Annotated in this window: 51 protein-coding genes and 1 other RNA gene (1 of these 52 running past the window's edge); 20 read left to right on the top strand and 32 right to left on the bottom strand. The window is 53.9% G+C overall.

The features are described 5' to 3' along the window. The 14 genes from KYK14_RS03905 to KYK14_RS03840 form a co-directional block, all read right to left on the bottom strand. A protein-coding gene (locus KYK14_RS03905; RefSeq protein ID WP_219156993.1) for a GumC family protein crosses the window boundary here: on the bottom strand, positions 1-375 show its beginning. The gene continues 1752 nt to the left of window position 1, outside the view; only the first 375 of its 2127 coding nucleotides appear in the window; the start codon lies at positions 373-375; its stop codon lies beyond the left edge, outside the window. Continuing rightward, positions 372-983 (bottom strand): TolC family protein, encoded by a 612-nt coding sequence (locus KYK14_RS03900; RefSeq protein ID WP_185282569.1) that lies wholly within the window; start codon positions 981-983, stop codon positions 372-374. The genes KYK14_RS03905 and KYK14_RS03900 overlap by 4 nt, the downstream gene beginning before the upstream one ends. Before the next feature lie 131 nt (positions 984-1114). Further along, on the bottom strand, positions 1115-2002 hold the full coding sequence (locus KYK14_RS03895; protein ID WP_185282568.1) for a sugar transferase: 888 nt from the start codon (positions 2000-2002) through the stop codon (positions 1115-1117). Between the two features lie 104 nt (positions 2003-2106). Next, entirely contained in the window at positions 2107-2484 is a 378-nt protein-coding gene (locus KYK14_RS03890) for a response regulator transcription factor (protein ID WP_185282567.1), read from the bottom strand. Positions 2485-2646: 162 nt separating this feature from the next. Continuing rightward, positions 2647-4677 carry an ATP-binding protein gene (locus KYK14_RS03885; protein WP_185282566.1) on the bottom strand — a complete coding sequence of 677 codons (2031 nt, stop codon included), beginning with the start codon at positions 4675-4677 and terminating at the stop codon, positions 2647-2649. Between the two features lie 331 nt (positions 4678-5008). Then, entirely contained in the window at positions 5009-7432 is a 2424-nt protein-coding gene (locus KYK14_RS03880) for a PA14 domain-containing protein (RefSeq protein WP_219156990.1), read from the bottom strand. A gap of 663 nt (positions 7433-8095) precedes the next feature. Then, entirely contained in the window at positions 8096-9151 is a 1056-nt protein-coding gene (locus KYK14_RS03875; RefSeq protein ID WP_219156988.1) for a glycosyltransferase, read from the bottom strand. Positions 9152-9163: 12 nt separating this feature from the next. Beyond that, complete coding sequence (locus tag KYK14_RS03870) at positions 9164-10693, bottom strand: lipopolysaccharide biosynthesis protein (protein ID WP_219156987.1); 1530 nt, start codon at positions 10691-10693, stop codon at positions 9164-9166. 250 nt (positions 10694-10943) lie between these two features. Next, positions 10944-12608: a ribonuclease Y gene (gene rny, locus KYK14_RS03865; protein ID WP_185282562.1), complete on the bottom strand. Its 1665-nt coding sequence runs from the start codon at positions 12606-12608 to the stop codon at positions 10944-10946. A gap of 124 nt (positions 12609-12732) precedes the next feature. Then, entirely contained in the window at positions 12733-12975 is a 243-nt protein-coding gene (locus KYK14_RS03860; RefSeq protein ID WP_246455625.1) for a cell division protein ZapA, read from the bottom strand. An 85-nt stretch (positions 12976-13060) separates the two neighbouring features. After that, positions 13061-13357, bottom strand: a complete 297-nt coding sequence (locus KYK14_RS03855; RefSeq protein ID WP_185282560.1) for a hypothetical protein — start codon at positions 13355-13357, stop codon at positions 13061-13063. A 261-nt stretch (positions 13358-13618) separates the two neighbouring features. After that, positions 13619-16123 (bottom strand): phenylalanine--tRNA ligase subunit beta, encoded by a 2505-nt coding sequence (gene pheT / locus KYK14_RS03850; RefSeq protein ID WP_219156985.1) that lies wholly within the window; start codon positions 16121-16123, stop codon positions 13619-13621. Between the two features lie 355 nt (positions 16124-16478). Continuing rightward, positions 16479-17096 (bottom strand): DUF1684 domain-containing protein, encoded by a 618-nt coding sequence (locus KYK14_RS03845; RefSeq protein ID WP_219156984.1) that lies wholly within the window; start codon positions 17094-17096, stop codon positions 16479-16481. Positions 17097-17175: 79 nt separating this feature from the next. Then, on the bottom strand, positions 17176-19629 hold the full coding sequence (locus KYK14_RS03840; RefSeq protein WP_219156983.1) for an outer membrane beta-barrel protein: 2454 nt from the start codon (positions 19627-19629) through the stop codon (positions 17176-17178). Between the two features lie 246 nt (positions 19630-19875). Between KYK14_RS03840 and KYK14_RS03835 the strand changes: the two genes are divergently transcribed. Both KYK14_RS03835 and KYK14_RS03830 read left to right on the top strand, forming a co-directional pair. Then, entirely contained in the window at positions 19876-21009 is a 1134-nt protein-coding gene (locus KYK14_RS03835) for a sensor histidine kinase (protein WP_219156982.1), read from the top strand. Continuing rightward, positions 21006-21701 carry a LytR/AlgR family response regulator transcription factor gene (locus KYK14_RS03830; protein WP_219156981.1) on the top strand — a complete coding sequence of 232 codons (696 nt, stop codon included), beginning with the start codon at positions 21006-21008 and terminating at the stop codon, positions 21699-21701. Before KYK14_RS03835 ends, KYK14_RS03830 begins: the two co-directional genes overlap by 4 nt. A 170-nt stretch (positions 21702-21871) precedes the next feature. Here KYK14_RS03830 and radC read toward each other — a convergent pair whose 3' ends face one another. Beyond that, positions 21872-22615, bottom strand: coding sequence for a RadC family protein (gene radC, locus KYK14_RS03825; protein ID WP_219156979.1), 744 nt, complete (start codon positions 22613-22615; stop codon positions 21872-21874). 136 nt (positions 22616-22751) lie between these two features. Between radC and KYK14_RS03820 the strand changes: the two genes are divergently transcribed. The 5 genes from KYK14_RS03820 to KYK14_RS03800 all read left to right on the top strand — a co-directional run bounded on the left by KYK14_RS03820 (position 22752) and on the right by KYK14_RS03800 (position 26980). After that, positions 22752-23978, top strand: coding sequence for a metallophosphoesterase (locus KYK14_RS03820; RefSeq protein WP_208307897.1), 1227 nt, complete (start codon positions 22752-22754; stop codon positions 23976-23978). Between the two features lie 103 nt (positions 23979-24081). Continuing rightward, positions 24082-24729 carry a hypothetical protein gene (locus KYK14_RS03815; protein ID WP_219156977.1) on the top strand — a complete coding sequence of 216 codons (648 nt, stop codon included), beginning with the start codon at positions 24082-24084 and terminating at the stop codon, positions 24727-24729. Positions 24730-24845: 116 nt separating this feature from the next. Continuing rightward, positions 24846-25523 carry a carboxypeptidase-like regulatory domain-containing protein gene (locus KYK14_RS03810; RefSeq protein ID WP_185282551.1) on the top strand — a complete coding sequence of 226 codons (678 nt, stop codon included), beginning with the start codon at positions 24846-24848 and terminating at the stop codon, positions 25521-25523. Between the two features lie 149 nt (positions 25524-25672). Then, a complete protein-coding gene (gene uvsE, locus KYK14_RS03805) occupies positions 25673-26575 on the top strand; it encodes a UV DNA damage repair endonuclease UvsE (protein ID WP_185282550.1) in 903 nt (300 codons plus the stop codon). A gap of 27 nt (positions 26576-26602) precedes the next feature. Then, positions 26603-26980, top strand: a complete 378-nt coding sequence (locus KYK14_RS03800; RefSeq protein ID WP_185282549.1) for a hypothetical protein — start codon at positions 26603-26605, stop codon at positions 26978-26980. A gap of 656 nt (positions 26981-27636) precedes the next feature. Here KYK14_RS03800 and KYK14_RS03795 read toward each other — a convergent pair. Further along, complete coding sequence (locus KYK14_RS03795; RefSeq protein ID WP_219156975.1) at positions 27637-28227, bottom strand: hypothetical protein; 591 nt, start codon at positions 28225-28227, stop codon at positions 27637-27639. Positions 28228-28461: 234 nt separating this feature from the next. After that, positions 28462-28833: a transfer-messenger RNA gene (gene ssrA, locus KYK14_RS03790) on the bottom strand. 233 nt (positions 28834-29066) lie between these two features. On the opposite strand from ssrA, the gene dnaX reads away from it, so the two are divergent. The 4 genes from dnaX (at position 29067) to KYK14_RS03770 (ending at position 37324) form a co-directional block, all read left to right on the top strand. Next, positions 29067-31265, top strand: a complete 2199-nt coding sequence (dnaX, locus tag KYK14_RS03785) for a DNA polymerase III subunit gamma/tau (protein ID WP_219156973.1) — start codon at positions 29067-29069, stop codon at positions 31263-31265. A gap of 339 nt (positions 31266-31604) precedes the next feature. Continuing rightward, positions 31605-34568: a M16 family metallopeptidase gene (locus tag KYK14_RS03780; RefSeq protein ID WP_219156971.1), complete on the top strand. Its 2964-nt coding sequence runs from the start codon at positions 31605-31607 to the stop codon at positions 34566-34568. A gap of 152 nt (positions 34569-34720) precedes the next feature. Then, positions 34721-35986 (top strand): NADP-dependent isocitrate dehydrogenase, encoded by a 1266-nt coding sequence (gene icd / locus KYK14_RS03775; protein ID WP_219156969.1) that lies wholly within the window; start codon positions 34721-34723, stop codon positions 35984-35986. Between the two features lie 57 nt (positions 35987-36043). Further along, a complete protein-coding gene (locus KYK14_RS03770; RefSeq protein WP_219156967.1) occupies positions 36044-37324 on the top strand; it encodes a hypothetical protein in 1281 nt (426 codons plus the stop codon). A gap of 58 nt (positions 37325-37382) precedes the next feature. Here KYK14_RS03770 and KYK14_RS03765 read toward each other — a convergent pair whose 3' ends face one another. After that, positions 37383-38891, bottom strand: a complete 1509-nt coding sequence (locus KYK14_RS03765) for an ATP-binding cassette domain-containing protein (protein ID WP_219156965.1) — start codon at positions 38889-38891, stop codon at positions 37383-37385. A gap of 119 nt (positions 38892-39010) precedes the next feature. Between KYK14_RS03765 and KYK14_RS03760 the strand changes: the two genes are divergently transcribed. Next, positions 39011-39568: a GNAT family N-acetyltransferase gene (locus KYK14_RS03760; RefSeq protein ID WP_219156963.1), complete on the top strand. Its 558-nt coding sequence runs from the start codon at positions 39011-39013 to the stop codon at positions 39566-39568. Positions 39569-39708: 140 nt separating this feature from the next. Here KYK14_RS03760 and KYK14_RS03755 read toward each other — a convergent pair whose 3' ends face one another. The 7 genes from KYK14_RS03755 to KYK14_RS03725 all read right to left on the bottom strand — a co-directional run bounded on the left by KYK14_RS03755 (position 39709) and on the right by KYK14_RS03725 (position 44528). Then, a complete protein-coding gene (locus KYK14_RS03755) occupies positions 39709-40368 on the bottom strand; it encodes a porin family protein (protein ID WP_185282541.1) in 660 nt (219 codons plus the stop codon). Between the two features lie 126 nt (positions 40369-40494). Next, complete coding sequence (locus KYK14_RS03750) at positions 40495-41001, bottom strand: pyridoxamine 5'-phosphate oxidase family protein (protein ID WP_219156961.1); 507 nt, start codon at positions 40999-41001, stop codon at positions 40495-40497. 72 nt (positions 41002-41073) lie between these two features. Next, positions 41074-41784 (bottom strand): DoxX family membrane protein, encoded by a 711-nt coding sequence (locus KYK14_RS03745; protein WP_219156959.1) that lies wholly within the window; start codon positions 41782-41784, stop codon positions 41074-41076. 6 nt (positions 41785-41790) lie between these two features. Further along, positions 41791-42528, bottom strand: coding sequence for a hypothetical protein (locus KYK14_RS03740; protein WP_219156957.1), 738 nt, complete (start codon positions 42526-42528; stop codon positions 41791-41793). A gap of 3 nt (positions 42529-42531) precedes the next feature. After that, positions 42532-42915: a GntR family transcriptional regulator gene (locus KYK14_RS03735; protein WP_185282537.1), complete on the bottom strand. Its 384-nt coding sequence runs from the start codon at positions 42913-42915 to the stop codon at positions 42532-42534. A 16-nt stretch (positions 42916-42931) separates the two neighbouring features. Beyond that, entirely contained in the window at positions 42932-43708 is a 777-nt protein-coding gene (locus tag KYK14_RS03730) for a hypothetical protein (protein ID WP_219156955.1), read from the bottom strand. After that, a complete protein-coding gene (locus KYK14_RS03725; protein ID WP_246601663.1) occupies positions 43692-44528 on the bottom strand; it encodes an ABC transporter ATP-binding protein in 837 nt (278 codons plus the stop codon). Before KYK14_RS03725 ends, KYK14_RS03730 begins: the two co-directional genes overlap by 17 nt. A gap of 404 nt (positions 44529-44932) precedes the next feature. Here KYK14_RS03725 and KYK14_RS22535 point away from each other — a divergent pair, with 404 nt between their 5' ends. Continuing rightward, positions 44933-45028 (top strand): CHRD domain-containing protein, encoded by a 96-nt coding sequence (locus KYK14_RS22535; RefSeq protein ID WP_185284179.1) that lies wholly within the window; start codon positions 44933-44935, stop codon positions 45026-45028. Between the two features lie 71 nt (positions 45029-45099). Here KYK14_RS22535 and msrB read toward each other — a convergent pair whose 3' ends face one another. Then, positions 45100-45666 carry a peptide-methionine (R)-S-oxide reductase MsrB gene (msrB, locus tag KYK14_RS03715; protein WP_219156951.1) on the bottom strand — a complete coding sequence of 189 codons (567 nt, stop codon included), beginning with the start codon at positions 45664-45666 and terminating at the stop codon, positions 45100-45102. A gap of 180 nt (positions 45667-45846) precedes the next feature. Between msrB and KYK14_RS03710 the strand changes: the two genes are divergently transcribed. Next, on the top strand, positions 45847-46146 hold the full coding sequence (locus KYK14_RS03710) for a DUF202 domain-containing protein (RefSeq protein WP_208307879.1): 300 nt from the start codon (positions 45847-45849) through the stop codon (positions 46144-46146). Here KYK14_RS03710 and KYK14_RS03705 read toward each other — a convergent pair. Further along, the gene (locus KYK14_RS03705; RefSeq protein WP_219157043.1) at positions 46143-46661 is read right to left on the bottom strand and encodes a DinB family protein; all 519 of its coding nucleotides are present in this window, start codon (positions 46659-46661) and stop codon (positions 46143-46145) included. The two genes, KYK14_RS03710 and KYK14_RS03705, sit on opposite strands and share 4 nt — an antisense overlap. Positions 46662-47026: 365 nt before the next feature. Here KYK14_RS03705 and KYK14_RS03700 point away from each other — a divergent pair, with 365 nt between their 5' ends. After that, complete coding sequence (locus KYK14_RS03700; protein ID WP_219156949.1) at positions 47027-48571, top strand: aldehyde dehydrogenase family protein; 1545 nt, start codon at positions 47027-47029, stop codon at positions 48569-48571. Positions 48572-48772: 201 nt separating this feature from the next. Here the strand turns inward: KYK14_RS03700 and KYK14_RS03695 are convergent, their stop codons facing one another. After that, positions 48773-50008 (bottom strand): aspartyl protease family protein, encoded by a 1236-nt coding sequence (locus KYK14_RS03695; RefSeq protein ID WP_219156947.1) that lies wholly within the window; start codon positions 50006-50008, stop codon positions 48773-48775. A gap of 219 nt (positions 50009-50227) precedes the next feature. On the opposite strand from KYK14_RS03695, the gene KYK14_RS03690 reads away from it, so the two are divergent. From KYK14_RS03690 to KYK14_RS03675, 4 genes are all read left to right on the top strand, one after another. Further along, on the top strand, positions 50228-51466 hold the full coding sequence (locus tag KYK14_RS03690) for a pyridoxal phosphate-dependent aminotransferase (RefSeq protein WP_208307876.1): 1239 nt from the start codon (positions 50228-50230) through the stop codon (positions 51464-51466). Positions 51467-51503: 37 nt separating this feature from the next. Beyond that, entirely contained in the window at positions 51504-52151 is a 648-nt protein-coding gene (locus KYK14_RS03685) for a cytochrome b/b6 domain-containing protein (protein WP_219156945.1), read from the top strand. A 55-nt stretch (positions 52152-52206) separates the two neighbouring features. Then, the gene (locus KYK14_RS03680) at positions 52207-52830 is read left to right on the top strand and encodes a hypothetical protein (RefSeq protein WP_219156943.1); all 624 of its coding nucleotides are present in this window, start codon (positions 52207-52209) and stop codon (positions 52828-52830) included. 224 nt (positions 52831-53054) lie between these two features. Continuing rightward, complete coding sequence (locus KYK14_RS03675; RefSeq protein WP_219156941.1) at positions 53055-53312, top strand: hypothetical protein; 258 nt, start codon at positions 53055-53057, stop codon at positions 53310-53312. 83 nt (positions 53313-53395) lie between these two features. Here KYK14_RS03675 and KYK14_RS03670 read toward each other — a convergent pair whose 3' ends face one another. The 3 genes from KYK14_RS03670 to KYK14_RS03660 form a co-directional block, all read right to left on the bottom strand. Then, positions 53396-54439 carry an NAD(P)-dependent alcohol dehydrogenase gene (locus tag KYK14_RS03670; protein ID WP_208307872.1) on the bottom strand — a complete coding sequence of 348 codons (1044 nt, stop codon included), beginning with the start codon at positions 54437-54439 and terminating at the stop codon, positions 53396-53398. Between the two features lie 87 nt (positions 54440-54526). After that, a complete protein-coding gene (locus KYK14_RS03665; protein ID WP_219156939.1) occupies positions 54527-55243 on the bottom strand; it encodes a DUF1990 domain-containing protein in 717 nt (238 codons plus the stop codon). Continuing rightward, on the bottom strand, positions 55236-55796 hold the full coding sequence (locus tag KYK14_RS03660) for a DUF1990 family protein (RefSeq protein WP_219156937.1): 561 nt from the start codon (positions 55794-55796) through the stop codon (positions 55236-55238). Before KYK14_RS03660 ends, KYK14_RS03665 begins: the two co-directional genes overlap by 8 nt. A 110-nt stretch (positions 55797-55906) precedes the next feature. Between KYK14_RS03660 and nfi the strand changes: the two genes are divergently transcribed. Beyond that, positions 55907-56587, top strand: a complete 681-nt coding sequence (nfi, locus tag KYK14_RS03655) for a deoxyribonuclease V (RefSeq protein ID WP_219156936.1) — start codon at positions 55907-55909, stop codon at positions 56585-56587. Between the two features lie 141 nt (positions 56588-56728). Here the strand turns inward: nfi and KYK14_RS03650 are convergent, their stop codons facing one another. Further along, entirely contained in the window at positions 56729-57634 is a 906-nt protein-coding gene (locus KYK14_RS03650; RefSeq protein WP_219156935.1) for a glutamate--tRNA ligase family protein, read from the bottom strand. Between the last annotated feature and the right edge of the window lie 37 nt (positions 57635-57671).

Here is a 57671-nt window from a genome sequence, read left to right as displayed (position 1 = left end):
TAGCTCTTTTCGCATGTCTTCCGACACATTTTCCCGTAAACTATTATATTCTGGCGCAGCCTGTAGAGCAGGCTGTTGGCTAGTCTGCCACAAATGGTCAGCTAGCAGCCGATAAGCGACTTCCTCCCCTGTAGAACGGGCTTTGATCAGGTTGATCAGGTTATCGAAGGCGTTGCTAGTTGTGTTGAAATTAGCTTCCGCATTGCCTGTTAGAGAGTAGCCGGAGGCAATACCAGTGTAGAGGGTCGTATCGGAGCTATAAGTTTTGGGTAAGTGGCGCGCAAAGAAATATGTGGAGATTCCAAAAACAAGGGGAACCAGTATTAGCAGCAGCCATTTGCGCTTTAGTAATTGGAGGGCATCAGAAAAACTCATCGGGCTGTTGTCATCAGAGTTGAAATTTTAGTTCCTACTACTTCCTCTAGTAGCATAAAGGATGTATTATACTGGTTGAGGGCAGTTTCCTGCGCAATGGCAGCTCCCGTCAAACCAGCGCTAGCCACCGAAAGCTCGGCTAATGGCAGTTGTCCTTGCCGGAACTGGCGTTCTGATAGTTGATAATTAGTTTTCACAGTCACATAAGCTTCCTGTTGCAATGTGAGCAGCTTTTTGGCCAGTAGTACATTTTGGTAGAGCTGAATTATTTGTTGGCGAATCGCATCGATTTGCCCTTGTCGCGTTAACTCTGCCTGCTGGTAAGCCATTTGCTCCCGCTTAATCAGGTTGCCGCGGCTGATAATTCGTGTTAGCGGGAATCCTACAGTAGCGCCAGCGAAATAGCGTGTGGAAGTAATGGTGCGCACCTGAGTAGGATTAGCGGGGTCATAGACTCCACCATTGAGAACGTTTCCGTAGCCGTAATTGCCTCCCAGTGTCACGCTTCCCAAAATTTCTTCCTTGGCAATCTGAATATCTTGCTCCTTAATAGTTTTGTCTAGCTCTACTACCTTCACCTGCTTTGAATGCTGGCCGGCTGCTTCCATCAGCCGGGGTAGGGCAATAGCTGGCGACTCAAAAAAAATAGTTTGCCAATCCTCGGTCGGAGGCGCGGTAGTCTGGCCAAGTGCCGACGACAAAGGAAGCACTAGTACCAGAAAGCCGAATATTTTTTTCATTATACGCTTTCTTGTTGAAATAGAGCTGGTATCGTTTTCAAGACAATCTGGATATCCTTTTTAAGAGAGTAGTGCTTCGCGTATTCTACATCCAGCAACTTGCGTTCTTCTGCCGACATTGTCTTGCTGCCACGCTTGCTCACCTGCCACAAGCCTGTGATGCCGGCGGGTGCGATGAATCGAGCCGCAAATTGGTCGGTGGTCAGCCTTTCGGCTTCATACAGCGGCAATGGCCGGTTACCAACCACAGACATATCTCCACACAAAACATTAAAAAACTGGGGCAGCTCGTCGATGCTAGTGTTGCGAATGATTTTACCGATGCGCGTAATGCGTGGATCGTTCGCTATTTTGATGAATGTAGCATCCACCTTATTTTTTTGGACTGACCGGTGTTGGCGTTCACAAATTTGGCGCCCTTGATGATCAATTAATTGTTGTTGGCAAGCTGTACCAGCCAACTGACATGCGGCACATACATCAGAAAACACAGTTTCTTGTTGCTCCGGCGCTGCTTGGTACTGATTTAGGTTCTGCATGGAAGTTAATAGCTGATCAGCATCTTGCCGCATCGAGCGAAACTTCCAAAATTTGAAGATCCGGTATCCTGTGCCTACTCGATAGGAGTAGTAAAAGACTGGGCCTCTTGATTCCAGCTTGATTAGTAACGCTATTAAAAGAAACAGCGGTGCTAGGCATACAAGAACAATGAAGGCGAATATTGCGTCGAAAATCCGTTTGGATACAGGAAACCGTATAGAATATAGTGGTTGACCTGACTTATCGGCAGCAATAGTTGGAGGGTAGCCTGGCAGTTGAGAAAAATCAGGGCGTGGCTCACGCTCCGTAGCTTCTCGAAACCGTAAGTCTGTGATGCTGGCATTCATAGAGCGCTATTTTAAAATTTAGTTTCATGCAGTGGCGCATTAGGAAGTCAGGCGGGATTAGAAAAGGCAGACAGTAGGGCGGAAAGTTGAGATGTTAGTGGTGGCTATAATTTGATCCTTGCCAATAGCTTTTGGATTCTCAAATCAAGTTCCTCAGGATTGAAGGGCTTAACTACGTAATCGTCAGCTCCTTGTTTTAGACACTTGATTTTATGACTAGTTTCATCCTTACCTGATAGTATAATAAGAGGTGTATGCTTATGTGCGGGAATAGAGCGAACTTGTTTTATAAAGTCTAACCCGTCCATGATTGGCATTGCATAGTCAGCGACAATAGCATCTGGACGATGATCCTGCTTTAGCCATGTAATGGCTTCCAATCCATTTGGATACACCACCACGTTAAAAGAGGGGCCGAAGTAATACTTCAAAATGAGACAGATAGAGGGCTCATCATCAACGATAAGCAGATTTTTTTTCATGGTTGATGCAAAAGGGCCTGGATAGCATTGCACTTTAGAGGCTGCAATATATAATTAATATTATTAAGATTTAAATGTGATATAAATATAATACTAATTATCAAGAATTCACCCAATAGTAATATCATTTTGATGATACAAATAGTAACATACCCATATTCGTTAAGACAATCTTCCTAATTCCTCTTGAAAGAGAACAGAAAGCAACTCAGTAGTTTCTGCTACTGCTTTGACAAGCGGCATGAGTTCCGCTTTAGACGTTTCCTTATCAGCGAGGGTTTCCAATTTTCTTAAGTATTCAGTTTCCGGCTCAATCTGTAGGTTGCCAAAAATAGTTTTCAACATATGTGCTTCATGGCCTATCATCGGCCTGTTATTTTGCTCTACTGCCTCTTGCAAAGCATACACTTGTCCTGGCACCTTGCTGATGAACAGTTCCAACAGCTTGCGAACAAATACTGGGTCGATTGCGAGCTTCCCTAGCATATTTAGATTATAGTGCCGTCTGGAAGTCATTGTATGTAAATCAGTTGGCGCTACCTCTGCAACCATAAGTGGCCCACGCTGATTTACCCGCACTAGCAACTCATACAGGGCCGCTTCAGAGAAAGGCTTGAGTAGATAATCATTAAATCCTTGGGCTTGGTAGGAGTTGGCGTTGATCTGAAGGACGTCAGCAGTGAGGGCGATGATGAGAGTATGCTGGTTGGGATTACTGTTCGCTCTCAGAAGGGCAGTGGCCGCTAGACCATCCTGTTGAGGCATTTGAATATCCATCAAAATTATATCATACTCACGCAACTGGGCCTTAGCTACCGCTTCCTCACCGTTCTGTGCCATATCCACTTGCACCTGCCACTCACCCAGCATTGACACCGCAATTAGCTGATTAATGGGATTGTCCTCGACCAATAAGATAGTAAGGCCCTGTAACATATCTATTGATTGAGCCGCGACTGGCTCACTTGCTTTTAGCTTCTCCCCTACTACATAAGGAATCGTGAAGTAAAAGCAGCTTCCTTGCCCAAGCTCACTACGCACACCTATTTTACCGCCTTGTAACTCAATCAGGTTTCTGCAAATACTAAGCCCTAGCCCTGCGCCACCATATAGGCGCGGAATGCTGCTGTCAGCCTGTTGAAAACTATCAAAAATATAGTCTAGGCTACTGGATTTGATGCCGATGCCTGTATCTGTGACACTAAACGTGACAGGTAGTACCTCACCAATTTGCTCGCCAGCCTCCAGGGTAATTGTAATAGTGCCTTGGTGAGTGAATTTAATAGCGTTGTTGATCAAGTTTACCAGAACCTGATGCAAGCGGTGGGGGTCGCCTTGCAATGGGGGTAGGAGTGAGATGGGCTCATCAACTCGCAGTTGCAGGCCTTTCTCGGCAATATTTGCGGCAAACGAACGTGCTGTATTCTGTACTGTTTTAAGTACATCGAATGAAATAGTTTCTAGATGGACCTTTCCCAGTTCCATTCTGGCAAAGTCCAATACATCATCAATAACGACGAGTAAATTTTTGGTGCTGAACTCAATTAATTCCACGTAGTCAGCTTGTTCAGCTGATAGAGAAGATTTATTGAGCAATTCGACTAACCCCATTACTCCATGGAGGGGCGTACGAATTTCATGGCTCAGCTTAGCAATAAACTCTTGCTTAGTCTGCACCAGAGCTTCGATTGCCTGTTGCGCGCGTTTTAGCTCCGTAATATCCGCGGAGCACGTGAGTAGGCAGCGGGCACCATTATTACGTACCAATAAGCTCTTGGTAGTGTGGTGCCAAATAGTTGTTCCATTCTGGAGAAGGTAGTTCTCTTCTGAGGTCAATACGCTCCCACTCACCGGCCAATTGGCAGAGAAATTAACGATAGAAGCGAATGGAACCTGTTGAGCATCGGCGGAACTTGGGCCCAAACTCAGGAACTGTTTATAACGCTGGTTAGCCAGTAGACACTGTCCTCTTTCGTCCTCTACATAGATAATGTATGGACTGCTGTCAATAATTTGACGAACCAATTCCTCTTCATATGGAATGTCCTGTTCTACAGTCTCAAAAGGTAAACTCGTCGGCACTAAGGCATGAGCCACTACCTTACTTTCTAGCTGTGCCTGCAACCGCAGAACCTCTGCTTCGGCAATTCCCCGCCGCCGTCGCTCAAGCGCTAATTCTTCTTCTAAGCTCATGAGAGAGGGTAAATCAAAAATTCATCACGTATAGAAAACAGCAATTTCTCTCAGGAGGCCGACTATACTAGCTTTATTAAACATGCTTCGCGACTACGAGAAGCATGGATCAAATATAATCCACCGCCTTTTAGATCTAGTAAGTGACTTAGCTTATATAAACGAAATGGCGGGGTAAGCACATAGCGACTGAAGATCGATAGGTTTCGTAATAGCCCATCGATCTTCGGTCGCTACGTGCTTACCCCGCCATTTCGTTTTCTAGATAGCGTGGTGGCCGCATAATTATTTAGGAAGCCATATCTCGAAAGTTTTAGCCATTTATTGTGCCTTATTCACCGGCGTAGCTTACCTTCTGACTTACTACCTCCGTTCCAGTCACCAAACGCACTATATATAGCCCGTTACTCAAGCCCACAGATTCCATCGAAACGCTATTCTGAACGCCAGCTTCCACCTGCCCATCAAATAGCGAACGGATTTGTTGACCAGTCAGGTTGTAAAGTGCTAATGTAACTTGACTTCGTTGCTGGACACTGAATTGCACAGTAGCTTGCTTACTGAAAGGATTAGGATAAATGTTCAGATTAGTAGCAGGTGCGCTATTATCAATAGTATCATTTAGCGTGGCTGATGCTACGGTTGCCGTTGCCGTTAGCTGACTGCTGGTAACTGGTACAAAGGGAATCAGCACTGAGCCCGAAATAGGCTGCTGACGGGAGCCATCGGGCCGCTGCCAAGCTACAGCAACAAAGCCTGTTCCCCACGACTGCTTATGCAATACTTCTACGTAGTAGCGCCGCCCGGTTTGCAGCTGTATCGGTGCCGACTTCTGCTCCGAAGAGCGGTACCAGTCGTATGCTGAGGCGCGCCAGCCCGTGCTGCTGGCAATCCGCACTTTGTGTGCGGGGTCATCGTCGGAGCTGAGGAAAAGGTCAGCAGCATCATCACCAGTCACCCAGAATGTGTAGGCCCCATTTTGCGGCGGACAAATATAGCCGCGCAGGCGGGCGCCGTGATTATTGCCATACTGATTGGAGGCCGCAAACGATGTAAGCTGGCTGCTGCTATTAGGAAGCTTAGTAACAGGGATATCTGCCGTAGTAGCTCCCTTTACATTGTTCCACTGCTCGCGAAGAAGCGTACCGGTGTTATCACAGCCACTTGAGGCTACTGGAGGAGCTGGTGCTACAACCTGCGACGCGGCGTCTTCTACGAAGAATGCGGGAGTACCACTTAACGTAATTTCCTGCGCTTGCTGGATAGAGCTAGCGTTTGTGGAGGAGAAGTTCCATTCATAACGTTTCACTGTCTTTAGTCCCAAGGCCGCCGGAAAAGAGTAGGTAACCTTAGCATACTCTGATTTATCAGTCAGCGCCTTGGCCCACAGCACGTACACGTAGCTATTATCTTTACGAAAAGCTGCTCCATTGGCATTGGCGGGTAGCGTTAAGGCAGCTGTACGTGCGGCATCGTAGGAGAAACCATACAGTAATTTGGACGTAGTAGCAAACCCCTGCCCTAATTGCGTAGTCCTCTGCTGACCTGGGGCATCTCGCTTCAGGTTTTCGTAAAAGCCCATCAAGTCTAGCGCGTCACCACGCGATACGGATATGCTGGCCGCTGGAGTGTTTATAGACTCGCCCAAATGATAGAAGTATAACTGTCTAATTCTATTTTTCTGGGCTTGCACCAACATCTTTATTCCAAAGTTGCGCTGCATCTCGTCCGTGCTTATCCGGTCGTCAGAGGTGCGGCGACTTACATTGGTTTCCGTCATAATTATATGCTTGGCTGGATACTTAGTGCCATTATAACCATATCGATTCAGCACATCAACCATCGCCTGCTCTTCCTGAATTACTCGTTCAGCAGCGTAGTCTGAAGTCCGGAAGTAACGAAACCCGCCAATACTGTTATCCCACTTGTGCAACGAATAAGCCGGGTAGGTGTGGAAGCTCACAGCATCTAAATACGCCCCGCCGGTATTGGGATACTGCGCCGTTATGGACCCACCATTAGGGTTGTCGGAGTAACGTAATAACGCGTCCAGAAATTGCGGGTAGCCAATGCCACCAGTAGTCACGTAGGCATCGGGACGGTACTTCTTTACCACCTCATAGCTAATGCGCAGCATTCGGATATAGTAATAGAAAGGAGCCCGCAAGTTGGGCAATTCCGCCGGCGACGGCGCACGGCTCAACCATACATCCTTGTTACCTATGAAGGTGTAGTCAGGCTCGTTTACTATTTCCCAGAAACGCACCTTATCACCGTATGTTTGCAACAGCTGGTACATATAATAAGCATAATAGTTATTGGGATTCACGCTGCCATTGCTAGTCCAAATAGGCTCATACAGATTTGCAAACACCTTTGATGGGCCACTACTACCCAAGTAAGTAGTCTTATCAAGGTGGGCTGCCGATGGCTCTCCTATGAAGCAGGTAATCTCCTTCATCCCAAGTTCGTCTGTGTAAACCTTGAAGGTATTGGCTCGAATGCCAAAGCCGTATTTCTCTACGAAATAGTCGGGTAAAGTTGGGCGTACGGAACGCACCCCTAACGTTTGGGCCGCAGTTGCCAAACCTTCGTCGTCCCAACCATTGCCATAGTAGCCAAGGTTGATACCATACTGGAAAGCCTCTCCATAAGGCCGGACGTAAGAATTCGCATTCCGCGTGGGTGCTTGACTGTAGCTATATGGAGCAGCGATGCCAACAATCAACAACAAGAGTGAAATGAAACGTCTCAAAAAAATGGTATTTTTTTGTGAATGAAAAAACTATTAAAAAATTACAATTTGAACTATATTCAAAAGAATATAGATTTACTTAGATAATACTAGACTAAAAGATGCAATAAAGAGCAAATACCCACAAATTTCGCAACTATACATCTTGAGTCCTATGAGCAAATATAGAAGTATGTTTGCACATTTCTCATACTAGCTAAATTCAATTTTGACGACTTATAGAAATTTATCTCTGCTCGCGTAAGGATTGCCCCCCTTTACAGCCTGTATTTAGACATCAACTTTTCCGCTCATTTCCTATTTAAAAAAGCAAGTAGAGATGCAAAAGTTGACGATCGAATGGAGCTATTAAGCGGCAAAAAATGGCGTTACACAGCTTCTAGTTGATGTGTATACAGAAGTAAGGGCAAAATAAAAGTCCGTTGCGCGGCATATGCCGGTGCAACGGACTACATATAATTTTCACTCATTTTCTGTTGCTGAATACAGCAAACTCAAACGGTCATTTTAAGTAAAAAATGACAAAATTTTATAACTCACTGTTATTCTGGCATTTTTAATGTTAGCACGTTTCCAACACTAAATTGTATTGCATGCACACTATTTCAGTCTCAATAATTTCTTCTTGTAATATCCGATGCAGTGTCGCCTAATATGCAACGCTTATAAAAAAAGCGACTTATAGAAGGCAACAGTGTTACGTGCAATAATTTTTGGTTCAAATGCAATAAGATTCGGCTTGCCTTCTAATCTAGTAGTAACGTCCCTCATACAATTCATTAAATGATCCGCAGAAAGCGCACCCTTATACAATTTAATCCACTCGGTCCCAACTACATTACTTAACTCCTCCAAGGCCCCTGAATCAGAAGCTAATGTTGGGCGATTAAAGCTAAGGTTAAGGAAAATAGACCCAGAATTAAATACTTTATCATACGGTGTAACTACTAAATCAGCGCAGTTAAAATAAGTTTGCAACTCTTCATCTTTTATGAATGAATCATACAATACTATATTCTTGTTAATTTCTATATCATTAAGTACCCCTATCATATCTTTATGCACCTTCCCTGCTATAAGTAGTAAGGTATTTGTGTTATCCATTTTATTATAAGCCTCAATGAGTCCTGTTACATTTTTGTAAGGTCTTATCTGCCCTAAGAACAGGAAAACAAACTTATCTTCAGGTATTTCTAGCTTCTTTCTCGCTTGTAATTTAGTAATACTGTTAGTGTAATACTCTTTGTAATGTGGATGTGCTAAATGGACATACCGTTGATTCGCCTGATTACTGCTCATCTCCTTTATAATATACAACCCAGGCTTATTAAGGCTAATAAATCCATCCGTTTGCCTATACATAAAATTCGCAAGACTTTTCTGAAGATCGGGAAAATTACCTTCATGTGCTTCTAAGTTATGAACAGTCCACACTACTTTTACTCCTCGCATTTTTATATATTTAATAAATAAAAACAGAATATTCATTCTAATATTTGCTTTACGCTCATTATTTCCGAATAATACATAAGTAGGCCAATGTATATGAAATACTTTATAATTAACATTTAAAATATGCTTAATCACGCTTTTCAATGAAAAAACAAAATCATATACTACACAATTTTCTTCTTCAATACTTTTGTAAAGTATATAGTTATAAGGATTGTCTTTTTTTGTAGAGAAGCCAGGCCAAGCTAAAATTCCAAATTTGCTCATGTGGGAATTAAATTATTTCTTTTTAATAGATTGTGCCATTTCAACAATTGCCGCAACCTTTCTTCTAGTAGAAGAAAATGTAATCATCAAAGTTAGGTAAACGAACGCACCAACTATAAAACCGCATATACAATACCATACTAGTGGCAATGCTATATTATACCGTTGCAGTAAAATACCATAGACAGCCATTGCTATACCGCTAGTCACTGAGAAAGCTGCTGGTAAGGTTATTTCTTTTAAAAAGGCCATTGCGCTAATCGGGCTTTGATTAAGAATATAGTATAACACGGGCACAAACAATGTATATCCTACTATACCCTGTGCAATAGCAACCCCTCGAACACCATCTAGAAAAACTCCTATTGCAAAGCCTGCTACCATAAAAAAAGCGTTAATTACCCCTATTACGAAGTATTTTTTTACACTACCAGTAGTTATTAAAACCAAGCTTGGCGTACTTGCTACCGGTTGGATAAAAGCAGAAATAGCTAATACTTGAAAAATAGGACCAGCATCTGCCCACTGTTCTCCTAGGATAAGTAAAATTAATTCATTGGAAAAAACACCAAGATATACAATCATCGGCATCGAAAAGAATGCTAAAATAAATAGATACCTAAAGTAGAAACTCCTATATTTTTCCTTGTCACTCTGTAGTGAGCTTAAGGCAGGAATAGCTACCGAATTTAGCGGATTTCGCAGCTGTGTGATAGGTAACATAAGAAGCTGATACGCTTTAGAATATAGCCCAAGCGCTACTGAACCTACAAAACGGCCAATAAACACATTATCCATATTTCTGGAGAAGTGATTTACTACATCAAAACCTGTAATACCGGCGCCAAACTTTAAAAATGAACCCGTTTCAGATTTTTTAAATGTTAGGTCAGGCCTCCAATCACACAAAATCCATAAGGCTATTGTCTGCAATGCTGCTAATACTAACCCTTGCATCACAAGCGCCCAATAACCAAATCCCAACCAAGCCAGCAAAACCCCAATCAATAAGTTTAGACCAACAGTAACTAACTGCAATAGGGCCAAACTATTAAAATACATCTGCCTTTTTAGCAAAGCATTGTGTTGTAGCGACAACCCCGCTATGAATATAGTCAAAGCGGCAACCAACGTAATATTTAATAGACGTTGTTCATGGTAAAAACTCGCTATAGCTGGTGCTAATACAGCAACTACTAATGCTATTAAAAAACTAATAAAAACATTTACCCAAAAGACTGAGCTTACTTCACTTTGTGTTAATTCTTCTCGCTGAATAATAGCAGATGATAATCCTAGGTCTTTAAAAATAATAATAAATCCCGTTACGCTACTTACCATAGCTACCAAACCATAATCTTCAGGTAACAGTAGCCGAGCTAGAATAACAGTCTGTGCAGTCGACATCAAAAACAGAATAATTTGTCCTGCCATTGTGCTTACTCCGCCTCTGATAGATCGATCTTTCAGACCATCTTTGAGGTGCAGAGTATCAAACCATTTATCGTTTCTGGTGCCTTGCAATACTGTATTTTGATTCATTTTATTTTGTTATTCACCATGCCCGAAGCCACTTAGCTATGCATTGCGTGAGCAAGTTTAATGTATTATTCTTAGATTATTTGTTTTTAGATCGTTTTGAGACGCGTTTGTATTAGACTACCCAATCCTATCTCAGGTTAATAAGCTGCTTTGTTTAACCTGTATCACTTAGGTAATGGCTAACTGTGGCAAAGCAAAAAGGCCGTCGCAACTCTCGTTGCAGCGGCCTTTTTTTGCTTGTTGCCCTACCCTACTTGGCGTAGGCAACGGCGCGCATCTCCCGAATGACCGTAATCTTGATCTGGCCGGGATACTGCATTTCCTTCTCGATTTTCTGCGAAATCTCGTAGCTCAACTCCTGGGCGCGGTCGTCAGTCACGTTCTCGGCATTCACCATCACGCGCAACTCGCGACCCGCCTGAATGGCGTAGCACTGCAACACCCCGTCAAACGACACAGCTGTTTCTTCCAGCTGCTTCAGACGCTTGATGTAGCTTTCCATCATCTCGCGGCGGGCGCCGGGGCGCGAGCCCGAGATGGCGTCGCAGGCCTGCACCAGCGGCGCAATCATGGCCGTCATCTCCATCTCGTCGTGGTGGGCGCCAATGGCGTTTACCACATCGGGGTGCTCTTTGTACTTCTTGGCCATCTCCATGCCCAGAATGGCGTGGGGCAGCTCGGGTTCCTCGGTGCTTACCTTGCCGATGTCGTGCAGCAGGCCGGCCCGTTTAGCGTGCTTCACGTTCAGGCCCAATTCGGCGGCCATGGTGGCGCACAGGTTGGCTACCTCGCGCGAGTGCTGGAGCAGGTTTTGGCCGTACGATGAGCGGAAACGCATGCGCCCGACCATCTTCACCAGCTCGGGGTGCAGGCCATGAATGCCCAGGTCGATGATGGTTTTCTCCCCGATTTCCACAATTTCCTCGTCGATGTTCTTGCGGGTTTTGGCCACAATCTCCTCGATGCGAGCCGGGTGAATGCGGCCGTCCTTCACCAGCAAGTGCAGGCTCAGGCGGGCCACCTCGCGGCGCACCGGGTCGAAGCCCGAAATGATGATGGCCTCGGGCGTATCATCCACGATAATCTCCACGCCGGTAGCGGCTTCCAGAGCGCGAATGTTCCGACCCTCGCGGCCGATAATCTTGCCCTTCACGTCGTCCGACTCGATGTTGAACACCGATACGCAGTTCTCAATGGCGTGCTCGGCAGCCGTGCGCTGAATGGTTTCCAGCACCACTTTCTTGGCGTCCTTGGTGGCCGTGAGCTTGCTCTGCGCCACTACGTCTTTGATGTAGGAGGATGCCTGCAGCTGCGCCTCGTTTTTCAACGATTCTACCAGTTGCTCGCGAGCTTCGGCGGCCGTCAGCCCCGAAATGGTTTCAAGCTGCTGCTGCACTTGGCGGGCCTTCTCTTCGGCCTCTACCTCACGCAATTGCAGCTTCGCTAGCTGGGCTTCGTGGGTGGTCTGGCGCTTTTCTTCCTGGGCATCCAGCCGGTCGCGCTGTTGTTGGGCGTCGTTCTGGAGCTTGTCGCGCAGGGTGTCCAGCTCTTTTTCCTTGCGCTGAATCTGGTCGAGCTGTTTTTGCGTGGTTTGCGTGAGCTGCTTGATGTTCTGCTCCTGCTCCACTACGGCTTGGCGGCGCTGGGTCAACTCAGTGTCCAGCTCAGCTTTTTGGCGGCGGCTTTCCTGCTCAAACTCATGCTTGAGGGTCCGAAACTTGTCTTTCGACTGCTGAATCCGCTCGTCGCGGATGCGGTTGGCTTTCTCTTCTGCTTCTTGCAGAAGCTGTTGGGCGCGAGCGCGAGCCTCGGCCTCATGGTCCTGCCGGGCCTTGCCGGCCAGCAGGCGGCCGACAAACACGCCGGCCACAAGGGCAACGACGGCGGCCAGCGCAATATAAACATAGGGTGACATGTGCTATGGTTTTTGGGGAAGGGTATATAAAAACCATAACAAAAAAACTAGTCCAACGCGTGCCCACCCGCGCAGCCGATTGCCGCAGGGGTAGGGTAAGCGTGAAACCGAAGCCGGGCTACGATTAGCCCAGCACCAGCGACGAAAGCAGCTCGTCCAAGCGCGCGAGGCGCTCGGTAAGGGCTGCATCGGTGCCGTCCTTCTCCTTGCCGACCTTCAGGCGGTCGACCATTGTAGTTAGGGCAATCATGGCCAAAAGGTCCTGTTTGTCCTGGATGCCGTACTGGTCGCGGAACTCCTTAAGCTTTTCATTCAGCAGCTTACCGGCCATGCGCAGGCGCTCCTCATCGGGAGCGGCAACGCGCATGGGATATTCCCGTTCAGCAATACGAATTTTTATGGCTAAGTCGCTCATGCGAGCAGTGCGTTTTTAGGTGGATGGGGATAGGTCGTTACTCCTTCAAATAGGCAAGGCACTTATCTATTTCGCGGATGTATTCGTTGAGGCGCAGTTTCAGCTCGTTGACGTGGGCAGGTTTCTCTGCTACGGTATTGACAAGTTTAGCGATATTCTCCCGGTTCTGGAAATCCTTGAGCTGCCGGTCCCGGTCGCGCACATCGGCGCGCAGCTGCTCAATGGTGGTTTGGGCATCGCTCAATTCCTCCCGCACCTGCTGATAGGCAGCCACTAAGCTGTTCACTTGCCGCTCCAGGCGGTCGAGTTGGGCTAGTTGCTGGGAGGAAGCCATTTTTCAGTTTTAGATTAGTTGTCTACAATTTCTGAAAGAATAAAACTAGAACGTCATGCTCCATCTGGCGTCCGCTTATCGAAGCATCTCTACCGCTTTGTTGCTACCCGTTGAGGTTACTAACGGTAGAGATGCTTCGATAAGCGGACGCCAGATGGAACATGACAATACTATCCATTCGTCAGCACGCGAGATTTCTCATCTCTGCTTGATGCGCAGAATGTTCAAAATGACATTCAGACTTCCCCCAAAAACCACTCCTTACTTCCGAATCAGGGCGCCGGCCTGCTTCTCGAATTGCTGGATGAGACGCTGCATCACCTGGTCGATGGCTTGGTCGGTGAGGGTTTGGGTAGGGTCTTGCAGGGCGAAGCTCACGGAGTAGGATTTCTTGCCTGCTCCCAGGTTCTCGCCCTCGTATACGTCGAACACATTCAGGCTGTGCAGAAGTTTCTTCTCGGTGCGGCGCGCAATCTGCTGCAACTGATCGAACGTCACGGTCTTGTCTACCACCAGCGACAAGTCGCGGCGCACCTCCGGGAACTTGGGCAGCTCGCGGGCCACCAGCGTGTTCTTGTACTTGCGCACCAGCCAGTCCCAGTCCAACTCGGCGTACCACACCGGTTGGTTCACGTCGAGCTGCTTGAGCACGCCCGGCGACACGGCCCCCAGGTGCACCACCGGCTGGTTCTGCACCAGCAAGGTAAGCCCACCCGCGAGGTAGGGATGCTGCACCGGCTGGCTGGCATAGTTGCTGAAGCCCAGCGAGGCCAACACCTGTTGCACTGCCCCGGCCAGGTCGTGGAAGGTGGTTTTCTCTGCCTTGTGCTGCCAGGTTTCGGAAGAGGCGTTGCCGGTGAGCAGCAGCACCAGCTTGTTCTGCTCCTGGTGCTTGCCCGTCTCGGGCTTCTGCGAGTAGGCTTTACCGAACTCGTAAAGCTTCAGGTCTTTCTGACGACGGTTGAGGTTGTAGCGCACCACTTCCAGGGCCGAGTGCAGCACCGTGGGACGCATGATGTCGAGGTCGGCGCTGTTGTAGTTGTGCACGCGCACCAGCGTGGCGTCCTGGGCACCCTTCTGCTCGAAGTAAGCTGAGTTAGTGAGCGAGTTGGTGATAATCTCCGAATAGCCCTGCCCGCTGAGCAAGCGCGCCGTATTCTGGCGCAGCACCTCGGGGTCGGGGTTCGGGAACTTGGCGAGGTAGGAAGCGGAGTTGAAGGGCCGCAGCGCCACGTTGTTGTAGCCGTAGATGCGCAGAATTTCCTCAATCACATCGGCCTCACGGGTCACGTCTACCTTGTGCGGCGGAATTTTCAGGTGCCATTCCGTTGCGGATTGGTCGTTGGTTGCCGGTTGAGTGGAAAGGAGCGTCAGATGCTCGGCCAGGTCCTGCCCTATTGCATTACCTGGTGATGGTTGCTCCTGAATCTCAATATCCAAATCCGTCAGAATCTGCCGGATGCGGTCCTCGCCTATCTCCTGCCCTACCAGTTTAGTTACGCGGGGTAGGCGCAGGCGCACCTCCGTAGGCTGAATGGGGGTAGGATATTCGTCGACCACCGGCGCGGCAATGCGCGCCCCGGCCACTTCCTGCAACAGCAGCGCCGCCCGCTTGAGGGCTACCGGCACCATATCGGGGTCGGTACCGCGCTCGAAGCGGAAGGAAGCGTCAGTTTTGAGCTGGTGTGTCTGGCTAGTTTTGCGCACCACGGCCGGCGCGAAATAGGCGCTTTCCAGGAACACGCGGGTAGTGGCGTTGCTCACACCCGAGGTCTTGCCCCCGAACACACCGGCCAGCGCCAGGGGCGCGCCGTTGGCATCGGCAATAACCAAGTCGGCGGCCTGTAGGGTGCGCTCCGTGCCGTCCAGCGTTACGAACTTCTCGCCAGCTTCAGCCCGCTTCACTCGAATCTGGTTGTCCGTAATCTGGTCGGCATCGAAGGCGTGCAGGGGGTTGCCCAATTCGTGCAGCACGAAGTTGGTGACATCCACCACGTTGTTGATAGGCGACAGACCAATGCTGCGCAAGCGGCGCTGCAACCACTCCGGCGACGGTCCTACCTGTACGTTATCGACTAGCAAGCCGGCATAGCGTGGGCAAGTGGCTTCGTCCTCGATGGCGACGCTGATAGTGCTTTCGGCCGAGGTAGGCGCTTGGAAGCCGCTCACGTCGGGTAGGTGGCAGGACTGGCGCAGCAGGGCGCGCAGCTCGCGGGCCACGCCGTAGTGCGAGGCCGCGTCGGCGCGGTTGGGCGTCAAGCCAATTTCAAATACCGAATCGGAACCCAATCCGAAGTACTCAGCGGCCGGCGTGCCATTGGGCAAGTCGGTATCGAGCACCATAATACCAGCGTGCGACTCACCCAGCCCAATTTCATCCTCAGCGCAAATCATGCCTTCAGAAGCCGCCCCGCGAATCTTGGACTTCTTGATTTTGAACGGCTCACCGCTGCTAGGATGCAGCATAGCACCTTCCAGTGCCACCACCACTTTTTGGCCGGCTGCCACGTTGGGCGCACCGCATACAATCTGGCGCGGGGTGGCATCGCCTACGTCCACGGTGGTCAGGCTGAGCTTATCGGCATCGGGGTGTTTTTCGCGGGTGAGCACGGTGCCCAGCACCACGCCGCGCAGCCCACCGGGCAAGCTTTCCAGCTCCTCAATGCCTTCCACTTCCAACCCGGAGCCGGTCAGCAGCTTCCCGATTTCCTCGGCCGATTGGGTGGTAGGGATGAGCGTACGGAGCCAGTCGTATGATATTTTCATGGGGTCATTTGCTAGTTGTTCGTTGTCAGGTAATAGTTGTTAGTTATCCGTTTTGAGTGACGCGAATACACATCATTTGGCAACCAACAACCAGCATCCGACAACTGATGCTGCCCGCAAAGGTAGGGATTTGGCAGGCTGCCCGAAACGCAGCCTGCCCTAGCTTTTTGCTTGTTTATCGGAACCTATCTACAGCACCGAAGTTCTTTCGTCCAAAACCCACCTGTCATCCTGAGTGGAGCGAAGGATCTTCTCACAGCAGAACGACGGACGTAACAACGACTCGCTTTAACGTGACAAGGTCCTTCGCTCCACTCAGGATGACAGGTGGGTTTCAGATGTATGTTCCCTACCCCTACTCGTGAAAGGCCTTTTCGCCGGCTGGGATTTCTACATTCAGCCTATTCTCAGTTGGCGGCAGGGGGCACACGAAGCTGTTGTTGTAGGCGCAGTAGGGATTATAGGCGTGGTTGAAATCGAGGGTGATTTCGGTGTCGTCGGGGGCGGGTACGGCGGCGTCTAGGTAGCGGCCGCCGCCGTAACTACCGAGGCCGTTGGTGCGGTCGGCGAAGGGAATGAACAGCGTGGTATCGGGGCCGAATGCCCGGCGGTAGAGCGTCAGCTTGTATTCCTGCTTATTCAGAATAAAAGTGGCTTGACCCCAGCGCAGGTAGGTTTCGGGTTGCGCGCCGGTGGTAGCCATGCGCGTGGTATCCCGCAGCGTGAAGCCCTGGTACTGCGCATCGAGGCGGTAGGCGCGGTCGGGGGCGTAGTAGGGTAGGGCTTTGAACGTGTCGCGCTGGGCCTGGCTGAGCGGCGAGCCGTTCACGCGCCGGAACGAGTCGTCTTTTTCCTGGCGTGCCTTCTTTACACCAATAATATATTGGCTGTCGCTCAGCACCAGGTCTTGCAGGAAGTAGCCCACAATCAGCAGCAGGCCTAGACCAATAAAGAATTTCGGGTTGATTTTCACAGAGGCAAAGGTAGGGGCTGGCGCGAACCCCTGCTTCACCAATTATACTTTTAAACAGGATAGTAGCCAGGATGAAACACTAGTTAGCGCTGCTTTCCATGCGCATTTTCTCGCTTTCAATGCCCGTGCGGCGCGTTCTGATAGCCTTCACTTTCTGGTTACCGAAGCGGTAGCTGAAATTCAGCCGGACAAAGCGGGTTTCAGCTTTATCGAGGCTATAGGCCTGCATATCCTTCGCCCGCGTATCATAGCGGCGCTTTTGCATGTTGAAGGGGTCGAAGACACTCAGGGTGAGGGTTCCGTTTTCTTTCAGCACCGATTTCGTTACCGCAAGGCTACCGCCATATTGCGCCTTGAAGGAGTAGGCCCCGTACGTGAGCGGCGACTGGTAGAAGAGGGATATTTCTGAGCTCATGCCGTGCGGCAAATTCACGGTGTTGTTGCTGCTGGCCATTACCCCTACACTCGACCGGTTGAGCCAGGGCATGGTAGGCGAGTTTAACCGGATGTAGGTTGCGCCCACAAAGTTCGACGTAGTCAGCACGCCGCCCAGCAACTGCTTGGTCAGGCTCACATTGCCGTCCACTGCCGTGGCACGGCTCAGGTTAGCGTCGGACTGAATGACGATGTTGGTAGCCGGGTCGCGGCGGTATATTTCCGCTAGGATATTCGTGTGGCGGCCGTAGGACAAGGACGTCGTCACCGCATTGTTGTAGCTGTGCGAAACAGAGTAGTTATCGGAAAAAGAGGGGCGAATGGTGGGGTTGCCCTGGTAGTAGAGGTAGGGGCTAACGTAGGTCAGAAAGGGATTGATAATGCCGAAGCGGAACCGGTCAATCTTGCGCTGGTAGCTGACATTCCATTGCTGCTTTTCCGACATGGTGTAGTCCAGCGCCACGTTGGGAAACAGGTTGAAGTAGTCGCGCTTATTTACCTGCTGGAGCGTCAATGATTCGCCTTCGCTGTGCGTGTGCTCGGCCCGTACGCCTAGTTGCACGGTTAGTTTCTTGCTCACCGGCTGGCGTACCGAGACGTAGCCCGCATTGATGTACTCGCGGTAGACGAAGTGGTTGGTGCGTTGCGCGTCGTTGAGCCAGTTGCCGCCCTCAGCCAGATTTTCCCAATGAATGTCGCTGTCGGTGATGGTGCGCAGCGACTTCAGGCCTGCTTCCAGCGCCGTAGCTTTGCCGAAGGAGCGCGTGTAGTCGGCGGTGAAGGAAGCCACCGTATTGCTGGCCGGTGAGTAGGTGCGTAGCGCAGAAGCCGTTGTTTCCTCAGTCGATAGAGCATAACTGGCATTGCGGTATTGCTCGTCGAAGCGCTTGCGAAAGGTGAGGTAATCCGCGTTGAGCTTCAGCTCCCCGCCGGCCGAATCCAGCACCGTGCGGTAGTACAGGCTAATGGTTGGGTTGAGGCCGCGCCCGGTGCCGTCGGTTTGCAGCACGTTGGTCGTGCTGAGCGGGCCGTTCAGGTTCGCCACCGCAGAGTTGGTATTGCCGTTCGTTTCGCGGGCAGAGTGTATCCCGCGTACTTGCAGGCCCACCGAGCTGCGCTTGGTAAGGTCGTACTCCACGTTGATGCGCGCCGTCTGGCTGTTGCGCTCGGTCTGGGTGTAGCTCGCTTCGTCGATGCGCGTTTCCGGGTTCAGCATGCGGTTGCTGGTTAAGCGGCGGTACTGCTTGGCGCGTTGGTAGTCGAGGCCCCCGAATACGTTTAGCTTGTCGCGGCGGTAATTCAGGGTGAAGCCGCCGTTGTAGCGGCCGAAGCGGCCGCCCCCTACCCCGGCACTCACGCTACCGTTGGTGCCAAAGGCGCTGTTTTTCTTGGTGAGGATGTTGATGACGGCCCCGCCATTGGCGTCGTACTTGGCCGAGGGGTTGGCTATTACTTCTACCTTGTCGAGGGTGTTGCTGGGTAGGGAGGCGAGCAGTTCGGCTAGGTCGTTGCCCCCCAGGTTGGTCACCTTGCCGTCGATGAGTACCAGGGCCGTTTTGCCCCGCACCACGTAGCGGCCACCTTGGTCCATCACGCCCGGGGCGCGGCTTAATACTTCGGCAGCGGTGCCGCCCGCCGCCAGCGGACTAGCGGCCACGTTGAGCACCAGCTTATCGGCGTGCTGCTCGATGAAGGCTTTCGAGCCCATTACCTTCACCTCGCCCAGCGCGTGATGCTCGGGGGCCAGCGCCAGCGCCACCGCGGGCGTACTTCCGCCCCCTACCGCCACAGCCACCGGCTGGCCGGCACGGTAGCCCAGGTAGCGCACTTCCAGCGTATACGCTCCCTTCGAGAGGCCCGCAAAGCTGAACCCGCCTTGCTCGGTCGTGACTGTGCTTAGCATTTGATTGGTATCGTCTACTGCGCGCAGCACCACCGTCGCGAAGGGCAGCATCTGCCCCGACACGCTGTCGGCCACCGTGCCGGCCAAAGTACCTGGGGCCACCGGGGTGTGGGCGGTGGGCGTTTGTGCGGTAGTCGTAGTAGCTACCGACGTGAGAGTGCCGGCGAAAAGCAGGAAGGCGAAGACATTTTTCATAACGGAAGGATGATGTAGCCAGGGAGTGAATCCGTGCCGCTAGTCGGCTGGGAATGGGACAAAACAACCACCCCGCCGGCCTACCCTTCCGCTTTTTTCGACCGCACTACGGTTGATTTCGACCAAGTCCAACGCGGCCTTTTTTAGTCGAAATAAAGGCCGCATTAGTCGAAAAACCGGCCTCCTGACTTTCGTATCCGGTGCAAAACCCGCCACCTTCGCCCCTATGCAAACACCTTCGCCCCTATGCAAACACCTTCCCCACCCCTTCCCGCTGCCGACAGGTCCAGCCGTTTCCCGCTTGTGTTCGAGGGTATAGTGTGGGTGCTCTATGCGGGGCTTTATAAGTACAGCATATTCATGCAGGAGGCCATAAGCCTAATGTCCCTCACCGAGCGGGACAATCTGCGCTACTCCCACCTTTTCCCGTACCCTCAACTGATGCTGTTTGCCGGGGTGGCTACACTTTACATTGTGCCCTACTACCGGGGCTTATTGCCGTGGCTGCTGCGCCGCCGCCGCTACGTGCTGCTCGGCATCGGGGCGGTGCTCTATGCTTGGTGGGGCATCAAGCTGAACTTGACACTGGCGCACGACCTGTTTCAGTACATCCCCAGCCCGCCCCGGCTGGCCGCCTATTACCATCAGAGCTACCTTGAAGCGGTGGTCACGCTGGCGGGCCGAGCCCAGCGGCATATCACCCTGCTGTTTACCGATATGCTGGCTTTCAGCTGCGTGGGTTTCGTGCGGGTGGCTTTCGAGCAGGAAGCGCGCCGCCGTCACATCGAGAAAGAGCACGCCGCTTTGCAACTGGAGCAGCTCAAGGCTCAGTTGCAGCCGCACTTTCTGTTCAACACTCTCAATAGCATCTATGGCCTGAGTTTGGCCGGCTCGCCCGAGACGCCGCGCTTTATCCTGCTACTTTCTGAGCTGATGCGCTACGTGCTCTACGACAGCGGCAAGGAGTACATTGAGCTGCCGCATGAGGTGGCCTTTCTGGAAAACTACTTCGAGTTGGAGCAGCGCAAGTACGAAAGCGCCAGCATCCGCTTCACGGCTACTGGCACGGAGCCGTTTGGGCGGCAGGTACCGCCGCTGCTGTGGTTGCCGCTGGTAGAGAACAGCTTCAAGCACGGCCGGCACCACTTCAGCGACGAGGCCAGCGTGGAGGCCACGCTCACGGCCACGCCCGGCACCCTGCATTTTGTGATTGAAAACGATATGCTGCCTACCCCGCCCCCTACCTCGCCGCGCCGCAGCGGGGGCATTGGGTTGGAGAACATCCGGCGACGCCTGCAACTGTACTACCCCGGCGCCCATCAGTTGCACCTATCCGAGCACGCCGGCCGCTACCGCGCCGAGCTTATCTTGCACGCATGAGTACTGCCCCTACCCGCTGCCTGATTGTAGACGACGAGCCCCTGGCCCACCAGGTGCTCACCCGCTTCATTGCCCAAACGCCCGGCCTCGTCCTCAGCGGCCAGTGCCGCAACGCCATGGAGGCCCACGACTACCTGCGCCAACATCCCGTCGATCTGCTGTTCCTGGATATTGAAATGCCGCTGGTAACGGGCCTGCATTTCCTCAAAGCCCTCGAAAATCCGCCCAAAACCATTCTGACTACCGCCTATCGCGAGTACGCCTATGAGGGCTACGAATTAGAAGTGCTCGACTACCTGCTCAAGCCCTTCAGCTACGAGCGGTTCGCGAAAGCCGTGGCCCGCTATCAGCTCCCGGCCCCTGCCCTACCCGATGCGACAACGCAGGAGTATTTGCTGCTAAAAGACCAGGGCGGCCTGCTGAAAGTGCCGCTACCTACCATCCGCTATGTGGAAGGCTGCAAAGACTACGTGAAGGTGGTGACGGAAGCCAAAACCTACCTCCACCACGCTACCATGCAGAAAATGACGGAGTTGCTGGGGCCCCGCTTCGTGCGGGCGCATCGGTCGTTTATTGTCGGGGCGGCTCACATCAAGCTGCTTCAACCCGAGCAATTGGTGTTAACCGATGGCAATGCTATTCCTATCGGCAATTCTTACAAGCTGGAATTGAGAGCTTATTTTGAAAAGTAAGGTAGAGCACTGCTACTATCTGTCATGCTAAACCTCGCTTGTCATCCTGAGCGCAGCGAATGACCTTCTCACGCTGAAACGATTATCGTAACAACGACTCGTTCTAACGTGAGAAGGTCCTTCGCTGCGCTCAGGATGACAGATGCAAATCATAAGATGACGCCATTAGATTACAGCATCCCTTCATCCGCGAAGCTGTAATACCCCAAGTCCGTGTAAATCAGATGGTCCAGAATGGGTAAGTCCAAGAACTGGCCGGCTTCCTTCAGCTTGCGCGTAAGGGCAATATCGGCGGCGCTGGGGTTGCGGTTGCCGCTGGGGTGGTTGTGTACCAGGATGATGCTGCTAGCCAGTTGCTCTAGGGCGTGCTTGAAAATAAGTTTGGGGTCGGCCACGGTGCCGGCCACGCCGCCGGTGCTCACGGGCTGCTTGCGCATCACCACGTTGGCGCGATTCAGTAAAACCACCCAAAACTCTTCATGCGGCAAGTCTTGTAAGTTGGGCCGGATGGTGTTGTAGATGTCGGTGGAGCAGGTGATAACCGTGCGCTGGCTGGCGGTGGCTTCCTTGCGGCGTCTACCCAGCTCCAAGGCCGCCACAATGGTAATGGCCTTGGCCTCGCCGATGCCTTTGTGGCGCATGAGTTCCTTCACCGAGAGCTTCGCTAGTGCATTCAAATCATTCTCCACGGCTTGTAAAATCAGTTTGGCTACGTCTACCGCCGAAAGCTTGGCCGTGCCCGAGCCCAGCAAAATGGCCATCAGCTCGGCGTCGGAGAGGGTAGCACGGCCTTTGGCCAGCAGCTTTTCGCGGGGGCGGTCTTCCTCGGCCCAACTCTTGATGCTGAAGGAGGTAGGCGCCGAGTACGTATGAGTAGGAAGCTGCTCGTCGGCTAAACTATTTACCGGATTCATTGTACACCTGTGTGAAATTACATGCCTCCGGTAAGCAAACATAGTACCGGCCAGCATACAGTAAAATCTCCGTTCTTTCGTCTACCCTCACGCGGCCGTTTGGTGGCTGTTTTCTTCTTCCCTCCTTCGTTTTTGCATGTCTCGTTTTTTGTCGTTACCAGTTCTGTTTTTCTTTCTCTTAGTTGAATGGTACGGCCTGCAAGCCGTGCGCACCGCCATCCAACCCGACACATCTGGCGGCCGGCGGCTGACTGCGGTGGTATATGTGGTGGTGACGCTGCTGGTCTGGGGGCTGGGCATTTGGGCCATCAGCACGCGCCGCACCGCGCAGCCGCATTACAAAGTCTACTTCTTGGGCCTATTGTTGGGACTAATTGCGGCCAAGCTTGTGATTGCCCTACCCCTACTGCTGGAAGACGTGGTGCGGGGCGGGCGCTTCGTGGCGCGGCAGTTTAGCGGCAGCTCAGCGGGCGGTGAGCCTATTTCGCGCAGTGCGTTTCTGAGCCGGGCGGCGCTATTGCTGGGTGCCGTGCCCTTGGTGGCGCTGGTCTGGGGCATCGTCCGCGGTGGCACCGACTACCAGGTGAAGCGTCGGGTGCTGCGCTTCCCCAATTTGCCGGCTTCGTTCGACGGCTTCAAAATCCTACAAATCTCGGACCTGCACACGGGTTCATTCACCTCCAAAGAGCCGTTGCAGCGTGCCGTAAAGATTATCAACGACCAACAGGCCGACCTCATTTTCATGACCGGCGACTTGGTAAACAACGTGGCGACGGAGGTAGAAGAGCACATTGAGACGCTGGCGGGCATTCGCTCGAAGCGGCCTATTTATTCCATCCTCGGCAACCACGATTACGGGGACTATGTGCAGTGGGAATCGTTAGAGGCTAAACGCGCTAACCTGGAACGCCTGATGCAGAACCACGCCAAAATTGGGTGGGAACTGCTGATGGACGAAAACCGTGTGGTAGAGCACAATGGCGAGAAAATCGCCATTCTCGGCGTGCAAAACTGGGGAACCAAGTTCGTGCAGCACGGCAATCTGGCCAAAGCGCACGCTGGCTCCGGCGATGCGCCGTTCAAAATCCTGCTCACCCACGACCCTACCCACTGGGATGCGCAAGTGCATGAGTACCAAGACATCGACCTGACGCTCTCAGGCCACACGCACGGCGCGCAATTTGGCGTGAACCTGCCGCACCTGAAGTGGAGCCCCGTGCAGTATGTATACAAGCAGTGGGCCGGCCTGTACAAACGAGGTAAGCAGCACCTGTACGTAAATGTGGGCCTAGGCTTTCTGGGCTACCCTGGACGGGTAGGATTTTTACCCGAAATCACAGTGCTGGAATTGCGCCGCGCGTAGGTCCGGTAAAAGTCAGTGGAGCGAGCAAAAACAACCTCCTGCCCTTAGATGCGTATATGCCGCACATTCCTTTTTTGCTCTCTCCTCTTCATACTGACTTATCATGAAAAAGACTTTTTTGCTGCTCAGCTGCGCTGCTGCGCTGACCATGGCTTCCTGCTCGGACAACAAAACCGAAACCACCACCACCACGGATACCATGAATACTGCCGCGTCTACCACCGACGCGAATGATGCTACCTACCGCTCGCAGGCCGATGCCACCGCCCAGCGCATGGCTACCGACCTGAACGTGACGGACACAGCCGCCATATCGAAAGCCCGCGACGCGTACTACAACCGCGCCCGCAAGCTGGCCGATGTGCGCAACCAGTACACCAACGACACCACCGGTCTGGGTGCTGCCAAGCGTGCCGCCTACCTGGAGTCGAACGAGGAATTCCACGATTTCCTGACCCCTGAGCAGTACACGGCCTACACCAGCAACCCCGGCCGCTACTACGAGGAAGTAGATATCGTGACCGTGACGCCGGCGCCGGCGCCGCTTACGCCTGGCCAGAAGATTGAGCGCGCTGCCGCTGGTGTAGCGCCCGGTACCAAAGTAGAAGGTCCCGATGGTAGCAAGATTGAGGTTGATAAAGACGGCGACATCAAAATCAAAGATGCCCAGGGCAACAAAGCCAAGAAAGCCGGCGACGATGGCACCGTGAAGCTGAAGCCTGAAGACGGCGACAAAGTAAAGATCAAGTAGCCTCGTTTCTCTCGTATACAAAAGCCCGCCCGTGCAACGGAGCGGGCTTTTTTTGGCTCAATCTGTAAACCACAGGCAATAGTGCCGAAAGTCTGCGTTAGCTTTGTTTTGTGAGTATGCTACCTTTTCCACGTCTTGCGCAACTACAGGTGGTGCGGTTGCTAGGGCTTCTGCTCCTGTTGTGGCTGTGGTCGGCCGGCGCCGCACAGGCCCAAGTACGCGTGACAGGTACCGTATCAGACGCCGAAACGCGCAAGCCCGTGCCGCGGGTTACGGTGCTACTCCAAGGCAAAGGCCAGGGCGTTATTGCTTCTGACCAGGGCGATTTCAGCCTGACCGCCACCGCCCGTGATACCTTAGTGTTTCAGGCCCTGGGCTACAAAACCCAACGCTTGGTGGTAGGCAACAGCGGCTTGTCGCAAATTATTCTGCAAATCAAGCTGCAACCGGCCAGTATTGAGCTGCAAAGCGTGGAGGTGCGCCAGGGCCGCCCCTCCGATGCCGTGATTAACCGGGCCCTACGCAACATGAAGCGCCCTACCCCACCCGATAATGCCGTAAAGCGTCCGGCCCCGCCCAAGCCCCTGTTCCCCGTCGATAGTACGGCGCCAAAGTCAGCTACGGAATCGGCCTCGATACAAAATCCAGTGAGCCTGCTCTACGAGCAGTTCTCGCGCGAAGGCAAACAGCGCCAGAAGATGGAGGAAATTCAGGCGCAGGAAAGGCTTCAAAAAGCTCTTAAAGCCCGACGAGAGTATAACAAATACTTTTTGGATAATCGGGGTTATGAATAGCCTTTTTACAGTGCTTTGACGCTTTTTTTAGTAGCCTAACTCCGTAGCTTGCTGTAATAGCAAATTCATAGTCAATACAATATGAATTTACACATACTACGTATAACCTTTTCTACAACTTCGTCCGGTGGTAATCGTACGATTGTAGTATGAGAATAGGGTATCCTTGCGTCAATGAATCGCTTGATTGTTCCTCTGCATCTACGTTTCGATTGGCATCTTACTCAGATGAACGCGTGGAGCAGACCGTGGCCAACAATTTGGCTTGCTTGCAGCGCATTCTGACGTATAACGTAGAAAACGACCTGCTCTTTTTCCGGATTGGGTCGAATATCGTTCCGTTTGGTTCGCACGCTATCAATACCTACCCGTGGCAAACCCGATTTGCAGCGGAGTTCCGAGCCATTGGCGACTACATCCGGCAGCACCAAATGCGCGTGTCGTTACACCCCGATCAGTTTGTGGTGCTGAACTCGCCCGACGCAGGCATTGTAGAGCGCAGTATTGCCGAGCTGGTTTACCAGGGCTCTATGTTGGATCTGATGGGCATGGACACCACTGCCAAGCTGCAAATCCATGTAGGAGGCCTCTACAACAACCGCGAGTTGGCTCTCAATCGGTTTGAGGACACGTACCGGACCCTACCCGAACAGGTGCGTAACCGGGTGGTTATCGAAAACGACGACCGCCTCTTCAGCCTGCGCGACTGCCTGCGCCTGCACGAGGCCGTGGGCGTCCCCATTCTGTTCGATACCTTCCACCACGAATGCCTGAACCACGGTGAGCCAATGGCGGAGGCCCTGCGCCTAGCCGCCTCTACCTGGCACCCCATCCGCGACGGTGTAATTATGCTGGACTACAGTTCACAGCAGCCCGGTGAACGCAAAGGCAAACACACCTCCACGTTGGTCGATGCCCTGTTCCACGACTTGCTACCGCACTTGCACGGCCTTGATGCGGATATCATGCTGGAAATAAAAGATAAAGAATCTAGTGCCCTACGTGCGGCAACTATTCTACGACAAGCGGGTCTACTACAAACCGCTTCCTAACTCTCTGCTCCCTCACCTTATTTCGCTATGGCAAACCTTCCCTCCGCTCATTCGGGCGATATCCTTCTCACCCATACTATACAGGCTCTGCTGCAAGGTCCTACCGGTATCCCCATTAGCACGTCGCTCACCCACGTTGACCAGTGGTATCAGCTTCTGATTGATAGTGGTATACCTGCTTTTCAGGACATTGCCCGCGAGTTGGGCAACCTGCAATCGTTGATCAGCGCGGAGCAGGATATTTTTGATGGTAAATCCATCGGCCGGTCGCTCAGCATGCTAGGCGCCCAAACCATTCAGGCCGCCGATAACGTGGATGATACGCTGAAGGCCGATTTGAGCAAGCTCGGCGACCTGCTAATTAAGTTTGGCGGCGATTTGGAAAACCATGCCTTACTAGCATAAGAAGCAGACGCTTACCAGCAAGCCCGTTTCCATCTCGTGGGAACGGGCTTTTTTTCTGCCAATAGCTTATTGTATGCCCCTTTTTGTTGGTATTATTCTCGTAGAAATGGATTACGAATATATTATGAAATTTTTGAACTACTTCAATACCAACCACATGCGACGATGAAACATAATTATATTAGGTTTTGCAAAATTATAACAGGAGTAGTATATTTCCAGAACCTTTAAACGTCTTGGCCTTGTGTTTAGGACGTTCTGCTCTCTCGCCTTATCTATCCCGCCCATGTACACACCAGCAAAAGAACTCGAGCTCACTTGGTATGAGAAGCTATTCATGTATGGCGCGTTAAGCTGGGCTAGCGTAGCGGGCTATTGTATCGTACATGTACTATCCTAGTTCAGCAGTCACTGCTTGCTTAAGGTAGGATACCGTTTTGCACGAGCGCAAGGCAGAAACCCACGTGCTACATGGGGTTTCTGCCTTGCGCTCGTAGTTTTCCGGCAAACGCTGCTAGAACTTAATGCGCCGTTCCCAAACTAGAGGTAGAAGAAATAAATAACACGCAAAAAAGCCCGTTTCCGTACCGGAGGCGGGCTTTTCTATGGGGTCACGGATAGAGGTTTAGACCTGATCAAAGCCACAGGCGACTAAGCTAGGGTGTCTGCTCTGTGGCTAAGAAATCACGAACTGCTTGTTCAGTAATAAGATAACTGGCTCCGTTGCGACGGGCTTTGTCATTATTAGGTCCAGAGTATTGAGAACAAATTCGTCCACTAAACACAAGTTCCCGCGCTTCTTCCTCCGTGCTGCTTAGCCGATCGGCTAACTTTCGCTCCATAGGACGATTGACGCCTATACGGTACACCCTACCCAGTTTGCGTTCCTCTACCAGGGCTTCCATCAATACGTCGAAGTGTGCTCTATTCTCTGCTAAGCGCTGGGTCAAATTCTTGGCTTCAGCCACTGAGTCATCAGACGGGAAAGGCAGAGAAATTACTTTATTCGTTTCTACCATATCCCCTTCACCTAATACAAGCCAATCCATCCGCACCTGCGGTAAGGCAGCCCCTATTTTTTGTAGGACTACTACAGATGGAACACTCTGCCGGCTACCTAAGATTAATCTTAAACTCTGATAGCTTATATCCGCAGCCTTCGCAAAGGCTAATTTATTGCCTTTATGATAACATTGCACTAACTCAGCAATTCGCTGATTCACAGATTTTCGTTCCTTCTCATTCATAACTCTGTATCTACTTCTTCGTCATTTTGCACAAAATAACAGATACAAATTTGGATTATTCCAGTGAATACACCAACATATGCGGCAAGATGAATGATAGATTAATATTTTGCCGCTTCCTTAAAGCTGTAAATCCCTTCTAGCCTTTGTGTACTGTATAAAACATGAAAGCAGCGTCTCTTGCTGTACCCCCTAAAAACAAAAAGCCCGTTTCCATATCGGAAACGGGCTTTTTTGTGGAGTCGCAGGGATTCGAACCCTGGTCCAGACAAGGAAGGCGTCGGGCTTTCTACGTGTGTATCTATGCTTGGATTGTCGGGGTAGCCCGGGCGCACATCAGGCCTTTAGTCTACCCGTAGATGCAGTTAGGTTTCGCCGCGTGGTCACACCTCCCACGTGGCTATCTTTTACTTACGACGCCCCGAACTCACCCGTGTAAAAGAAAACGGATGCGGGACGATGGCATTACTTAGTACCTAGACTAGGCAGCCATGGCGTAGGAATACTCGCCAGTTATTGTTCGGACGACTTTTTAACGGGAGATTCATCCAACTCCCGACACGCTTACTCGCGACTTGCACAAGCTGTCAATTCCATGTCGACCCCAGATTAGAAAGAACGGTACCCGCCGTAAGAGGCGGGGCGTAAATGTACGCGGATTAGTTAGAAAACGTTGCAGCAGGGCTAATTTGTTCCCATTTGTCATTCCGAGCGCAGCGAGGAATCTGCGTGAGATGCTACTATCTTCTACCTCAGATTCCTCGCTGCGCCCGGAATGACAAACACCGCTGCTGACTTCCGAAGCCCACCTTTTTGGGGTATCTTTGTAGGATAGCACTATGGAGAATTTCGTTGTTTCGGCCCGGAAGTACCGTCCGGCCACGTTTCGGAGCGTGGTGGGACAGCAGCACGTTACCACCACCCTGCAAAACGCCATTGCCTCGCAGCATTTAGCGCAGGCCTTTCTGTTTTGCGGGCCGCGAGGGGTAGGCAAAACCACCTGCGCCCGCATCCTGGCCAAGACCATCAACTGCGAGTTTGTGGAAGAGCACGTCCGTAAGGGCCGCTCGGTGGCGGAACTGGTGGCGGCAGGCCGGCAGGACATCATCCCCGACTCGGTGCTCAACTCTCCTACCCCCGACGCGCCCACCGAGCTGGAAGCCTGCGGCAAGTGCTCGTCGTGCCGGGCGTTTCAGGAAAACGCTTCCTTTAACGTGCACGAGCTGGACGCGGCCTCCAACAACTCGGTTGAGGATATTCGCTCTTTGGTAGAGCAGGTGCGCTACGCTCCGCAGCAGGGCCGCTTCAAGGTGTACATCATCGACGAGGTGCACATGCTCTCGAATGCGGCGTTCAACGCGTTTCTGAAGACGTTGGAGGAGCCGCCGGGCTATGCCATTTTCATTCTGGCTACCACCGAGCGCCACAAGATTATCCCTACCATCCTGTCGCGCTGCCAGATCTTCGACTTCAACCGGATTCGGGTTGACGACATTCGGGGGCATTTGCGCTACGTGGCCACTCAGGAGAAAATCAAGGCCGAGGACGATGCTTTGCATCTGCTGGCGCAGAAGGCCGACGGCGGCCTACGCGACGCCTTGAGCATGTTCGATCAGATGGTGACCTTCGCCGGGCACGACCTGAGCTACAAGGATGTAGTGCAAAACCTGCACATTCTCGATTATGAATACTACTTCCGGCTGGTAGATGCGCTGTTGAGCGAGAACCTGTCGCAGACGCTGCTGCTACTGGATGAAATAATGCAGAATGGCTTCGACCTGCACAACTTTGTGGTAGGCGCCGCTGAGCACTTGCGCGGTCTGCTGGTGTGCAAAGACCCCGTGACGGTACAGCTATTGGAGGTGTCGGAGGGCATTCGGCAGAAGTACGTGCAGCAGGCACAGGCCGCTCCGCTAGCGTTCCTGCTATCGGCGCTTAATCTGGTAAGCCAGTGCGACCGGGAGTTCAAGCAGGCCAAAAACCAGCGTTTGCACGTGGAGCTGACGCTCATGAAGCTGGCCTACCTCAACGGTGCCGTGCAGTTTGCCCGCGACCTGAGCAGCCCCGCCGCCAACGGCGAGGCGAAAAAAAAAAGTAGCCCCGTAGCACCGCCTACCCCTGCGGCGGCAGCTGATAACCAGTTGGTGGCCGATGGTACTGCTGAGGCACCGGCTGCCTATGCCGTAGCCGCGCCGCCTACCACTGCACCAGCGCCGCCCGCGACCCGTCCTCTACCCTCACCTACCCCAGTAGCGGTCAGTGTTCCGGCCGCGCCTGCTGCGCCAGCACCAGCAGTAAGCGCGCCCCCTACAGCGCCCCCCCTGCAACACGCCCCCGCCGATCCACAGCCAATTGTGCCGGTAGAAAGCGGCGTAGAAGAACTGCACGACACGCCCAGCATAGAGGACGAGACAGCCGACTTACCCAACCCTACCCAGCAATTCCGCGACACGCAGCCGCACGTGGAGGTAGGGCGCCCCAGCTTCGAGGGGCACGAGCCGGCACCTGGTTTGCCGCTGCCTCCGGTTACGCGCCCCAGCGGTCCAATCCAGTCGAAGGTGCCTAGCCTGCCGAGCTTATCGGCCCTGAAAGCGAAGGTAGCCCAGCAGGCCAGCACTGTGAAAGCGACTCCTACCCTCGATGTGGAGCCTACCTCTGTGGACGGCCTACCGCCGATAGACGAAGAAGTATTGCACCGCGTGTGGAACGAGCTGAAGGAGGAGCGCAAGGCACAAGAACGAATGAGCGAGTATATGGTGCTCAACCGCCCCGTGCAGGCCAACGCACGTCATACGATAGAGCTCATTGTAGACAATCCGGTGCAGGTGGACCAGTTCAACGAGTTTCGGGCGGAGCTGCTCACAGAGCTGCGGCGGCGCACGGGCTACCCCCGTCTCACGGTGCAGGTAAGCGTAGCTCCACAGGCCCAAACGGCCCGCAAGCTTTACACGTCGTCGGATAAGTTTGAGTACCTGGCCGAGAAGTTTCCGATGCTACACGAGATGAAGCAGCGCTTGGGATTGGATACGGATTTCTAGACCACGGATTCTGGCGGATTTTTCGGATTGATCGGATTTTGTAGACGATTGCGGCTTGGCTGTCATCCTGAGCCTGCGAAGGGCCTTATCACGGTAGAACTACAGGTATTATAACGACTCGTTCAACTGGCAGAATGTCCTTCGCAAGCTCAGGATAACAAACGGAGAAGGTACATCCACAAAATCCGACTAATCCGGTAAATCCGAGCGAATCCGTGGTCCTATACACAAAATTTCGCACTTCGCGGGTGCGACGGGGTATTTCGGGGACGGTCGGGCTTTTTATTCCAAAAGAGGCCCCCTATCTTTGATTTCTTAAGTCCTCCGCACCGCCTTCCTGTGAAAAAACCCCTTCTACTAGTACTTCCGGCCCTGGCTACCCTGGGTTTCACCCAATGCCAGTCCAGCAAACCGGCCGCTACTGCTCCCGCCACCGAAGCCCCCGCTACCGCCGCGAAGCAGAAAGAGTACAAGTACGAAACGGTGGAAGGCGACCCGCTGAAAGCCCGTATCTACACGCTGGATAACGGCCTGACGGTCTACCTCTCTGACTACGACGACGCGCCGCGCATCCAGACGTACCTGGCTGTGCGCGCCGGCTCCAAAAATGACCCGCACAACGCTACCGGTCTGGCACACTACCTAGAGCACATGGTGTTCAAGGGCACTTCCAAACTGGGCACGCAAAACTGGCAGGCTGAGAAGCCGGAGCTGGATAAAATTGAAGGACTATACGAGCAGTACCGCGCCACCCGCGACGCGGCGCAGCGCAAGAAGCTCTACCACCAGATCGACTCCGTATCGAGCGTAGCAGCCAAGTTGGCTGTGGCGAATGAGTACGATAAGGTGATGGGCGCCATTGGCTCGAAAGGCTCCAATGCCTACACCTCGGTGGAGCAGACGGTGTATCAGGAGGATATTCCGAGCAACCAGATCGAGAAGTGGGCCGCCATCCAGAGCGAGCGACTGAAGGAGATGGTGCCGCGTCTGTTTCACACGGAGCTGGAAGCCGTGTACGAGGAGAAAAACCGCACCCTCGACAACGACTTTTCCAAGGAATACCAGGCGCTGAACGCTGGTCTCTACCAGAAGCACGAATACGGTACCCAGACGACCATCGGCACGATTGAGCACCTGCAAAATCCGTCGATTACGGAGATTAAGAAGTATTTCGGGCAATACTACGTGCCCAACAACTTGGCCTTAGCCCTGAGCGGCGACTTGGACTACGACCAGACCATCCGCCTGATTGACCAGTACTTCGGGCAGCTGGAGCGCAAGCCGGTGCCACAGTTTGAAGCGGCCAAGGAAGCGCCCATCACGACCCCGCTGGTGAAGGAAGTGGTAGGGCCATCGGCCGAGAACGTGATGCTGGGCTTCCGCTTTCCCGGTACTACCACCGACGACGCGCTGGTGCTACGCATGATCGACAAGATCCTGACCAACGGTCAGGCCGGCCTCATCGACCTCGACCTGAATCAGCAGCAGAAAGTATTGCAGGCGGCATCGTTCACGGATTTGAACGATGATTATTCCTCGCACATCATGTACGCTACCCCGCGCCAGGGCCAAACCCTGGACCAGGTGAAGGCGCTGCTGCTAGGCGAGCTGGACAAGGTAAAGAAGGGCGACTTCCCGGAGTGGCTGATTCCGGCCATCATCAACAACGAGGAGCTGCAACGCACCAAGAGCTACGAGGACAACGAAGCCCGCGCGGGTGCTTTTGTAGCGGCGTTCATTGCCCGCCAAGACTGGAAAGACTACCTCAAGCAGTTCGACGACTTCGCCAAGATCAAGAAGGAAGATGTGGTGCGCGTGGCTAATCAGTACTACCAGAACAATTACGTGGTGGTATACAAGCGCACCGGCCAGGACAAAACCACCGAGAAGGTAGTGAAGCCGGCCATTACGCCGGTGCCCGTGAACCGCGATGCCGCTTCCGACTTCTACAAGCAGGTGACAGCTATGCAGTCGCCGGAATTGCAGCCGGTGTTTGTAGATTACAAGAAGGATATTCAGGAAGTTAAGTTGAGTTCGGGCGTGCCGGTGTTCTACACCCGCAACGCTGAGAATAACCTGTTCAATCTCTACTACGTGCTCGATATGGGCACCAATGCTGACCCACGCCTGGGCCTAGCCACCGACTACCTCCAGTACCTGGGCACTGATAAGTACACGGCCGCGCAATTGCAGCAGGAGTTCTACAAACTAGGCTGTTCGTTCTCGGTGAGCAGCGGGCAGGACCGTACGTTCGTGAGTCTCTCCGGCCTCGACAGCAACATGGAGCTCGCTTTGCAGCTATTCGAAAGCCTATTGCGCGCCCCCAAGGCCGACGCGGAGGCCCTCAAAAACATGGTGGCCGGTACCTTGAAAGCCCGCCAGGATGCCAAGCTAAACAAGAACGTGATTCTGCAACAGGCCATGGTGAACTACGCCAAGTATGGCCCCAAGAATCCATTCACGACCCAACTCAGCGAGAAGGAGCTAAAGGCGCTCAAGCCGCAGGACCTCATCAGCCGCATTCAGCAGCTCACGGGCTACCAGCACCGGGTATTGTACTACGGTCCCCAGCCTACCGATAAGGTAGTGGCTGTGTTGAACGCTGACCACAAAACGCCCCCTACCCTCAAGCCCGTACCGGCCGACAAGGACTTTGCCGAGCAGCCCATGAACCAGCGCCAGGTATACTGGGTGGACTACAACATGGTGCAGGCCGAAATTCTGTTCCTAACCAAGGGCGACGCCTACGATAAAGCGCTGGTGCCCACGGTGAGCCTGTACAACGAGTATTTCGGTGGGTCGATGGGGAGCATTGTGTTCCAGGAGCTGCGCGAGAGCAAGGCGCTGGCTTACTCGGCCTCGTCGCGCTACGCGAGTGCCGATAAGCTGGGTCGCTCCAACTACATCACCTCCTACATCGGCACGCAGAGCGACAAGCTGCCCGAGGCTATGGCTGGCATGGCGGGTTTGCTGAACGATATGCCCGCGGCGGAAGCGAACCTAACGATTGCCAAGAACGCCATTCGCAACAGCATCGCCACGGAGCGCATCACGAAGTCGAATATCCTGATGAGCTACGAGCGCGCCAAACGCCTCGGTCTCGATTATGATGTGCGCCGCGACGTGTATGAGAAAACGTACAACATGAGTTTTGACGACTTGAAGAAGTTTCAGGAGGCTAAAGTCAAAGGCCAGAACCAAACCATTCTCGTTATCGGCTCCAAAGACCGTTTGAATTTCAAGGAGCTTGCTAAATACGGCAAGGTTCAACAACTTACCCTGAAAGAGATTTTTGGGTATTAACCCTGTCATCCTGAGTGGAGCGAAGCGATATAACGTGTATCGTGCAGCAACCGCGCTACCGTGAGAAGGTCCTTCGCTCCACTCAGGATGACAGTCATTTTACCAATCGTAACACTTTATAGACCGTCACCTAACAACTGACACTTTTCACAATGGCAGAACAAAAAATTACCATCCAGAACGGCAAATTGAATGTGCCGGACCAGCCCATCATCCCATTCATTGAGGGCGACGGTACGGGTCCCGATATCTGGGCGGCATCCGTAAAAGTATTCGACGCAGCAGTGGAGAAAGCCTATGGCGGCTCCAAGAAACTGGTGTGGAAAGAGGTTCTGGCCGGTGAGAAAGCATTCAAGCAAGTAAACAACTGGCTGCCCAACGAAACGCTGGACGCTTTCCGCGAGTACCTGGTAGGCATTAAAGGCCCCCTGACTACCCCCGTAGGCGGTGGCATTCGCTCGCTGAACGTGGCCTTACGCCAGGAACTGGACCTGTACGCTTGCGTGCGTCCCGTACGCTGGTTTGAGGGTGTGCCCTCGCCCGTGAAGCAGCCCAACCTGACCGACATGGTGATTTTCCGCGAAAACACGGAAGACATCTACGCCGGTATCGAGTACATGAACGGCACGCCCCAGGCTCAGAAAATGCTGGAATTCCTGCAAGACGAGATGGGCGTGAAGAAAATCCGCTTCCCCGAGTCGTCTTCGTTCGGCATCAAGCCAGTATCGAAAGAGGGCACGGAGCGTTTAGTGCGCGCGGCCATCGAGTACGCCATCACGCACAAGAAGCCGTCGGTGACCATCGTGCACAAGGGCAACATCATGAAGTTCACCGAGGGTGCCTTCAAAACCTGGGGGTATGAGTTGGCCGAGCGCGAGTTTGGCGACAAAGTATACACCTGGGCACAGTACGACAAAGTATTGGCCAAGCAGGGCCAGGAAGTAGCCGACGCGCAGCAGAAAGCTGCTCTGGAAAGCGGTAAGATTCTGATTAAAGACAGCATCGCCGATGCGTTCTTGCAGCAGATTCTGCTCCGCCCCGCCGAGTACTCGGTAGTGGCTACCCTGAACCTGAACGGCGACTATATCTCCGATGCACTGGCTGCCATCGTGGGCGGTATCGGTATTGCACCGGGTGCCAACATCAACTACATGACCGGCAACGCTATCTTCGAGGCTACCCACGGCACCGCGCCCAAGTACGCCAACCTCGACAAGGTGAACCCCGGCTCGGTTATCCTCTCGGGTGCCATGATGCTGGAGTACATGGGCTGGCAAGAAGCCGCCGACTTGATCTACAGCGGTCTGGAAGCTGCCATCGCCTCCAAGCGCGTTACCTACGACTTCGAGCGTCTCATGGACGGTGCTACCCTGCTGAAATGCAGCGAGTTCGGTGATGAGATTATCAACCGGATGTAATTACCACTCTTACAAAAAGGCCAGCATAATAGCTGGCCTTTTTTAATTATAATTATTATGAAGCCTGAAAGAATTCATCAGATAACCGAAGTTTTTGGGATATCTAGAGATATACCTCTTAATTATGTTGAAAGAGATACAGTAGATAACACTTTCGTTCACAACCTTAAGCGCGGGAAGCACATAGTAATATTTGGAAGCTCTAAGCAGGGCAAAACTTCTCTAAGAAAGAAACAGCTCAAAGAAAAAGAATATATATTAATACAGTGTTCTAATAGAAATGATATAAGAGAAATAAATTCTAATATTTTAAAAAGAGCTGGTTATGAAATTACTGTAGCAAACAAAACATCTGTATCTGGAAAGGCTAAAGTAGTAGCTACATTCAAAGCCTTATTTGGAATGTTTGACGCAGGAGCTGAAATAGAAGGAACTAAGGCTTCAGAGAAAACAACAGCACCTATAGAACTTGATATAGAAGACGTTAATGATGTAATAGAAGCTTTAAAGATTATAAATTTTAATAAGTATATAATATTAGAAGATTTTCATTATCTCAAGACCGAAGTGCAAAGAGATTTTGCTGTAATGTTGAAGGCTTACCATGAAATATCAAAACTTATATTCGTTATTGTTGGCGTTTGGCTTGAGGAGAATAGGCTTATTGTGTACAATGGTGATCTAACAGGAAGGGTAGTTACTGTTAATGCAGACAAATGGTCAGATGAAGAATTGAGACAAGTAATATCTGAAGGAAGCGCTTTGCTAAATATTAAATTTAATGATGATTTTATAAACAAATTAATTATTAATGCATTTGAGAGTATATACATAGTACAAGAAGCATGTTACCAAGCATGTATAAAGGAAAAAGTTGAAGAAACTCAAGAGCATTTTATAGAAATTGGTAACCAAGGAGACATTGAGAGCATTATAAAAAGCATAGTTAATCAACAGTCCGGCAGATACAATTCATTTATAACGCATTTTGCTGATGGCTTTCAGACAACTGAATTAGAGATGTATAAATGGCTATTATATCCTATCTTAAAATGTGAAACTAGTGAATTAGAAAACGGAATTAGATTTTCTAAAATTCGTGAAACTATCGCAATAAAGCATCCAAAAGAAATGGAACTTAATCCTGGAAATATCACTCAGGCGCTAAAAAATTGTTCAGGTTTACAAGTAAAAAAGAATATAACTCCTATTGTATTAGATTACGATCAAACTAATTTAAGATTAAATGTTGTTGACCGAGGTTTTATAATATGGTTAAGATACCAAGACAAAAAAGAATTGTTAGAACTAGCTGGATTGCCAGACATAATTGATTAGTAAATGGCCATTTTCACATTCTCCTGAATGTATCAAGTGAGTTCAGATTACATCTGAATTAGTTCTCCACCCGCCTACCCTGCTCCAGCCGCAGCACCTGCGTCACGCTTTGCGGGATTTCGTGGGGGTAGTGGCTCACGTAGATGAGCGTGACATTGCTGACCTGGCAGATGCGGTCGAGCACGTGGCGGAAGTGCTGTTGCTGTTGGGCGTCGAGGCCCTGGCAGGGCTCGTCGAAGAGGTAGAGGGGTGGGTTGCGCACCAGGGCGCGGGCCAGCAGGCACAGGCGCTGCACGCTGGTAGCCACCTGACGGAAGGGTGTAGCGGCGTGCCCCTCCAGGCCCAGTAGGCGCAGCCAGCGGCGGGCAATGGCGGCCTTATCGGGCTGGCTGGGGCGGAGCAGGCCCAGCGTTTCGTAGAAGCCCGACTCGATGATGTGCAGGCAGCTTTGCCGGGCCGGGAAATACTGGAACAGCTCCGGCGACACAAAGCCAATCTTCTTTTTGATGTCCCAGATACTCTCGCCGCTGCCGCGGCGCCGGTCGAAGAGGGTGATGCGCTGGCGATAGGCCTGGGGGTTGTCGCCGTTGAGTAGGCTGAGCAGGGTGCTTTTACCGGCGCCGTTGGGGCCGGTCAGCGCCCACCGCTCGCCGGGCTTCACTTCCCAGTTGATGTGGTCGAGCACGACCTTGTCGCCATAGCGGATGGTCACGTCTTCGAGGCGTACGATAGTTTGAAACTGTGGGGGCGGCGTGAGGGCTAGCAGGGCGCGCAGCTCTGCTTCATCCAGGGTAGGCAAGCCGGTTGCGGCAAGCTGATCGGGGTGGAAATCGGCCTTTGGCTGTGTTGCCGCTACCCTACCCGCTTGCAGCACCGCCACGTGCGTGATGCCAGCAGGCACTTCGTGCGGACTAGTCGCCATTACCACCGTGATGCCCGAGGCCATGATTGCCGTCAGCAGCTCATCGAAGGCCGCACGACTTTGTACATCAAGGCCGGTGAGGGGCATGTCCACCAGCAGCAGCGCCGGGTTGCGCAGTAGGGCCGCGGCCAGTAGCAGGCGGCGGGTTTCGCCGTTGGAGAGCTTGATGAGGCGCTGGGTTTGCAGCTGGTTCAGGCGTAGGAGGGTTACTACCCGTTCGTAAGTCCAGTGAGGTGCGGCGGTGGCCAGCGGTACGGCTCGCAGGTAGTCTTCTACGGTGGGCACGCTGTCGGTATCGGTGGCGTTGAAGCGCTGCTGGTAGTAGATTTCGGTGGTGTTGGCCAGCGTGCGGAAGCTGGGGCGGGCAGGCACGAAGCTCACCAGGCGGCGCCAGGTGAACAGCGGGTCGTGGGTTGCGGCGGCACGCTCCTGCGCCAATGCATCGAGCCGGGGGTAGGTGGCCCGGCCGCCGGTGATGGTCAGGTGGCCGGCCAGGGTAGCAAGCAGGGCACTTTTGCCGGAACCGCTTTCGCCTACCAGTGCCCAGTGCTGACCGGGTTCTAGCCGAAAGTTCAGATCAGCGAACAGAACGCGGTTGAGATGACGAACGGTGACGTTTTCGAGCGAGAGCAGAGGTTCGGGCATCGGAAGGAAAGTAGGCGCACAGCTGATTTGAAACGGCAGCTTACGCACACCAGCCCAGACTTCCCAATGCACCCGCCATAATTTCGGCGTCTACCTGCCGCCTTACGTACCTTGCCGCCATGAACTCCTACCCTACCCTGGTCACCGAACGGCTGCTACTGCGCCAGCCGCTAGCGCATGATATTCCAACCATTGTGCAACTGGCCAACGAGCCGACTGTAGCCAACATGACGCTGAATATTCCGCATCCTTATGGGGAAGACGACGCCATTTACTGGTTGAACGCGGCCAATCAGGGTTTTGCCAGCGGCCAACACCACGTATTTGCCATCGAGTTACGCGAGACAGGGCAGTTTGTCGGCGGCATTGGCCTCACCGTGGAGCAGCGTTTCAACCGGGCCGAAGCAGGTTATTGGGTAGGCAAGCCGTTCTGGAACCATGGTATAGCTACGGAAGCGCTACGGGCCGTGCTAGCCTTCGGCTTCGAGACACTGGAACTACACAAGATTTTCGCCACACACCTGGTTGCTAATCTAGCTTCTGGCAAAGTGATGCAACACGCCGGCATGCTGTGGGAAGCCGAACTGCACCAGCACGTGCGCAAAAATGGGCAGTATTTCGATTTGATGCAGTATCAGCTCACGCGCCCGACCTACCTGGCCCGTGTTGCGGGGTAGGCTGGTTGCCGCGCTGCTCGAAGTTAGATGATGTAGAGAAGCATACTTGCGTTTCCTCGTTGAACGGCACCACCTGATTACATCCAAGATAAATACCATCAGCAACGATGAGACGCGAGTACGCGTCTCTACACCGTTTCTTAAAACTCATACCCTGCCGTTAGCTGCACTCCTTCGTACTTAAATTCCTCCAAGTTGGAGCGCTGGCCCAGCCCTACGTGGTTGAAGCCGCGTAAGTAGCGAGCTGTTAGGCTTAGATGGTCTGTTAGCTGCACAGCTACACCAGCAGTACTCAGGATGCTGCGCTCCTCCGTGTCGTGGGTGGTGTTGGTGGTGGCACCGGCCACAGTTTGCTCCGCCCGAATCAGCAGGTCGAACTGGGGGCCGGCCAGCACCCATAGACGCGGCAGCACTTGGTAGCGTATCGTGAGGGGTAGGGAGAGGTAGGCGAAGCTATACTGACTATCAGTATTCTTGTTCGCGCCGCGCATTTGGGCAAATAGGTAATCCTGCTCCAGCGCCCACTTTTGTCCCAGTGGCACGCGCATGGTCAGGCCGGCTACCGCCCCTACCCGGTAGCTGGCCTCCACCGGCACGGCGGGCCGGGGGTAGCCCCGGTTGAAGTTCATGTTGATCAGGTTGGCCCCTGCTTTCACCCCAAATAGCACCGGCCGCTTTTCCCCGTCAGCGGGCGCTTGTTCTCTATCGTGGGTAGGAAGTGTGGGAATAGCCATAGCCGGCCGAGCCATCAGCAGGGTAGGCAGGCTAAGTAGCCCGGCAAAAAGCAGCGTGGAGTTCATGCGCAGTAGCAGCTTGGGAGCCGCTTCAATTGAAGCACCAGCTGTAGGGGGTAAAGATATATGCCCAACGCTATTCTTCGCGAATAACGTTGGGCATAGTGTGGTTACCTCTTTGTAAAGAGCCGTTTAGCTCGGTTCGTCGCCGAATTTCTCGTTGCGGCCGCTGGTGTCGGGTTGACCGGTGAGGGCACCTTTTGCCATCTGGAACAAGCTGTTGACCTTGCCGCCGGGCTTGTCCCAGTATTCGGCTTGGTGGAAATCAATCTTGAGCAGGGTAATATTCGGGTCGTCTTTGCCTTTTGGGAACCAAGCTTTCAGGCCGTCGTTCCACAGGGCATCGATTTTGGCCTTGTCCTTTTTCACCTCGGCGGTGCCGGCCAGGCTCACGTAGGTTTCGGCCGTTTCGTTGGAGTAGTTGATGCCTACGCGGTTGTTGGACCTGATTTCTTCTACTTTGCGCGAATCTTCGTAGGTGAAAAACCACAGCGTGCCGTCGTCGTCGAGGCCGTGCGTGTACATGGGCCGGCTATGGAAGTCGCCGTCGGCCTCCAGCGTGGTGAGGGTGGCGTAACGAATGTCTTTGATTTTATCCTTGAGCGTATCCAGCTCTTGGGGTCGGATGGCAGCTGACATATCAGAATAGTGATTGGTGGAAGGTTTAGAGTAAAACGACCACCACCGCCGTGGGTTAGGTTACTCGCGGGATTAAACAACATTCTGTACATCAGGCACAACACACCTGCCCGCGGTAGCGCCTGCCTTTCGATTGCGCCACAGCCAGCCACTGGCGCCCAGCACCACTAGCAGCCCTGCCCCCATCGTGCCCAGCATCAGCCTGAAAGAAACCGGGTACAACAGGCTGCCGCCCACCATGACGGCCACGCCCAGCCACCACAGCACCTCCGTGCTTGCTGGCCCGGTCTGAAGCGGCGCCTGATGCAGCGCGGCCGGATTGGCGGGTGGGTAGAGCAGGAATTTCAAGCGGGGGTAGTCGTGCAGCAGCAGGCCCAGCGTGAGCACCAGAAACCCCGCAACTAAGTAGGGCGTGCCTGTCCAGTGCTGCGACCAAGTGAGGAAGATGATGTTTAGCCACATGGGCACCAGCATCACCGCGCCCAACAAGGCAAAACGACCCGTAAGCAGCAGCACGCCAATCAGGAGCTGCGCCACGCCAATGAACTGCGCGAAGATTTCCAGGCTGTGCTCGGCCAGAAAGGCGTGGTTCATGGGCGGCCCCATCAGGCCCGGAATATGGTTATCGGAAAGCTTGTAGAGGCCGCCGCCCAGCATGAACGCGCCCAACAGCAAGCGCGCACCCACCACGTAAAGCCGCCGCAACCAGCCCCCTACCCCCAACGCCACTGCTGTAGCCGCAAGGGGTAGGAGAATACAGAGAGCGTAGAAAAAAGCAACCACGATAGCCTAGTGACCCGCCAGGGCTTGCAGCGCCGCACCGGGAAGCGTAGCGCGGACGCTATCGGCGAACTGGTAGCGCAGGTCGGAAATCGTGGGTGCATCCAACGTGAAAGCGCTTTTATGCTGGAAATCCAGCCGAGCCGCGCCGATGGTATTGGTTTTGGCGACGCGCACGGCGGCGGTGCTACCCGGTGTAGTACCGGCTACCACCCGCAACTGCTTCAACTGGTTCTGGGCCAGTTCTACCGAGGCATTCTGGTCGGCCGCTACCAATAGGCTGTCTTGTTGGAAGCCTTGCACCTGCACATCTGCCGATGGCAAATCTGGATTTGGGGAAGTGGTAGGATAGGGAAACGCCGTGCCAACTGCGGACGAGTTCACAAGCAGCGTAGCGAGGCGCGGGCAGCTTACCACCACCACACGTGGCGTCCAGGGGCTACGCGAATTGCGATGTTTGGCAAGGTCGATGATGCGCAGGCGGCGGCCAGTTTGCACAACTTGTATAGAATCGGCCTTGTTATGTTGCCGCACGGCAAACGGACCAGCTTCAACCTTGACTGTCAAGCGACTACCGGGCGTTAGCTCTACCTCGTCAAAATCGCGAAGCGTCAATGCGCTGTAGTCACGGTAGGGGTTGCGGAATTCGCCGCGGTTGTACTCGGCGCGTAGGGCTACGTTGTAGGTAGCCAACGAGGCTATTAGGATTAAGACTCCAACGAGCAGAAGTTTGGTGCTGGTTTTCATGGCTTAGGAAGGTAGAGTAGCGGTTTGTTCCTGCTGAAACCGGGTGTAGCGCTCCTGCACTTCCTCCAGGCTGATGTCGAGCAGCGACACCGTTTTAAAAAACTCGGGTAGCTCCTGTTGTAGAAACCTCTCTTTGCGCAGGGCTTTCACCTGCTGCGCAGCCTCGGGGGCCACAAAAAAGCCCAGGCCGCGCTTGTTGTAAATCACCTCCTGCTGTTGCAGCAAATCGTAGGTCCGCATCACCGTATTGGGGTTTACTTGTAAGTCGCCGGCCAGCTCGCGCACCGACGGAATCTTCTCATCACCGGCCCACTTGCCCAGCAGAATATGGTCGCTCATGTACCCGGCTATTTGCAGGTAGATAGCTTCGTTGTCTTTAAATTCCATATTAATTTCCTCCTGATTACACTTGCTTTTCACGCAGGCGAGCATAGGCCACCGTCCAGAAAAGCACAGTTAGTACCACGAATACCAGTCCTATCCACTGCATTTGCGTTTCAGGCAGATCCACTCTGTAGAAAGAGTTCATCGTGCGAAAATTCGCTCCTGTAAAGGGTAGGGTCGTAACCAAATCTGCTCCGAACATGGTCTTCAGCACCTGAAAGTTGACCAACGTTAGCACGCCTAGCACACCAAATACCACAAAGCCCGTTTTCACGAATTGGGCTTTTTCAAAGAAAATGGCGCCTACTAGCATTACTGCGTGCAGTACAGCGTATGCGTATAAAATTGTATAGGGCTGATCCTGCGGATCGAAAAGATCCACAGCCTCGTGGTAACTGCTGGGTGTGTTGAATAGCAGTAATACAATGCTGTTGGCTAGGTAGAACACTGGCACATAGACCAGTAAAAACAACACAAATGAGTATATCCAGCCAACCAAATACTTTTCCAGAGTAGAAGCCGGTAAACACAAGGCAGCAATAGCCCGGTTCTTGGAACCGAATTGCTGAAAAATGGTGCTGGTGAAGAATGCGCCCGCTCCCAGAAGAAATAGAGCGAAAAACATAGTTTGTACACCAGTATTCATGGAGCCGCTATTGAGATAGGAGAGACCTCCCATCACCACCAGCATTGCGCCGAATAGCACGGCCGTACCCATCAGATACTCGCGTAGATGCTCGGCGGTGTGCTTGCGAAACAGCCGCCCAAAGCGCTGAAAACTAAACAGGTTGTGCATAGGAAGGCTGTTTTAGGTAAGGAAGAAGGGTAGAGCTACCGCTGGTAGCGGCATTGAATAGCAGTTCCAAGTCTACTCGGCTGTAGGCGCCGGTGGCGTTGGGCACGATGGCCTGACGGCCGCGCACCGAGTCCTCGGCGTAGAGCACGGGCGTGGTGTCGGTGGTGGGTAGGGTAGCAAAGGTGAGCTGGTCGGTAAGCTGGTCGAGGCTGTGGTTGAGGGCAATCTGGCCGTCGTGCAGCACCACTACCGTGTCGATGAGGCTATCCAGGTCGCGCACCTGGTGGGTGGAAATCACCATGCAGCGCTCTTCGGTGAGAGCCGACGCCATAATGCGCCGGAACTGTGCTTTGGACGGAATATCGAGGCCGTTAGTGGGCTCGTCCATCACCAGCAAGCCCGTGTTGGTGGCCAGGGCAAAGGCAATCATGAATTTCTTTTGCTGCCCGAAGGAAAGCTTGCTGAGCACGGCGTGCGCCGGTACTTCAAACTCGTGAAGGTAGCGCGTTAGCTCCTCTTGGCGGAAGCGGGGGTAGAAACCGGCCGTATTAGCCACAAACTGCGCCGCCGTAAGGGCCGGCACGTACAGTTCCTCCGCCAGAAAATACACCTCCTCCAGCATGGAGGGTAGGCGCCGTTGGGCCGATACGCCGTCGATCAGACACTGCCCTGCTTGCGGAAAGGCCAGCCCTACTATGTTCTTGAGCAGCGTGGATTTGCCTGCGCCATTTTTCCCTAGTAGCCCATAGATATGGCCACGAGAAAGGGAAAGCTGCACTTTGTGTAGCAGCGGAGAGTGGCGGCGGTAGCCGAAACTCATATTCTGAATGTCTACCATACCTATTGCCTTAGTGTATTACTTAACTAGTACACTACAAACATATAAATAAGCAGATGATCTATACAATGCTTTGACGATATTTATTTTTGAAGTAGCTGCGCGGCATCCTACCATGCCCTGATTTGCCTCCTCTAGCTCTCGCATTTGCTCGGATGTGCCGAGTGAGTTCTATGTCTAAGGGGCTGCGTCCCGAATCCGCCCGCGCCGTATGTGTAGAGACTGCAAGCACATGCATCACATATACGGGCATCACACCAAGGTCGTGGCACATTCACACGGGCGCACCCGGCTCCACTGGCCCCATTGTCATTTCTTGCACTGATCTTGCTTCTCCCATCACAAACACTGTACCTGTGAAGAGGCCTGCGTAGGGGGAGGAAGATATTGCGCAGACTATTCTGACTGGCAACTCCTATGTGAATCTGCACACCGCCATGTATCCGAACGGTGAAATCAGGGGCAACATCAAACCAGACTAAGCTACGCTGCTTCTGTTAAAGCCAAAAGCCCGCTGTACAGCTTGTACAGCGGGCTTTTGGCTTTAACAATCTTACTTCGATAAGCCGCCGAACGCACCGGGTAGGCCATTTTTATCAGGTTGAAACTCCATCGAAATAGAGTTCATGCAGTAGCGCTTGTGCGAGGGCGGCGGGCCGTCGTTGAAGAGGTGGCCCAGGTGGGCGTCGCAGCGGCCGCAAAGCACTTCGGTGCGTTCCATGCCGTGCGTGTGGTCTTCCTGATAGCGCACGCTTTTGGGGCGTAGCGTCTGGAAAAAGCTGGGCCAGCCGCACTCGCTGGCAAATTTAGCATCGGAGCGAAACAGGGCATTGCCGCAGGCGGCGCAATAGTAGGTGCCCTTACCGGTGGTGTTCCAGTACTGACCGGTGAAGGCCCGCTCGGTGGCTTTGTTGCGGGCTACCTCGTAGAGAGCCGGCGACAGCACTTTCTTCCATTGCGCATCGCTCACGCGCAGATGCGTGGTGTCGGTGCGGGAGTAGTAGGGGTTGGCGGGACGCGTAACGGGCGTAGCCGTTTTTGCCTTGGTAGGCGTGGTCTGGCCGAAGGCAGTCAGGCTACCGGCGCTCAGCAGGACCAGCAGAAAAGAGCGAATAAACATGCAAGCAAGGTAAAAGAGAAAGTCAGCATACGTAGCTGCCTCGCGGATTGGATGCACCTACCCGTACGCAACAGCGCGGCGCGGCATCCTGTTCCACAGGGTAGCAGCCGCAGCCTACCCCCTACGGCGAAGTTAACTCTCAGTCCCCTACCCTCGTTTGTACTAAGTAAACCGCAACGCATGGCAAAATCCGACGAGCCTTCCTACCCTCATCTGGCCCTTTCTCTCAGCGACCGTCTGGCGCTGGAGCGCACCCGCCTGGCCAATGAGCGCACGCTACTGGCCTACTTTCGCACAGGCATGGCGTTGATTATCGGGGGGCTGTCCCTCATGAATTTCTTCCGGGACTATATCTACGTCTGGATTGGGGCGGGCTTTGTGCCGCTGGGAGTGGCCGTGGTGGTAGGCGGCTGGTCGCGCTACCGGTTCAAGCGGCAGCGCATTCATGCCAACATGCTCACGGCCTTGGCACGGACCTAATGTCCCTGCGGATGGGTAGCCCGCACCACCCGCGCCGTCACCGACAATTGCCCCACGTGGCGCATGGTGTGCTCGGCGGCGTGCGTCAGCAGCCCAATTACGGTGGAAGGCAGCCCTGCCCGCCCTACCCCCCGAAACTCGGGGAGGGTAGCTTCAGGGGTGGTGCGCAGTTGGTCCAGGGCGCGGTCTACCTGCCGGGCGAAGGCCGTTACCAGCACATCGGGAGTGAGTGGCAGGTCGGTGTCGTCGTGGCCTTCGGCGGCTAGAACGGCCAGTTGGGTTGAGGTGAGGGCCTCGGCGCGGGCGTAGGTGAAGGTGCGGTCGAGCACGCCGGTGAGGTGTTGCAAATGGAAGCCCACCGAGGCTACCCCCGCCGGCCGCTGCCACAGCAACGACGCCGGAAAATCAGTCAGTAACTCCTCTATTTCCTCGCGGGCTTGCAGCAGCGCGTGGGCTACGGGTTGGAGCAGCGGCGGCACTTCGGGCAAAGGGCCACGCAACCATACTTCCGGCATATCAGGCATTTGGGTAGTAGCTAAAGGATAGAGTGTTCGGCTACTATAAGTAGCCATATGGCATGCTAAGAAAGCACGTGCTATAACCTGCGGCTGGTTTTAATTGTTGGAGCTAGTACCTTGCCATTGGACGAAAAAATCTTTCTTTTTTGCAATCGATGCCGGTAACGTTTTCAGCGAATTACTTGAAAAAAAGCTGTGGGAAGCTGGTTTTTTCTGTGTTCATTTGGTCCCACCGGTTTGCGCTGCAACTGCCAATGAGTATCAACCACTTGGCTCGCAGCGCCCGTGATTCTACGATAGTCCAGCTTTTTTCGATCTGATCTTTCACGCAATTCCGCGCCTCTGTTTCTTTTCTATTCCCTATGCCCCCCATCATTTCGCCCCAGGTTGAATTCAATGCCCTGTTAGCGCAGGTAAAGGAGTACACACCCGAGATTTTCGACCAACAAGGTCAGTTTCTGAACCTGCTGGAAGGCAAATGGCAGGAGCCGGGCAAACCGCGCAGTTTTGTATCGGCCATTGATGGCACGGTGCTAGGCAGCCTACCCATGTTGGAGCGCCCTACGGCCCTGCGGGCGGTGGAGTTTGCCCGCGGCGAGTTTCCGGCCTGGGCGGCTACCAACCTCGATGAGCGCCGCCGCCGCGTGCAGGACTGCCTCGACCAATTGCGTACGCACCTCGAGCTGATTGCCAAGCTTTTAATGTGGGAAATTGGCAAAACCTATAAGCTGGGTTTCACGGACATCGACCGGTGCATCGACGGGGTGCAGTGGTACAACGACAACATTGAGCAGATGCTGGGCCGCCGCAAGCCGCTGGGGCTGGTTAGTAACATTGCTAGCTGGAACTACCCTATGTCGGTGCTGCTACACGCAGTGCTGGTGCAGGTGCTGTGCGGCAACTCAGTTATTGCTAAAACACCCACTGATGGTGGCTTCATCTCCCTGAGCTTCACTTTTGCCATTGCCCGCCGCTGCGGCCTGCCCGTAACGCTGGTGAGTGGCCCCGGCGGCGAGCTGAGCGACGTGCTGGTAAAAGACCATCATATTGACTGCCTGAGCTTTGTGGGCGGACGCTACAACGGCCGCAACATCGCCGACGCCCTCGACGAAAACCAGAAGCGCTACATGCTGGAAATGGAAGGCGTGAACACCTACGGCATTTGGGACTATTCCGATTGGGACACTCTGGCCGGCCAGCTGCGCAAGGGCTACGACTACGGCAAGCAGCGCTGCACGGCCTACGTGCGCTTTGTGGTGGAGCGCCGCCTGTTCCCGCGCTTCCTCGAAACGTATTGGAACGTGATGCAGTCCCTGAAAATTGGTAACCCCACGGTGGTACAAAATGCCAACGACCCGCTGCCCGAGCTGGCTTTTGGGCCGGTTATCAACGCCGGACAGGCCCAGGAACTGGACCGCCTCTACCAGGATGCAATGAAAACCGGTGCCACTCCCCTACTCGAAGGCCATCTACCCGACGAGCTATTCCTCCCTGGCCAGGACCGCTCGGCCTACCGTGCCCCGCGTGCCCTCGTGAACCTGCCCCGCCAAAGCGAGCTGTATTTCAAAGAGCCCTTCGGCCCCATTGATACCATTGTGTTGGTAGACCGCCAGGAAGAGCTGGTAGGCGAAATGAACATCTCCAACGGTGCTCTGGTAGCCGCCATAGCCTCCGATGATGAGCGGCTGGCCCAGCGCACAGCCAAGGAAATCCGCGCGTTCAAGGTGGGTATCAACCAGCTCCGCTCCCGCGGCGACCGGGAAGAGGTGTTTGGCGGCCTGGGCGAATCGTGGCGCGGGGCCTTTGTGGGCGGCAAGCTGCTGGTAGAAGCCGTAACAGAAGGCGCCTCCGACCAGGCCCTGTACGGTAATTTTGACGATGCTATTCTGCTGCCTGACAATCCGTAACAAGTCATTTCAACTGATAAAGCGAAAGCGCGCTGATCGATTGGTCGGCGCGCTTTTGCTTTATCAGTTGAAGAGGTTACCGAAAGGGTGTAGAGACGCATACTTGCGTCTCGTCGTTGAATGATTTCGGCCAAACGGCGCGGACGACGAGACGCAAGTATGCGTCTCTACACGTTCAACAGTGGTGCGCCTTGATGACTTCTACTGCCCCTCAAAGCGCACTACCTTGTTCACATAGTCGATGGTAGTGCGCTGCTGGCGGAGCATGGGGTAGCCCAACAATCCATCCAGCACCACCTGATCTGGCTTTTGATTGAGGTGACTGATGGAAGCAAAAACCGTTGGCTGATTGCGGAACGTTGGCCCGTGCACCAGTTGCAGCTTGCGCAGCTCGCCACTCGTAACAGAACGCGCCTTTTGGTCGGCGCCGGCTAGCTGCACAGTTTCACTTTTGCGCAACTGCGAGGCAAAAGTTGCGGCGAAGCGTGCATCTAGTAGATTCTGCTGGGCACCGCAGTCGAGGGCCAGGCGCAGGGTATGGCCGGCCACAAGCGCCTCTACCACGGGCAGGTGCCCGCGCAGAATGAAGGGTAGGCCCTCGGCCGACGCAGTGGGGGTAGGCTTGCGCAGCGTGACTGTTTGCGCCGCGTAGTCCAGCGTTAGAGCGTATTGCTCCAACAGATTGTAGCCAATAAGCCCTAGCAACTCCGACACGCCGGCTCGGCGAGCCAGATCGGTTAAGTCGAGCGTGGGCACATCACGGTTTTGAAAGGAGATGCCCTGCCAGTTAAAATCGGTTGCATGGTAGTAATCGAAGCTGGACCCGGCTCCGTTCACACCGCGCAGTTGGCGGGCCGCTACCGTGCTCCCGCTGGCAGATGAGCCAAAGCGCGTCTTGTTCAGCAGCAAAGCTGGGGCACCCAAGTCCAGGAAAAAGTCACCACGTTGGCCGTCTACCTCGGCCGTCACAATAAGCAGCCCGTTCTGCACGCGCATGGGCATCACTACCTCCGCTGGCGTTGTCAGGTCCTGCGCGCCAAATCGGGTGTCGATTCTCTTCGCTTCCGCTTTCAGCAGATTTATTTCCAGCAGCTTGTTGGCTGGCGTCACCAGCACATCGTATTCCTTCTCGACCCCATTTTGAGTAAGCGCAACTACGTAGCGAGTGTTGACCCCTTCGGTGGTTTGCCGGATGAGACGCGAGTTTTCAGCCTTCTTAAATCGGGGCAGCATCTGCGCCAGCACCTGCGCGGTATAGGCGGTGGGTAGCCCACTCACCTGCGTTTCGGCCAGCAAGTAGGGCTGTACCACCGCAACAGACTGTGTTTGCATAGCCGCCACCAGCTTGTCGATTGGCTCGACGCCGATTGTCGTCTGCGCCCAAACCAACGGTTGCAGCCCTACTAGCAGAAATAGGCAGAAGAAAAGGGTACGCATACGGATTCTGATTTCAAGGTAAAAAGGCCTTAATGGGGCCAGTGCTCAACGCATAGAGGCAACGGATCTTACTCCCAGTGCCCAATAGTAACTTATAGAACCGCAAGAGAGTGTTGCTTTCTTTGCTGGGCTACTTACCCGTACTTTCTCTGTCCTACTCCGCCCGCAACCTATTACCTTGCATGGAGTTTGTAGGCAAGCCGAAAATTTTAAGTTTGTATGTTGGAAATTTCGCAGCGGGGGCAGCAGATGCCGATGTCGCCTTACCGGAAGCTGACGCCGTATGCCGATGCAGCCCGGCAGCGTGGCACGGAAGTGTATCACCTCAACATTGGGCAACCCGATATCGAAACGCCCCCCGAAATGCTGGCCGCCGTGCGCGAAACCACCATTCGGGTGCTGGAATACAGCCCCAGCGCCGGCAGCGGCAGCTACCGCCAGAAGCTGGCGGCCTACTACCAGCGCAACCACATTCCGGTGCAGCCCGACGATATTCTGGTAACGGCAGGTGGCAGCGAGGCCATCTTCTTTGCCTTCATGAGCTGCCTGAATCCGGGGGATGAAGTTGTGATTCCGGAGCCCTTCTACGGCGCGTATATCTCCTTTGCCATTGCTACGGATGTGCGCATTGTGCCCGTGGTGTCTACCCTGGATGAAGGCTTTGCCCTACCACCCATCGAGGCGTTTGAGCGGGTGATTACGCCCCGTACTAAGGCCATACTGGTGTGCAACCCCAGCAACCCCACCGGCTACGTGTACTCCGAGGCCGAGCTGTTGCAGATGCTGGGCCTGTGCCAGCGTCACAACCTGTTTTTCCTGTCCGATGAGGCCTACCGGGAGTATTGCTACGAGGGCTTTGCTACCAGTGCCCTGCAATTGCCCGGCGCCGACCAGCACGTGGTTATGGTAGATACCATCTCCAAGCGTTACAGCGCCTGCGGGGCGCGGCTGGGTGCATTAGTGACTAAAAACACCGACGTGCAGGCCGCCGCGCTCAAATTTGCCCAGATGCGCGTGAGTGCGCCCGCCCTGGCCCAACTGATGGGCGAGGCCGCCGCCGAGCTACCCGACTCCTACTTCGAGCACACCAAAGCAGAATACCGCGCCCGCCGCGACCTGATGGTGCGCCGCCTGCAAGCCATGCCCGGCGTAACGTGCCCCGTACCCGGCGGCGCCTTCTACGTGATGGCCCGCCTACCCGTAGACGACGCCGGCACGTTTGGGCGCTGGCTGCTGGAGGAGTTCAGCTACCAGGGCCACACCGTCATGGTATCGCCCGCGGCGGGCTTCTACGTCACGCCCGGCCTGGGCCGCGATGAGGTACGCCTGGCCTACGTCCTGAACCTAGAGAAGCTCGACGCTGCCCTCGATTGCTTGGAGCAAGGTCTTGCTGCCTACCCCGGCCGGCTAGCGCAAGGAGACGTGGCTGCAACGCCTGCGCTAGAAACGCGTCCGTAAGTCGCTATTCCTCGACCACTTCCCTACCCCTATTACTATGGCTGCCAGCTCTCCGCCCAAACTGTATTCGTTGGCGTTGCGCCTTTGGCACTGGAGCAATGCGGCGGTTATTTCGGGCTTACTCACTACCATTCTGTTCTTGTTCGTCATTATCAAGACGAAAGAGGTAGGCCCCATTTTTCAGGAGATGCTAGCCAAAGACGGGCTGGAAGTAACGCAGCAACAAGCACGGGCGCTGCGTAAGGTAGTGAGCAACCGCATCTGGGATTGGCACATTACGTTAGGTTTGATTCTGACCGGGCTACTGGTGTTTCGAGTGGTGCTGGAGTGGCTGCAACCCGCTAGCCAGCGTTTCTCTACCCGCCTGCGGAACGCCCGCGCCCACTATCAGCGCAAGGGTGCTGATACCCGCGATGCTCGCCACTCAGTGCTGGTGAAGTGGTCCTACCTCGTGTTCTACCTATTGCTCGTGGTGATGGTAGCCACCGGGCTTGTGCTGGTGTACGCCGATGATGTTGCCTTCCTGCACGCCATTGAGCACACCTGCAAAGAGATACACGAGGTCACGATGTACCTGGTTATTGCCTTTGTGGTGGCGCACGTGGTGGGCGTAGTGTGGGCCGAGGTGACTCGTAACCGCGGCATCGTGTCGGATATGATTAATGGGGGCAACCGGGTAGAGTAGCCGCAACAGTAGAGATTGAGTAGCTTACAGCATCTAGTTAATAGACTGATGCTCTATGCTTTATCAACCTTCCGCTTTTGGCCTATTTTTTCTGTTTAGGCTTGATCTCGCCGCGCTAGCGCTCCTGTATTTCCTGATTCGGTCGCCGTTCCGCTGGGAGCGGGTGTTGCTATATGGCGCCGCCGTGTTGCTAGTGCTCTTCTCCTCATTCCTGAAGCTGTTATTTTCCGAGCTTGCTACTGGTGCTTCAACTCCCGGCGATTTGCAGATCGAAAACAGGCTAAGCAGTTCGTTTCAGACTTTCTATTATCTGAGTGAAGACAAAGATGGCCAGCTACAAGCCGACTGGAAGGAATACATGCTAGGCCGCCGCAAGACCCGCATGCTGGAGATGGAAGGATTCCGTGGCCTGCTCATTGCCAAGAAAATAAACGGCCAGTGGCAGTACCAGCGCGTGTTGCCAAGCCATCTAACGGCTGTACTCGACCCCGCGCATTTCCGACCAGATACCTCCGGCCGCGTAGCACGCGCGGTTTGGATGCACTTCGGTGTCGAACTCAGCACCTACTTATCGGAGCTGCTGACGCTGGTTGTGTTCTCCCTGCTGGTTTATCGCCTACCTACTGCCTTCCGCAAGCGAACAACGAGGCCGTCAAAACGCCTACTGGCAGCATGGTAAATCACCTTGCTATAACCCAGTCTGAAGCAGCCAGTAGCGTTTCTATAATCCTGAGGTAGCAGGGCTATAAGACAGTCAATCTTTCTCAGCCGTATTCTTTGGCCTACCTCAGTAAAGAGGTAGCACTTTCGATATTCACCGAAACTATCATCCGAATACAGAATCGCATAAGGGTCGTGGTACGCTTATTGTCTAAGGCAGAGCGTCTTAATTTTCCCTGCTCCATGCTCGCTCCCGAAATTCATTTCCGCGCTGCTCTCCATGAGGAGCGTTTTGCCCTAGCCGCCGTTCTGCTCTCTCAAGCAGTAGAGGCGCGTGCTTCCCAGCCATTCTCGTTGGTGCAGCTAATGCACTTGCAGCGAGCCTGCCAACTGCTGCTCGCGCACCGCGACGGGCATACAGCCGACAGCCTGTTACAGGCGGCAGAGGAATACATGTACTCCCTGGCTCTCATCCCCAAAATGAACGCGGAGCTGGCATAGCGTTAGCCGCTACCCTATGAAAAACGCCAGCCTCTCACGAAGCTGGCGTTTCTGTTGTTGGCGGTGTAGCGCGCTATGCGCCCTTATAGCGTCTGCAAGTCAATCACGAAGCGGTAGTGTACGTCGCCTTTGATCATGCGCTCGTAGGCTTCGTTGATGTCTTTCATCGGAATCATTTCGATGTCGGACATGATGTTGTGCTCGGCGCAGAAGTCCAGCATTTCCTGGGTTTCCTGAATGCCACCGATCAGCGAGCCGGCAATGCGACGACGCTTGGCAATCAGGTTGAACGCGTGAATTTCGGGTGCTTCGGGTGGCACGCCCAGTAGTACCATCGTGCCATCGAGGCGCAGGGCAGCCAGGTAGGGCGTCAGGTCGATTTTGGCCGATACCGTGTTGATGATCAGGTCGAAGTAGTTGCCGGCGCCTTTCATGGCTTCCGCATCTTTCGACACGATGAACTTATGAGCACCCAGCTCACGGGCATCTTTTTCCTTTTCAGGCGAGGTGCTGAATACGGTTACTTCGGCACCCATAGCGGCGGCTAGTTTCACGGCCATGTGGCCCAGGCCGCCCAGCCCTACTACGCCTACCCGGTCGCCGGCTTTCACTTTCCACTGGCGCAAAGGCGAGTAGGTAGTGATGCCAGCGCACAACAGCGGCGCTACGCGGGCCAGGTCCAGCTTTTCAGATACATGCAGCACAAACTCCTCGCGCACCACAATGTGGCTGGCGTAGCCGCCGTAGGTGGGCGCGCCGGTTTCCCGCTCGCGGCCGTTGTAGGTGCCCGTGAAGCCTTCTTCACAGTATTGCTCTACGCCTTCGTCGCAGCTAGAGCAGTGCTGGCACGAATCGACCATACAGCCTACGCCGGCCAAGTCACCTTGCTTGAATTGTTTTACGTGGCTACCTACTTCCAGTACACGACCCACAATTTCGTGGCCAGGTACCATCGGGAAGATGGAGCCGCCCCATTCGTCGCGGGCCTGGTGCACGTCGGAGTGGCACACGCCACAGAACAGGATTTCAATAAGTACATCGTGGGCGCCTACCTCGCGGCGCTCGAAGGAGAAAGGCGCAAGCGGGGCGTTAACCGCTTCGGCGGCGTATGCTTTGGTTTGGTTCATGAGAGGGAAATAAGAACGGATAATCTGTCCTACTCAACCCGGACCCACACCCCAAGGTTTAATTTTGGGCTGTTATATTTTCCAAAATCAATCTTTCCTGTCGCTCCGGTTCTTTTCATCTTGTTGCGAGGCAGCTATTTGGCTGGCAGTAGGCCACGGCTCGTTTCCATTCACTAAATCATCTACTTGCTTCCGCATCCGCTTCAACGACTCCTGAGCAAACCGCCGCTGCAACATGCGCCCAAACAACCGAAAGCCAATCCAGTAAAATGGATTGCGGATGCTGCCCAGTTGCGAGTAGGCATGAACGTGGAAGACAACCTGGCCCGTCGTCAGGTTTTTGTGGACGGTAAACTCAATCTCGCCGCGTTCAAAATGTCCTTCCAGCGTACGGTAGTTGTAGCCCCACACCTGCTCTTGCTGGCCGTCGTCGGTGGTGCGCTGCTCGTTCGTGACGCCGCCGATGCGCACACCAAACCAAAACGTGAAGAACAGAAACTGCGCCCGCAGCACCATAATGCGATGGTCAAGCTCCGAATCGGGCGGAAAGATGCCGGTGATGAGGTCGGGGGGCGGAAACGAGTAGCGACGCAGCACTACCTGGGCAGCTTGCCAGCTACCGTGCTCTTCGGGCGGACCCGGCTGCTCGGCCAGCAGTTCGGTCTGATAATCGTCAATGCGCCAGCCGCTTTCTGCAGTATATTCATTGCTGCGCTCGGGGTCGAAGTTGTACTTCGCGTCTTGGTAAGCGGCAAGCCGCGCCTGCTGTTGCTCCCATAAAGGCGGAGTGGTTGTGTTAGCCATGAGCAGAGACAACGGCACCATTCTCAAATGTATCTATCTGTACCTCAGACAGAGTAGCGCCGCCACTAGCCTCAGCCACCCGCTCGCAGAAGATGCGCCAGGTTTGCTCCTGCACCCGTTTGCCGGCACCCAGCTTATCGTACATGAAGGCTACCAAGCCGTCGCGGCTGCGAGCCCAGGAGTGGATTTCGAAGCGAATAGCGTCGGCGCGGTCGGGGTGTGGCAGCAAGCTAAAGCGGATGCGGCCAGCCTCGGGGTGCCCATCGAGCGTAATAAATTCGAAGGCGGTCGGACTGATGTCCGTCACGCGTACCTCGCCATTCCACGGCCCCAGAATCTTGATTTTGAACTCGTCGCCTGCGGCCAGGCCGTGCTGCGCACCAGCCGTTTTCTCGAAATCAGCCAGCAAATCGGGCGAGAAGTGCGCTACATCGCATTGAATTTGCTGCATCAGCTCAGCAGCCGTGTGGCGTGGGCGGATGATGTCGAGACGGTAGCGCCGCTCTAGAAAAGGGCCGGAGCCTGTATCAGCGGGTTGTTCAGATTTAGCCATAGCAGTAAAGGAGAAAGGCTTATTCTAACGCAGGGCGCGGGCAGGGGTTGGCCGCAGAGTAACCCTACTCCCAATTCGCAGTACATCTAACTCTACCCTTCCGCTGCCTTATGTACCGTCCCTACCACCCCCCTGCCGACCCGCTCGTTGTGCGCGACCTGACCCAGCAGCAAAATGACCTGCGCCAGCGCGTGCAGCTGATGCCCCTACCCGCCGCGCCGCGCCTCATTGCCGGCTGCGATTCGTCCTTCCCTACCCCCGATACCATCTTGTCGGTGTTTGTAGTGCTCACGTTTCCGGAGTTGCAACTGGTGGAGAAAATCTACCACCACGACGCCGTGACGCTCCCCTACGTGCCGGGTTTCCTAGCCTTCCGCGAAGCGCCTAACCTGCTGCGCGTGTATAAAAAGCTACAACACAAACCCGACGTGATTATGGTAGACGGCCACGGCATCGCGCACCCGCGCCGCATGGGCATTGCCACCCAACTGGGTGTGCTGCTCGACGTGCCTACCTTCGGCGTAGCCAAGCAGAAGCTAACGGGCAACTACGAGGAGCCCGCGTTGGAGAAGGGTAGCATCAAGCCCCTCACTGACAAAAATGGCGAGCTAATTGGCGAAGTGCTGCGCTCCAAGGACAAGATCAAGCCTTTGTTTGTGAGCCCCGGCCACCGCTGCGACCAAGCCACCGCCATGCAGCTCACGCTGGCCTGCTTGCGCGGCTACAAGCTCCCCGAGCCTACCCGCCTGGCCGATTATTGGGCCGAGCAGTTCAAGAAGGAGATAAGGTAGCATACTAAATTGCCTACCTTCCAAAACCCCACCTATCATCCTGAGTGGAGCGAAGGACCTGCTCACGTGTGAACGATAATTGTTCGGTAGTAATGCTTACGTGAGCAGGTCCTTCGCTCCGCTCAGGATGACAGGCGGGGTTTAGCTGTTTACTGAAACTGCCGCCTGCAACGCTGCCAACGACTCGCCTGCCGCTTCTGGCAGCCCCAGCAGCCGTGCCACCACTGCATACACTACCCGCGGGCTGCCCGCTTCGGCCATAATCCCGCGCTGGGCAGACGCTTGCGTTGATTTCGACAGCTTCTCACCGTCGGCGCCGGGCAGCAGGGCATGATGCGCGAATTGTACGCGGAGAAACGCAGCAGTGTTTTCAGCGTACCCTACCAGCCACAGTTGCGCGGCCGTGCTAGGCAGTAGGTCCAGCCCGCGCACGATGAGGGTAGTACCCAGGCGCACATCGTCTACCACCGAGGCAATTTGATATGCGGCCACGCCGTCTTTCTTGCGTACCACAAAGTCGCCCATGTCGGCAGCCAGTGACACCGCTGTTTGCTGCTGCCATTGGTCCTGAAACTTGATGGCGAGGCCGTTGGGCACGTGGGCGCGCCAGGCGGTTTCGGGCGTATCCAGGGGTAGGCGTTGCGCCTGGCAGGCTGTGTCGGGGTGGTGGCCGCCGGCGCGTTGGATGTCGGTACGGGAGCAGCGGCAGGCGTAGAGTAGATTAGGCACTTGGCGCAGCTCATCCAGCAACTGTTGATACTCCGCTAGGTGATGCAGCTGCGAATAATTCGCCTCGAAATCCTCGGGGCCGCTGGGGCCTTGGTCGTAGTCGAGGCCGAGCCACTCGATGGTCTGGAAGATGTTGTCGAGGTAGGCGGGGCGCAGGCGTTGGCGGTCCAGGTCGTCGATGCGCAGGTGCAGCGTGCCGCCAGCGCGGCGCGTGAGCAGCCACGTCAGCACAAAATTGACGGCATTGCCCAGGTGCAGGTAGCCGCTGGGGGTAGGCGCTAGGCGAGAGATAATGGGAGGGGTAGTAGGTGAACTCATAAATACTCTATGTCATCCTGAACGCAGCGGAGCGGAG

The organism is Hymenobacter profundi (assembly GCF_019334315.1).
Classification (GTDB): Bacteria; Bacteroidota; Bacteroidia; order Cytophagales; family Hymenobacteraceae; genus Hymenobacter; species Hymenobacter profundi.
Note: the sequence above shows the minus strand (reverse complement) of the source record. Positions and strands in the feature narration are given on the sequence as shown.

Excerpts from the sequence above, each read along its gene's own strand:
- KYK14_RS03900 (WP_185282569.1), bottom strand. The coding sequence starts at position 983 with ATGGAAGCAGCCGGCCAGCATTCAAAGCAGGTGAAGGTAGTAGAGCTA.
- KYK14_RS03895 (WP_185282568.1), bottom strand. The coding sequence starts at position 2,002 with ATGAATGCCAGCATCACAGACTTACGGTTTCGAGAAGCTACGGAGCGT.
- KYK14_RS03890 (WP_185282567.1), bottom strand. The coding sequence starts at position 2,484 with ATGAAAAAAAATCTGCTTATCGTTGATGATGAGCCCTCTATCTGTCTC.
- KYK14_RS03885 (WP_185282566.1), bottom strand. The coding sequence starts at position 4,677 with ATGAGCTTAGAAGAAGAATTAGCGCTTGAGCGACGGCGGCGGGGAATT.
- KYK14_RS03875 (WP_219156988.1), bottom strand. The coding sequence starts at position 9,151 with ATGAGCAAATTTGGAATTTTAGCTTGGCCTGGCTTCTCTACAAAAAAA.
- KYK14_RS03870 (WP_219156987.1), bottom strand. The coding sequence starts at position 10,693 with ATGAATCAAAATACAGTATTGCAAGGCACCAGAAACGATAAATGGTTT.
- rny (WP_185282562.1), bottom strand. The coding sequence starts at position 12,608 with ATGTCACCCTATGTTTATATTGCGCTGGCCGCCGTCGTTGCCCTTGTG.
- KYK14_RS03860 (WP_246455625.1), bottom strand. The coding sequence starts at position 12,975 with ATGCGCGTTGCCGCTCCCGATGAGGAGCGCCTGCGCATGGCCGGTAAG.
- KYK14_RS03855 (WP_185282560.1), bottom strand. The coding sequence starts at position 13,357 with ATGGCTTCCTCCCAGCAACTAGCCCAACTCGACCGCCTGGAGCGGCAA.
- pheT (WP_219156985.1), bottom strand. The coding sequence starts at position 16,123 with ATGAAAATATCATACGACTGGCTCCGTACGCTCATCCCTACCACCCAA.
- KYK14_RS03840 (WP_219156983.1), bottom strand. The coding sequence starts at position 19,629 with ATGAAAAATGTCTTCGCCTTCCTGCTTTTCGCCGGCACTCTCACGTCG.
- KYK14_RS03835 (WP_219156982.1), top strand. The coding sequence starts at position 19,876 with ATGCAAACACCTTCCCCACCCCTTCCCGCTGCCGACAGGTCCAGCCGT.
- KYK14_RS03830 (WP_219156981.1), top strand. The coding sequence starts at position 21,006 with ATGAGTACTGCCCCTACCCGCTGCCTGATTGTAGACGACGAGCCCCTG.
- radC (WP_219156979.1), bottom strand. The coding sequence starts at position 22,615 with ATGAATCCGGTAAATAGTTTAGCCGACGAGCAGCTTCCTACTCATACG.
- KYK14_RS03820 (WP_208307897.1), top strand. The coding sequence starts at position 22,752 with ATGTCTCGTTTTTTGTCGTTACCAGTTCTGTTTTTCTTTCTCTTAGTT.
- KYK14_RS03815 (WP_219156977.1), top strand. The coding sequence starts at position 24,082 with ATGAAAAAGACTTTTTTGCTGCTCAGCTGCGCTGCTGCGCTGACCATG.
- KYK14_RS03810 (WP_185282551.1), top strand. The coding sequence starts at position 24,846 with ATGCTACCTTTTCCACGTCTTGCGCAACTACAGGTGGTGCGGTTGCTA.
- uvsE (WP_185282550.1), top strand. The coding sequence starts at position 25,673 with ATGAGAATAGGGTATCCTTGCGTCAATGAATCGCTTGATTGTTCCTCT.
- KYK14_RS03800 (WP_185282549.1), top strand. The coding sequence starts at position 26,603 with ATGGCAAACCTTCCCTCCGCTCATTCGGGCGATATCCTTCTCACCCAT.
- KYK14_RS03795 (WP_219156975.1), bottom strand. The coding sequence starts at position 28,227 with ATGAATGAGAAGGAACGAAAATCTGTGAATCAGCGAATTGCTGAGTTA.
- dnaX (WP_219156973.1), top strand. The coding sequence starts at position 29,067 with ATGGAGAATTTCGTTGTTTCGGCCCGGAAGTACCGTCCGGCCACGTTT.
- icd (WP_219156969.1), top strand. The coding sequence starts at position 34,721 with ATGGCAGAACAAAAAATTACCATCCAGAACGGCAAATTGAATGTGCCG.
- KYK14_RS03770 (WP_219156967.1), top strand. The coding sequence starts at position 36,044 with ATGAAGCCTGAAAGAATTCATCAGATAACCGAAGTTTTTGGGATATCT.
- KYK14_RS03765 (WP_219156965.1), bottom strand. The coding sequence starts at position 38,891 with ATGCCCGAACCTCTGCTCTCGCTCGAAAACGTCACCGTTCGTCATCTC.
- KYK14_RS03760 (WP_219156963.1), top strand. The coding sequence starts at position 39,011 with ATGAACTCCTACCCTACCCTGGTCACCGAACGGCTGCTACTGCGCCAG.
- KYK14_RS03755 (WP_185282541.1), bottom strand. The coding sequence starts at position 40,368 with ATGAACTCCACGCTGCTTTTTGCCGGGCTACTTAGCCTGCCTACCCTG.
- KYK14_RS03750 (WP_219156961.1), bottom strand. The coding sequence starts at position 41,001 with ATGTCAGCTGCCATCCGACCCCAAGAGCTGGATACGCTCAAGGATAAA.
- KYK14_RS03740 (WP_219156957.1), bottom strand. The coding sequence starts at position 42,528 with ATGAAAACCAGCACCAAACTTCTGCTCGTTGGAGTCTTAATCCTAATA.
- KYK14_RS03735 (WP_185282537.1), bottom strand. The coding sequence starts at position 42,915 with ATGGAATTTAAAGACAACGAAGCTATCTACCTGCAAATAGCCGGGTAC.
- KYK14_RS03730 (WP_219156955.1), bottom strand. The coding sequence starts at position 43,708 with ATGCACAACCTGTTTAGTTTTCAGCGCTTTGGGCGGCTGTTTCGCAAG.
- KYK14_RS03725 (WP_246601663.1), bottom strand. The coding sequence starts at position 44,528 with ATGAGTTTCGGCTACCGCCGCCACTCTCCGCTGCTACACAAAGTGCAG.
- msrB (WP_219156951.1), bottom strand. The coding sequence starts at position 45,666 with ATGTTTATTCGCTCTTTTCTGCTGGTCCTGCTGAGCGCCGGTAGCCTG.
- KYK14_RS03710 (WP_208307879.1), top strand. The coding sequence starts at position 45,847 with ATGGCAAAATCCGACGAGCCTTCCTACCCTCATCTGGCCCTTTCTCTC.
- KYK14_RS03705 (WP_219157043.1), bottom strand. The coding sequence starts at position 46,661 with ATGCCGGAAGTATGGTTGCGTGGCCCTTTGCCCGAAGTGCCGCCGCTG.
- KYK14_RS03700 (WP_219156949.1), top strand. The coding sequence starts at position 47,027 with ATGCCCCCCATCATTTCGCCCCAGGTTGAATTCAATGCCCTGTTAGCG.
- KYK14_RS03695 (WP_219156947.1), bottom strand. The coding sequence starts at position 50,008 with ATGCGTACCCTTTTCTTCTGCCTATTTCTGCTAGTAGGGCTGCAACCG.
- KYK14_RS03690 (WP_208307876.1), top strand. The coding sequence starts at position 50,228 with ATGTTGGAAATTTCGCAGCGGGGGCAGCAGATGCCGATGTCGCCTTAC.
- KYK14_RS03685 (WP_219156945.1), top strand. The coding sequence starts at position 51,504 with ATGGCTGCCAGCTCTCCGCCCAAACTGTATTCGTTGGCGTTGCGCCTT.
- KYK14_RS03680 (WP_219156943.1), top strand. The coding sequence starts at position 52,207 with ATGCTTTATCAACCTTCCGCTTTTGGCCTATTTTTTCTGTTTAGGCTT.
- KYK14_RS03675 (WP_219156941.1), top strand. The coding sequence starts at position 53,055 with ATGCTCGCTCCCGAAATTCATTTCCGCGCTGCTCTCCATGAGGAGCGT.
- KYK14_RS03670 (WP_208307872.1), bottom strand. The coding sequence starts at position 54,439 with ATGAACCAAACCAAAGCATACGCCGCCGAAGCGGTTAACGCCCCGCTT.
- KYK14_RS03665 (WP_219156939.1), bottom strand. The coding sequence starts at position 55,243 with ATGGCTAACACAACCACTCCGCCTTTATGGGAGCAACAGCAGGCGCGG.
- KYK14_RS03660 (WP_219156937.1), bottom strand. The coding sequence starts at position 55,796 with ATGGCTAAATCTGAACAACCCGCTGATACAGGCTCCGGCCCTTTTCTA.
- nfi (WP_219156936.1), top strand. The coding sequence starts at position 55,907 with ATGTACCGTCCCTACCACCCCCCTGCCGACCCGCTCGTTGTGCGCGAC.
- KYK14_RS03650 (WP_219156935.1), bottom strand. The coding sequence starts at position 57,634 with ATGAGTTCACCTACTACCCCTCCCATTATCTCTCGCCTAGCGCCTACC.